This window comes from Candidatus Limnocylindrales bacterium (assembly GCA_035559535.1).
Taxonomy (GTDB): Bacteria; Moduliflexota; Moduliflexia; order Moduliflexales; family JAUQPW01; genus JAUQPW01.
This window is the reverse complement of the sequence record DATMBG010000045.1, coordinates 1-57,671: the sequence shown is the minus strand read 5'-3', so window position 1 is coordinate 57,671 and position 57,671 is coordinate 1. Positions and strand designations below refer to the sequence as shown.

General features: G+C 47.5%; 43 protein-coding genes (1 of these 43 running past the window's edge). All 43 read right to left on the bottom strand.

What is annotated here, in order from left to right; all coding sequences use genetic code 11:
- Positions 1–51, bottom strand: partial view of a glycosyltransferase family 2 protein gene (locus VNM22_17655; GenBank protein HWP48986.1) — the 5' end (the start) only. It extends 681 nt beyond the left edge of the window; 51 of the gene's 732 nt are visible here — the first part of the coding sequence; its start codon is at positions 49–51; the stop codon falls past the left edge of the window.
- Positions 11–787, bottom strand: coding sequence for an NTP transferase domain-containing protein (locus tag VNM22_17650; protein HWP48985.1), 777 nt, complete (start codon positions 785–787; stop codon positions 11–13). The genes VNM22_17655 and VNM22_17650 overlap by 41 nt, the downstream gene beginning before the upstream one ends.
- Positions 784–1,434, bottom strand: a complete 651-nt coding sequence (locus tag VNM22_17645) for an HAD family phosphatase (GenBank protein HWP48984.1) — start codon at positions 1,432–1,434, stop codon at positions 784–786. Before VNM22_17645 ends, VNM22_17650 begins: the two co-directional genes overlap by 4 nt.
- A 100-nt stretch (positions 1,435–1,534) precedes the next feature.
- Positions 1,535–3,589, bottom strand: coding sequence for a 2-phospho-L-lactate transferase CofD family protein (locus tag VNM22_17640; GenBank protein HWP48983.1), 2,055 nt, complete (start codon positions 3,587–3,589; stop codon positions 1,535–1,537).
- A 135-nt stretch (positions 3,590–3,724) separates the two neighbouring features.
- Entirely contained in the window at positions 3,725–5,074 is a 1,350-nt protein-coding gene (locus VNM22_17635) for a hypothetical protein (protein ID HWP48982.1), read from the bottom strand.
- Positions 5,075–5,227: 153 nt separating this feature from the next.
- Positions 5,228–7,036: a sulfatase gene (locus VNM22_17630; GenBank protein ID HWP48981.1), complete on the bottom strand. Its 1,809-nt coding sequence runs from the start codon at positions 7,034–7,036 to the stop codon at positions 5,228–5,230.
- A 142-nt stretch (positions 7,037–7,178) separates the two neighbouring features.
- Positions 7,179–8,999, bottom strand: a complete 1,821-nt coding sequence (locus VNM22_17625; GenBank protein ID HWP48980.1) for a sulfatase — start codon at positions 8,997–8,999, stop codon at positions 7,179–7,181.
- 49 nt (positions 9,000–9,048) lie between these two features.
- On the bottom strand, positions 9,049–10,506 hold the full coding sequence (locus tag VNM22_17620; GenBank protein ID HWP48979.1) for an alkaline phosphatase family protein: 1,458 nt from the start codon (positions 10,504–10,506) through the stop codon (positions 9,049–9,051).
- A complete protein-coding gene (locus VNM22_17615) occupies positions 10,503–12,350 on the bottom strand; it encodes an alkaline phosphatase family protein (protein HWP48978.1) in 1,848 nt (615 codons plus the stop codon). The genes VNM22_17620 and VNM22_17615 overlap by 4 nt, the downstream gene beginning before the upstream one ends.
- A gap of 91 nt (positions 12,351–12,441) precedes the next feature.
- Positions 12,442–12,633, bottom strand: coding sequence for a hypothetical protein (locus tag VNM22_17610; protein ID HWP48977.1), 192 nt, complete (start codon positions 12,631–12,633; stop codon positions 12,442–12,444).
- A gap of 823 nt (positions 12,634–13,456) precedes the next feature.
- Complete coding sequence (locus tag VNM22_17605) at positions 13,457–14,821, bottom strand: radical SAM protein (protein ID HWP48976.1); 1,365 nt, start codon at positions 14,819–14,821, stop codon at positions 13,457–13,459.
- A 927-nt stretch (positions 14,822–15,748) separates the two neighbouring features.
- A complete protein-coding gene (locus tag VNM22_17600; protein ID HWP48975.1) occupies positions 15,749–17,296 on the bottom strand; it encodes a hypothetical protein in 1,548 nt (515 codons plus the stop codon).
- Positions 17,297–17,321: 25 nt separating this feature from the next.
- A complete protein-coding gene (locus VNM22_17595) occupies positions 17,322–18,749 on the bottom strand; it encodes a flippase (protein ID HWP48974.1) in 1,428 nt (475 codons plus the stop codon).
- 88 nt (positions 18,750–18,837) lie between these two features.
- Entirely contained in the window at positions 18,838–19,863 is a 1,026-nt protein-coding gene (locus tag VNM22_17590) for a methyltransferase domain-containing protein (GenBank protein ID HWP48973.1), read from the bottom strand.
- A 63-nt stretch (positions 19,864–19,926) separates the two neighbouring features.
- Entirely contained in the window at positions 19,927–20,898 is a 972-nt protein-coding gene (locus VNM22_17585; protein ID HWP48972.1) for a glycosyltransferase family 2 protein, read from the bottom strand.
- A 225-nt stretch (positions 20,899–21,123) separates the two neighbouring features.
- The gene (locus tag VNM22_17580) at positions 21,124–21,858 is read right to left on the bottom strand and encodes a PepSY domain-containing protein (GenBank protein ID HWP48971.1); all 735 of its coding nucleotides are present in this window, start codon (positions 21,856–21,858) and stop codon (positions 21,124–21,126) included.
- 611 nt (positions 21,859–22,469) lie between these two features.
- Positions 22,470–23,666, bottom strand: a complete 1,197-nt coding sequence (locus VNM22_17575) for an SGNH/GDSL hydrolase family protein (protein HWP48970.1) — start codon at positions 23,664–23,666, stop codon at positions 22,470–22,472.
- A 338-nt stretch (positions 23,667–24,004) separates the two neighbouring features.
- Positions 24,005–25,018: a Gfo/Idh/MocA family oxidoreductase gene (locus VNM22_17570; GenBank protein ID HWP48969.1), complete on the bottom strand. Its 1,014-nt coding sequence runs from the start codon at positions 25,016–25,018 to the stop codon at positions 24,005–24,007.
- A gap of 128 nt (positions 25,019–25,146) precedes the next feature.
- Positions 25,147–26,220: an SGNH/GDSL hydrolase family protein gene (locus VNM22_17565; protein HWP48968.1), complete on the bottom strand. Its 1,074-nt coding sequence runs from the start codon at positions 26,218–26,220 to the stop codon at positions 25,147–25,149.
- 19 nt (positions 26,221–26,239) lie between these two features.
- Entirely contained in the window at positions 26,240–27,694 is a 1,455-nt protein-coding gene (locus tag VNM22_17560; protein HWP48967.1) for an FAD-dependent oxidoreductase, read from the bottom strand.
- Positions 27,691–28,713, bottom strand: coding sequence for a lysylphosphatidylglycerol synthase transmembrane domain-containing protein (locus VNM22_17555; protein HWP48966.1), 1,023 nt, complete (start codon positions 28,711–28,713; stop codon positions 27,691–27,693). The genes VNM22_17560 and VNM22_17555 overlap by 4 nt, the downstream gene beginning before the upstream one ends.
- Before the next feature lie 8 nt (positions 28,714–28,721).
- On the bottom strand, positions 28,722–29,627 hold the full coding sequence (locus VNM22_17550) for a glycosyltransferase family 2 protein (GenBank protein ID HWP48965.1): 906 nt from the start codon (positions 29,625–29,627) through the stop codon (positions 28,722–28,724).
- 119 nt (positions 29,628–29,746) lie between these two features.
- On the bottom strand, positions 29,747–31,219 hold the full coding sequence (locus tag VNM22_17545) for a glycosyltransferase family 39 protein (protein HWP48964.1): 1,473 nt from the start codon (positions 31,217–31,219) through the stop codon (positions 29,747–29,749).
- A gap of 90 nt (positions 31,220–31,309) precedes the next feature.
- Complete coding sequence (locus tag VNM22_17540; GenBank protein HWP48963.1) at positions 31,310–34,279, bottom strand: glycosyltransferase family 39 protein; 2,970 nt, start codon at positions 34,277–34,279, stop codon at positions 31,310–31,312.
- Between the two features lie 132 nt (positions 34,280–34,411).
- Entirely contained in the window at positions 34,412–35,389 is a 978-nt protein-coding gene (locus VNM22_17535; GenBank protein HWP48962.1) for a glycosyltransferase family 2 protein, read from the bottom strand.
- 313 nt (positions 35,390–35,702) lie between these two features.
- Positions 35,703–37,646, bottom strand: a complete 1,944-nt coding sequence (gene asnB / locus VNM22_17530; GenBank protein ID HWP48961.1) for an asparagine synthase (glutamine-hydrolyzing) — start codon at positions 37,644–37,646, stop codon at positions 35,703–35,705.
- A 117-nt stretch (positions 37,647–37,763) separates the two neighbouring features.
- Positions 37,764–39,443: a hypothetical protein gene (locus tag VNM22_17525; protein HWP48960.1), complete on the bottom strand. Its 1,680-nt coding sequence runs from the start codon at positions 39,441–39,443 to the stop codon at positions 37,764–37,766.
- A gap of 226 nt (positions 39,444–39,669) precedes the next feature.
- Positions 39,670–41,850 carry a bi-domain-containing oxidoreductase gene (locus tag VNM22_17520; protein ID HWP48959.1) on the bottom strand — a complete coding sequence of 727 codons (2,181 nt, stop codon included), beginning with the start codon at positions 41,848–41,850 and terminating at the stop codon, positions 39,670–39,672.
- A 9-nt stretch (positions 41,851–41,859) separates the two neighbouring features.
- Positions 41,860–42,726 (bottom strand): polysaccharide deacetylase family protein, encoded by an 867-nt coding sequence (locus VNM22_17515; GenBank protein ID HWP48958.1) that lies wholly within the window; start codon positions 42,724–42,726, stop codon positions 41,860–41,862.
- Between the two features lie 108 nt (positions 42,727–42,834).
- The gene (locus VNM22_17510) at positions 42,835–43,788 is read right to left on the bottom strand and encodes an NAD(P)-dependent oxidoreductase (GenBank protein HWP48957.1); all 954 of its coding nucleotides are present in this window, start codon (positions 43,786–43,788) and stop codon (positions 42,835–42,837) included.
- Between the two features lie 241 nt (positions 43,789–44,029).
- On the bottom strand, positions 44,030–45,604 hold the full coding sequence (locus tag VNM22_17505) for a hypothetical protein (GenBank protein ID HWP48956.1): 1,575 nt from the start codon (positions 45,602–45,604) through the stop codon (positions 44,030–44,032).
- Positions 45,588–46,202, bottom strand: coding sequence for an acyltransferase (locus VNM22_17500; protein ID HWP48955.1), 615 nt, complete (start codon positions 46,200–46,202; stop codon positions 45,588–45,590). The genes VNM22_17505 and VNM22_17500 overlap by 17 nt, the downstream gene beginning before the upstream one ends.
- A complete protein-coding gene (locus VNM22_17495; protein ID HWP48954.1) occupies positions 46,186–46,437 on the bottom strand; it encodes an acyl carrier protein in 252 nt (83 codons plus the stop codon). The genes VNM22_17500 and VNM22_17495 overlap by 17 nt, the downstream gene beginning before the upstream one ends.
- Positions 46,438–46,484: 47 nt before the next feature.
- Positions 46,485–48,263, bottom strand: a complete 1,779-nt coding sequence (locus tag VNM22_17490) for an HAD-IIIC family phosphatase (protein ID HWP48953.1) — start codon at positions 48,261–48,263, stop codon at positions 46,485–46,487.
- 77 nt (positions 48,264–48,340) lie between these two features.
- The gene (locus tag VNM22_17485) at positions 48,341–49,234 is read right to left on the bottom strand and encodes a class I SAM-dependent methyltransferase (GenBank protein ID HWP48952.1); all 894 of its coding nucleotides are present in this window, start codon (positions 49,232–49,234) and stop codon (positions 48,341–48,343) included.
- A gap of 11 nt (positions 49,235–49,245) precedes the next feature.
- The gene (locus tag VNM22_17480) at positions 49,246–49,662 is read right to left on the bottom strand and encodes a MaoC/PaaZ C-terminal domain-containing protein (GenBank protein HWP48951.1); all 417 of its coding nucleotides are present in this window, start codon (positions 49,660–49,662) and stop codon (positions 49,246–49,248) included.
- Positions 49,663–49,730: 68 nt separating this feature from the next.
- Positions 49,731–50,846, bottom strand: a complete 1,116-nt coding sequence (locus VNM22_17475) for a GNAT family N-acetyltransferase (protein ID HWP48950.1) — start codon at positions 50,844–50,846, stop codon at positions 49,731–49,733.
- An 8-nt stretch (positions 50,847–50,854) separates the two neighbouring features.
- Complete coding sequence (locus VNM22_17470) at positions 50,855–51,988, bottom strand: DegT/DnrJ/EryC1/StrS family aminotransferase (GenBank protein ID HWP48949.1); 1,134 nt, start codon at positions 51,986–51,988, stop codon at positions 50,855–50,857.
- 67 nt (positions 51,989–52,055) lie between these two features.
- On the bottom strand, positions 52,056–53,087 hold the full coding sequence (locus VNM22_17465; protein HWP48948.1) for a lysylphosphatidylglycerol synthase transmembrane domain-containing protein: 1,032 nt from the start codon (positions 53,085–53,087) through the stop codon (positions 52,056–52,058).
- A gap of 246 nt (positions 53,088–53,333) precedes the next feature.
- Entirely contained in the window at positions 53,334–54,371 is a 1,038-nt protein-coding gene (locus VNM22_17460) for a glycosyltransferase family 2 protein (protein HWP48947.1), read from the bottom strand.
- A gap of 71 nt (positions 54,372–54,442) precedes the next feature.
- Positions 54,443–54,748 carry a hypothetical protein gene (locus VNM22_17455; GenBank protein ID HWP48946.1) on the bottom strand — a complete coding sequence of 102 codons (306 nt, stop codon included), beginning with the start codon at positions 54,746–54,748 and terminating at the stop codon, positions 54,443–54,445.
- A gap of 15 nt (positions 54,749–54,763) precedes the next feature.
- Entirely contained in the window at positions 54,764–56,638 is a 1,875-nt protein-coding gene (locus tag VNM22_17450) for an FAD-dependent oxidoreductase (protein HWP48945.1), read from the bottom strand.
- Between the two features lie 805 nt (positions 56,639–57,443).
- Positions 57,444–57,671 (bottom strand): hypothetical protein (locus VNM22_17445; GenBank protein HWP48944.1); only part of this gene is annotated, 228 nt, incomplete at its 5' end.

The following is a 57,671-nucleotide window of genomic DNA, read 5'->3' as shown; positions in this document are numbered from 1 at the left end:
GGGTTCTTCGTTATAAGCGGGAATAATAATGGAAAGGACTTTTTCTTTCACGGCGTAAATAATTTTCTACCCGATGTAAATCCTCCGGCGTATTGATGCCTACAGATTCGATTTCGTTACAACCGGAAAACGTTCGGACTCGGCCCCGACCCTTCAGCCAGGGGATAAACGGCAGGAAATTTCTCTCTTGGGTTACCGCTCCTGTTTTTATATCATAGGAGAACTTGACCAGTAAATCCAGGTAAGCTTTACGGGATAAACAAAAAAGTCCCAGGTCACTTTCCCCCACTTCGGGCAGCCCATCCCCTTCACGGCGATGGAGGACCTGGATAATTTCACCCCAATCATTACGAACGAAATGGACGTAGGGCTTCCTTTGTAGCAGAGTCGGAAAAATTAAAGCTGCTTCAGGATCCTGGTGTGATAACTCTACCAGGTTCATGACCGTTTCCGGTTGAACGGCGATCTGATCACACCAGGTAATCCAGATGCGGGTCGGTTCAAGTTTTCGCACCTGTTCCTTTGGGATAAGGATTGCATCGAGCATTCCTGTGGGGGAGTTTTGAAGCTCATACCCGATGGGAAATGGATAATTAGCACAGTGATTTCGTACCTCCTTCTCAAAGGAAGGGTGGAGAACCAAAATAAAATATTCCATCACAGAGGCATATAGATCGAACAAGTAATCGATCATGGGTTTTCCATTGACCGGGAAAAGGACTTTGGGCAGAGGTGACTTTAAACGCGAGCCAAGACCCGCGGCCGGAATGATCATTAAACGATTCATGGCACCTCGATTCCTGATTTCGATAGTAATTCACAAAGATCCGAAAAGCTCCCGATAAATTTGGGATGCTCGATCTTTTTTCCGGTCCTTACCGAAGCTGCATAAGCTGTTGAGGCAATGGCTGCTTCAAGTCCAGAGGGGCTATCTTCAACAATCAGGGTTTTGTGGGGGCTGATCTCAGCTTTCTGGATAATTTTTAAGTAGATCTCGGGGGATGGTTTTCCGTGTTTTACATCATCTCCGGTAACCAGGATAGAGAAGAGGTCGCTGATCCCTAACCGGTTCAGGATCATCCGGGTCGAATCCCTTGAAGCGGAGGTTCCAAGGGCCAGACGGGCTTTATATTTTGCAAGGGTGGTTAAAGCCCGAACGGTATCTGGATAGGTAATGACCTCCGCAGAGAAATACCGGCGTGCCTGTAATTGCTTAAACAAAATCCATTCCTGGATCTGTTCTGGAGAAGGTTTTAACCCCGCAGTAAATTCTTTAATGACATCGCAGGTCTTTCGGCCTGCAATGGTTTCATACTCGGGACCCCGGATCCCAATCCTGCGCCATAAGTCCTCATAAGCTCGACGGTGGCAAGGGGAAGTATCTGCCAGGACGCCATCCATATCAAAAATGAACAGATCAAAACAATACCTCATTCTATCATTCCGGTGGTTTCCTTGAATAAACCCGGAACTCCCTTTCTCAGCCGGGAATTTCAAACCTGAAATCGGGTTTATTTAAAGAAACCTCTTTGCTTTATATATCTTTTGTTTCTCCCGGCTCCTGAGGACGTTTTAACGACTTAAACCTCCATTTCAAAATGGTGAGGAGAGACTGAATCCCATCCAGTACCGTGGTACGCCGGACCTTCTCGGGAGAGATAGGAAAAAATTGAATCGGAGTTTCAAAGATTGCAGCCCGGTCGCGTAAGAGCATGGAAAGGATGTGTTGATTGACATATTTGTGTTTTAAATCGATCCCATCGGTACGTAAATAAGAAGCTTTGATGGCTCTGACACCTGAAAGGGTGTCCGAAATATAACGTCCATAAAGTAATAGATAGGCAAGACTTAAAATATGGCTCCCTATATAACTTAGAGCACCCAGAACTAAGTTATGACGATAACGGAGTTTGTAGGATTGATGGATATCACTAACGGAAAGTCGTCGACTTCCCCATACGGCATCTAATCGACCGTGGGTCAAGAGCGAAACGAGGTTTACAATATCCTCGCCTTTGTACATCCCGGAAGATTCAAACAAGACGATATAATCAAATCGCGGATCTTTAAGAACCTTTGAGAAGGGTGCTTCCGGGGATTCGGAAGAAAGGTTATAGACCCCGAAGGGGAGTGAAGAGACAAAATCAGGACTTAAGAACTCCTGACTCTGATAGAATACCATGATTTCGGCAGGCAGGTCCTGAATACCTCCCCTCAGCATTTCCAGTAAAGTTTGGGTGATTTTATTGAGAGAGTAAGTATCCAGAAACAGAACGGCCATCTTCCAGGGTCCTCTTTTTTGGAGAAACGACTCAATAAAAGGTGTAAGTATTTTGGCTGCATTGTGTCGCCCGGTAACTCCTTCTTCGTAGTTTCCAATTCGAACCAGACGTGGATCTTCCAAAGTTTCAAGCCGACCCAATGGGATATAGGGAGTCTCTTGATCCTGGTGATTTGGATCGTTGATTACATAGTGGGTAATCAAACAAGGGGTCGGAATTGGCAATAGATTCTTCTCCTTCAGATAATAAACGGCTTTATTAATAATATCCACGGCACTGCTGTCCGGGATCTCGGCATCTTCCTGGAGGTTTGTAATCAGCAGCTTGATCGCTTTAAGATTTTTTGCAATCGCGGTGCCAAGTCCGGGTGTCATATAGGAAGGAAAGAGGCTTGAATGTTGGGTTCCAGGCGAGTAAATAATCAGATCGGCTTCTGCGATCCGCTTGAGTAAACGAGGATTAGGTGTCAGGGTCTTAGATTGTTTTTCAAGGAAACGCTTAATCTCATCGGCTGAAGCCGACTTTAACCAGTTCTGCTCTACCTCAGTAAGGGGGCGATGGAGCAGATAGATATCTTTGATGTGGTTGCGTCGGTTCGCGTTGACAATATCCGCTTCACTTGCCAGAACCCGATGGTGATCATCCAAAGCCACAAGATAAGCATTGGCCCCATCGGTTACATTTTCGATTAAACCAGGAGGAAGATTTAAAAGATTACAGTAATCCTCTATGGCTGCATTAAAGTTTCGTCCCATTTCTAAAAAACATCCTGCAAAGACCAGATTTCCGATACTACAATCGGAAAAAGAAAAAGGATGTTGGGTTCTCAGGAGTTCTTCCTCGAAGTAAGAAAGTTTTCTAACGAGTGCTTTCCTGGAGATTTCATCTATATCTGCGAGTAGGGCTACCAATTTAGCCTGGAACTCAGAGCGTATAGAACCCAAATCTCCGCCGGAAATCGATTGACCGCCGAGGATCCGAAATGAGTTAAGGGCCTCATTCATCGAATAACCCACCGGGAATCGGAGATCGAGGATTTCAATAAGTCCACGACTACAAGACTGGAGCTCGCCGGCCATTCGGGAAGCATTCTTTCTAAAATCCGAAGGGCCAAGACTATCACCCAGAAATCTTCTGACTTCACCGGTCGAGGCCCCGTCATCATAACCATTGATGGCAAGGGTCAACCTGACTTGGGGATTGTTAATGAGTTGCTTTGAAAGAACCCTCGATCCTCTACCCCCTGAGAAGAGAACCACTTTTACTTTAGTCTGACCGGATAGGTTTTCGGAACCCAGCGTTTTCATAACTTGTCACCGTTTCCCTTCGGGCAACTCCTCCCCTTAACTCCCTTCCCCATGTAGATGAAACGCTTACACCCTTGAGGAGCAGGGGCGAAGGGCCCTTCGCTCCTACCTGTCTTCCTTCTTACAGGAACGGAGTTAAGGGATCAGGCTCAAAAAGATCCGTCTACCGGATCTGGTATAATTCGCCCACGCCTGTGTAGCATAACTTTGAAATAACTCCCTGGAGTATTTCCACAGAAAGATCAGGGTTAAAAGAAGAGGCCCACTCTTAAAGAGACCTGTGAGCAGAAGTTCTACAGGAGAGTCCCACTTAAAGTGGGTACGAAGAAAATCAATCAAAATCAAGTTTTGTCCAACAGCTAACAGGAAGATAAGGCCGATTAAAGTCATAGCTCCGGGACTGAAAGACCGATGGGAAGCCACCACATAGATAAGCAACAGAAAAAGGGGTGCCAGGTAATGCTCAAAGACAACTTGAGAGATCAGAAGACTGAAAGAAACCGCCATAAGGAAATCGAAGTGCCTTCTTGCGGTGGGAAACCATTTTTGAGAACGGCTTTGAATAATTAGATAAATAAACGTGCCGACGACGATGGCTTTTAGCCCAAATAAACAGAGGGTGAAAATAATGGAACGAAACGAAGAATCGGGTTGCGGTGGTAAGAATATCTTGAAATTGTCGAGGGTTACATACAAAGAACTGTTATAGAACCAGGAAGAAAGTTTCCGGGTCCCTTCGCCCATAAGGATCAGAAATTCTTTGTGAAGGTTCCATCCCATTGTGGAGAGAGAAGTAAGACCGATCAGGGAGAATATAGCAACCACATAGCCAAAGAATCGAAGTCCGGATATACAGGTCAGAAAGATCAGGGCGGTAATAAAACTGGGTTTAATCAGACAGGCGAGAATTAAAAATAAAGCAGATAAAAAAAGGTGTAGCTGGGTATGACTCAGGAGGGCCAGAGTGAACAATAAAAACAGGGTTGGGGTGGTCTGTCCACCCACCCGATAGACCGTCCAGAAGGGTTGATAAATCAAACTCAGGAAAGCAAATACAGCCACAAACCTGGCCTGTACCAGCTCATACTGAATTTTATCAAAAGTGGAAGAATAAGGATTTCCCACGAACCTCCGATTATGAAAATACAACAACCCTAAGGCAATAAAATAGGCAAGGGTATTCTGAATTTTAAAAGCGATCAAAGCCCAGGTGGGAGAAAGATAACCCAGCGGGGCATAAAGCCAGGCAGATATTGGAGTTCCCCAAAAACGCATCTTCCCGTGGGGAGGTTCTCCGCCGATAAGGCGTTCTGCATGGTATATATCCTGGATCTGTCCGGCAACAACCCGCCTACCCGTATCATAGAAATTACCGAAATCCCAACCGGAACCGGCGGGTACCGCTATCCCTACCCCAGATCCTGCCAGAGTAAGCAAAAGGATTACTAGAGTCAGTCGTTGATATGTTCTAGGGGAATCTTTCATAGGCACTCGGGAGCCTTTCAAACCCTTACTTTTACCGTTCTTAAAGCCTCGTCAAAGCCTGCAAACTTTATAGCTTCTCGGGGTCTCAGGGTTCAGTTTAATGGGTTGATGTATGAAAAAACCCAAAAGGATAAGTTTCTTGAGAATCCCATATCATCCGGAATTCTGACTTCGGGCTTCGGATTTAAGAATCTTCTCCAGAAGGGCTCTAAACTGGTTAAGGATTTGGGAACTCTCTTCCAGGTTGGCCAGGTTTCGTTGTTCCCAGGGATCATTTTCAAAATCGTAAAGTTCTTCCACCCCATCCCCATTCTTAATGTAGCGCATTCCATTAAATATCAGGGCTTTCACATCTCCCCGGCTAACCGGAAACCAGGTCGGACGACCGGTCACCCGAGATACCTCAGAGAGTAGGGGAGTTTCCTCTAAGCCGGGAGCTTGAGCTGGCATATTCCAGTATCGTGCCAGGGATTTACCCGGGAAGTGAGGGTCTCCGCCGAGTCTGGTCAGGTCCACGACGGTGGCCGCGAGATCCCGAAGGGAAACCGGTTCATGGATACGCTTGCCTGCAGGCACTTTGGATGGAAAGACGATGAGTAAAGGTACATGCACCGTCGGGAGATAGAGACTGTTGCCGTGGTCGAAAATCCCATGTTCCCCAAATTCTTCACCGTGATCCGAGGTAATAATTATCAACGTATTCTCCAACAGTCCTTTTCTCCCGAGTTCATTGAGAAGCTGCCCAAGCTGATGATCTATGTAAGCGATGGCCCCGTCATAGGCATCTATTTCTTCCTGGACCTCTTCTGGAGATAATTTCCGATGCATGACCGCAGGTTCCCAATTATGACGATGTAACGGACTAAACTTTCCGTACTTCCGTCCCGGTCCGAACATCTTATCATAGGGTGGAGGGGGGAGATAGGGTTCATGGGCATCATAATAATTAATGAACACGAAAAAGGGTCGTTGCTCTTTATGGGAAAACCAACGTAACACCTTCTCATTTATCTGATCGGCCGGTTGGCGATTCAGGTGTTCATCATTACGAAGAATTCTACGGAGTCTAAAGTTATCTGCAATGGTTCGTGTCAACATGGAGCTGGCGACAGTTTGCCCCAGAGATATTCGGTAGTCTTCATAGTGTATAAAACCACGATCAAGGCCGTGTTCATAGCTACAATAGCCGGTATTACCTACAAATCCCGCCGTCAAATACCCCCGTGCCCTAAAGAATTCGGCCAGGGTAGGATAGGTTGAATCCAGCGGCGTTAACCAATCGGCAGATAATTCCCCGGGAAAGCGCCCGGTGAACATACTGGCATGGGAGGGGAGGGTCCACGGGGCTGTGGATAAGGCCCGTTCGAAGACCACTCCCATTTTGGCTAACTGCTCCAACTGAGGCGTAGTGGGTCGGGAGTAACCATAAACGCTCAAATTCCTGGCCCGAACGGTATCCAGGGTAATGAATAGCACATTAGGCGCATAGGGAGGAGCAGGGGTCAGATCGGCAAGAGCCCTCCGTTCCGCAAGGATCTGTTTTCCCTGGACACTTATTGCCAGCATTCCGACCAGCAATCCCATCCAGGGTAGGGTCCGACGAACTAACTTCTGAAAAGAAAGCATATGGGGGGAGATCAGGCGTAAAGTTTGCGTAGCCAGACCCGCAGCAAGCAATAAGGCTGCGTAATGATGAATCTTTGGGTAGAGAATGATCAGGTCCATAAAACCCCAGAGTGCGGATAAAAAAATGGTAAGACGTAGGAGATTGAGCTTTGGCCAGAACCGACTAACAAAAAAAATGACCAGTCCCAGGAGAAAAAGGATCCCAGCGTTAGCCAGGGGGCACATCCAGATAAAATCATGACTTACTTCCCGGGTCCGACTTACATAGAACCCTTGAACCGTTCGCAGGACGACCTCCAGTAGACCGGTAAGGAGCCCAAACCAGATGGCTATCAATAGTGAAAATCCTAACACGGGGGCATTTAAGTATGGGGGTATGGGAGTGTGTTCTTAAGTATGGGAGTGTGGAAGTGTGGGTGTAAATTCTCCCATACTCCCATACTCCCATACTCCCATACTTCTCCGTATCTCCGCCTCCCTATCTCTGGAATCGGTCAGACCTGAGAATAGTTTCAAGGGATCTTCTGAATTCCTCAAGCCTTTGACGGCCTTCTTCAGAATTAGCAAGATCTTGTTCTTCTGCCGGATCGTTTTCAAGATCATAAAGTTCTTCACGACCATCTCCGTTCCTGATATAGTGCATACCATCGGTCACCAGTGATTTCATATCTCCTTTACAGGCCGGCAGCCATGCGGGCATGTTAATGCATTTACTGATTTCAGAAAGTAAAGCAGAAGAGGAACTGTGGGAATTATCGGTTCCCTTCCAATATCGAGCCAATGAATGTCCGGGAAAGCGAGAGCTGGCTTCCGGTTTGACCAGGTCCAGGATAGTAGCCGGAATATCCCGCAGGGTTACGGCCTCATGAACACGCCTTCCGGCCGGTACACGTCCCGGGAAGGAAATAAATAGAGGAACCTGTAACGACGGCCGGTAGAGGCTATTACCGTGATCAAAGAGACCATGCTCTCCGAACTGCTCCCCGTGATCGGAGGTAATAACGATTAAAGTGTTTTCCAGTATCCCCCGTTTTTGCAATTCGTCGAAGAGTAAGCCCAGTTGATGGTCCAGATAAGCGATACAACCCTCATAGGCATCCCTCTCCACCTGGATCTCCTGAGGAGACCAGGTTCTCCGTACCGATTTATCCGGTCGAGGCCTTTTAGGTCCAAACAGGGTATCAAAGGGTTTAGGGGGCAGATAGGGTGCGTGGGCATCCATGTAGTTGAGAAAGACGAAAAAGGGTCGTGAATTATGGCAGGAAAGCCAGGACAGAAAATCTTCATTGATTTCTTCGGCCCATTTATAGACGAGTTTATCGGTATCTCCTTTGATCAATTTCAGCTTGTCTACAAAGATCCGGGCCAGCCACGAACTCTTAATAACCATCTCCGGAGATATAGGATAATCTTCGTAGTGAATAAAGCCGCGGGCAAGGCCCGTCTCGTAGGTTCCATACAACAGGTTGGCAACAAACCCGGCGGTAACATATCCATAAGTCTGGAAAACTTCAGCCAATACAGGGTAAGTCGCATCCAGGGGTTTCAGCCAGTCTGCCGAAACCTCATGGGGATAACGGGCCGTGAACAGGCTGGCATGGGAAGGAAGGGTCCAGGATGAAGTTGCAAAGGCCTTTTCAAAGACCACACCGGTTTTGGCCAACTTCTCTAAGGAGGGGGTCGTAGGTCGATTATAACCATATAGACTGAGACTTGAGGCCCTTACGGTGTCCAATACAATCAATAAGACATTGGGAGTACCTGGAGGAGCCGGGGGGAGTTTTGCCAGGGCATTACGCTCTATTAAGACCTGCCACTCATTGATACCAACGGCCAATGCCATTACGACAGCCAACATTCCTCCCAGGGTGTACCGGCTGAAGAGGTAAAAGGTCGAGATATGTTTTTCAAGGAGACGAGCCGTTTGCACAGAAAGGCCGATGGCCAGCAGAAGAGCCGCAAGGATATGCAGTTTCGGGAACCATAACAATGGGCCTGAAAAACCGAGAAGGGCAAAGATAAAAACAACAATCTTCGGAGAGGTTGCCCTGGGCCAGAACCGGGCCACAAGGAGGAGGATGGATCCCGAAAGTAGAAAGAGAACCAGATCGGCCAGAGGAGCCATCCAGACGACCTGTGGGCTTACGTAGATACGCTGGTGCAGGAAGAATTTCTGAACCGCCCGGATCGAAATCTCTCCCAAACCGGTAGCCAATGCAAACCAGGCTGCCAAAAGTAAAAGTTTGCCGGGCGCTATAGAGGGGGTAGATAGAACCGATTTCTTCTCTTGAGTCATCATCCTATGATCTGTCTCCTGTAAGACCCGAGGAAGATTTTTCCCGATGGATTTATCCAATGTAACCCAATCCACTTAACCGTTCCCGAATGATCTCTTCCTCCTCGGCTGAAAAACCTTCGTCAGTTATTGCGTTAGATACCTTATTGGCCCGCAGAGATTTTCCCTGCATGGAGGAAGGCACAGAATATCCTCCCAACTCTAACAGGGTTGGTGCCATATCTGGTAAGCGTACTTTCTCAATTTCACCCTGGAGAGGATTATCTGGTGCTACTAAAATAAAGCTCCCAAATTGCCCATGATTACAGTCATCCAGATGGGGATCATTGCCTTGAAGGTAAAGGGTCTGGTGTCCTACACTGTCCACCACACGCCAGGAAAAGCCACCAAACTGAACCAACAGGTCAGGAACTCCAGGCCTTACCTTTGTGTAAATCTCTTCCGGCTTAAGGACAACTGCTTCCAGGGATTTACCCTGGTCGTTTGAGATAGCTTTGAGTTTCCTCCTGATTTCATCCCGGAATTTCTCATAATTCGCTTCGGAGAGAGTCCCCCGAGGTTCCCGTCCTTTTACGTTAAAGAATAAACCTGCCGCATACCCCCCCTCACCACAAACCAGGGTCTTTTCCCAATTCACACTGAGCTGGTTAAAGGCGGTAATCTCTTGGGGATATTCATTGAGCACAAGTAAGCCTTCCCTTACCAACCACTCATTCAGACAGAAGCCACCCTCCAGCCGTTTTACACCATAACACGAAATCACCAAAATGAGGGTATCCTCACTCAGGAGATCCAGGATGGCTCCCAGTTCGTGATCCAGGTAAAGATAGTAATCACGAATGACTTCCTGATAGGGATTACCCGGCTCATGGAGCGGAGGTTGTGGATCATGGAATCTCCAAAAACCATGCTGCAAACGGTCCGGTCCGATCTCGACCCATTGAAAATAATCCCAATCTGTGTTCTGCAAAAAGTATCGGACCACCTGGAAATGTTTGCGACTCATGGTGTAAATCTCCTCCAGGAGCTGGTCTTTTTTATAAAAACGAGAATGTTTAACATCCGCCGGATAGGAGCCTATCAGTTTTCTAATCTGCTCGTTTACCGACGCCGGATAGGTATAAATCCCCTTATGGGGTAAAGGACAACTTACCCAAACACCCTTTCCCTCTTGGGGTGGATCCCATAGGGGTACTCCGATAAGGCAGGTTCGCTTCCCCTCCCGGGCTATCTGGTTCCAGATGGAAGGTTCCGATATGGGTTTTGAGGTAACGGGTTCCAGATTATTAGGAGAGCTATCGGTAGGCTTCTGAAGCCCCCAGGTTCCCAACGAGCCGGGGTCCTGGCCGGTAGCCATACACATCCAGGCCGGGATTCTATGGGGTGGAATAACAGTCTCCAGGCGACCATAACAGCCCGCTTCCATTAAACGACGGAAATTATCCAGGCGTTCATCTCCGAATAACACTTCAGGGGTAGCCCCATCGAGGCCGATAACTAAAATTTTCATATCAACAGAGATTCTCCTTCCATGGCCGGGCCTTTGGGAACTCCCAAGGCTGCAAGGATGGTGGGAGCCAGATCCATGAGACTTGCATTTTCCCCACGAAACGCCCGGTTCATAAACAATACCCCAGGAACCAGACAGGGATCGATAATATGATCTCCTCCCCATTTTTTTGTATTATCTTCGAAATGTCCTTCAGGTATTCCACCCAGTGCCGTAACCCAGGATACCCGATAACCCTCGGCAAAGTTAACCAAAAGATCCGGAGATTCCGAAGCATAGGGGCCGCTATAGACCTGCTCTCGGGTTACAACACTCCGTATGCCCACTTTTCCTCGAACCGGATCTCCCAGGCCCGTAAGCCCCTGGATAATAGCAGACTTCACGGTATCTGCTTCCTGGGCCTCTACAATCCCCTTTTCTTCTCGCCCCTTCAGATTCAAGTAAATACCTCCCAGACCCAGCGCATAGGCTTTTGTGTGATCCCAGTCCACATGACGGAAGAAATCACCAGCCTCTTTCCCCGGTTTAATTCCATTACGCAAAGCCAAAAAGCCATGGTCATACAACCAGGTATTCAGATGAATTCCCCGCTGAAAGCTGTTCATACCGTGATCACTGAGTACGATGAACAGGGTTTGATCATCAACGTATTGGAGTGCCTTTCCAACCACGGCGTCACAGGCGCGATAGTGCTCCGAGAGGACCTGTTTCATGTCAGCCGTTACATCCTTTCGATTAGCCGGATGCCCGCTTTCATTGAATCGCCAAAACATGTGTTGAACACGGTCAGGGGTGTCAAACAAACAAAAAAACCATCCTTCTTCCAAACGCTCCAGTTCATAGAGCATCATCTTTTCGCGTTCCCGTAGTACCTCTTCACACTGCATCAGGTAGGCGATTTCGTCAAAGCGTCCGTTGTTTAATCCTCCATGATCTTCCACCATTCCGGTAGTATAGAACGTTCCCAACCTGTTGGCCAACTCCCTGGCATACTCGGGAGGAGAACTGATGGGGAATAAGGGTCCTTCCGGGTCGAAGTTGACCGGTGAAGCATAGAGTTCAAACACCGGGTCTATGTGAATCAAATAAAAACGAACCATACCCCGTATCCCCTGCAATAACCCGGTTTTGAACTTTACTTTAAGCCAATCACTCCATTTTCCTTCATAGACCTCCAGTATTTTTGGTTGTCCCTCGGATTGAAGGATAATCTTCTTTGCAGAGGGTTCGAGACGGATGGTGATTTCGAACTGAAAGTTTGACCGGGTTTTGGGGTTACGGGGTCCTATAAGATAGGTGGTCAAGGGACCGGTTCCATTCCTCTGGACTTTTATTACATTCTCACTTTCCTGGGCCTGCACGTTCTCGGCGGAAGTATAAAACGTTGAGGTTCCTAATCCGCCTCGTAGATCCGGCACACCCATGCCTGCCAACATCCGTCCCCGAATATGATCCGGGGGATACGTACAGGGGAAACGTATCAGGATCGAGGGAATCCCGGCTGCCGACAGGAGCTCCCATAGCGGTACACCCCGTCGCAGGTTCACCACCTTAGGGGGTAAGTAGGCATTTTTCTGTTCATATCGATTGAGGGAGAAATTGGGAAGGTAAGTTTTAGGATCTCGACGAACAAAGTCAAAGATTCCATGACCACCTGGATTGGTACCGGTGGCAAATGTGGACCACGCTACAGGCGTTTGAGCCGGATACGTCGTGCGAACCCGTGAGTACCCCCCTTGACTTCTTAATTTCTCCAGGTTCGGTAATTCTCCGGCAGCGAGCATGGATTCTACGATCTTAGGTTCAAACCCATCAAGCCCGATAACAATAACTTTTTTGATCATCTTTCCTCAGAGCCGTTAATACTACTTCGCAGTAACCTGTTACTCGCTTAATTGCAAACCAGTAAGACCTTAGATTACACCAGACCGAAGATTATTGCTTTTTGGTGAAAAATTGCCAGGCCCTGCGGACCAGGTCGGCAAAACGGTGCCACCACATTAATAAGACACCGACTATGGCTCCCAAAGCTGAAGCCAGGGGTAGAAATTGATCTGGTCCGATGTAAAGGATAAAGGGGAGAATTTGATCCGATCTGGTATGGGATATTAAAGTAGGTAAAACCATGATGATAAGTCCTCCTCTGTATTGTTTTTTAGTTGTAAATTTCTACATGGTCCGATAGGGGCCGGTTTTAAATGCTTCTACATTCCCACGAAAACCATGCTAGAAAGCTTAGAGTTGTTTATGATCGTTGACTTAAAAAAAAGAATTTATCCCAGGTACTATATAAAAGTCAAGGTAAAAGGTGCCGTTGGTCACTGTAACAACTTAGTAGGTGTTACTTTTTTCTGTTTGAACACCCCCCCCATCCCCCCCTCCAGGGGGGACTGATACAGCGCTCTTACTGAAGTCCCCCCTGGAGGGCAGGGCTGTTAAGTTCTCTGAGAAGTACGGATAAGTCTCTTTGGATGAGCACGAATCTAAGGTGCTTCTCTGGGACTCACTTTATCAAAAATGTCAAAGACTTCCCGAAATACTTGAGAACTTAACAGCCTTGCCCCTGGAGGGGGGAAAGCGACTCCTATTGTCAAACGAGACGTTCAACCTACTAAACGATCAAGGCCTGTTGGGTCGCCACAAAACATGAAAATCGTAGGGCGATTTTCGCATGAAATGGTTACAGTTACGTACCTTTGCGCCTGTATCCGTTTAGGAGGTACCCTCCTTTGCAGAGGTGGAAAAATTCTGATACTTTATCCCTCGACTTTCATGGGAGGTTACCAACTGTTTGTTCCTGATGGGACTTTTCAGCTTGACCTGACCCATATGTCCATTCGTTCTGAGGTTTTCCAAGGACGGCCCTTCACATCAATCCGTTGCTTGCTCCCAAGGATTTGCCCTCGACCGATTACAGGATAAATATTTCCTAAGCTCAGGGATGCTCTTCTTAAGACATGACAAACGACCAAAAGAGTTTAAACTGATTCCCCAGAATATGAAACTGACCCTTCCGAAGTCGGGAAAAAACATAGGACGGTCGCAGGTAATACCGGAGATAGGCCTTGCGGGTCATGGCTTTAAGCTCTTCTAAGGTAAAGCGTCCTACCACAGCTTCCGGAAAAAGACTCTCATCGCTATAACGAACGTGGGGATCGTTCTTGACCTGCTCATAGAGTTTGGTTCCAGGATAAGGGGCTGCGATATGGAAAAGAGGATAATCCGGACCCAGCTCAAGCGCGAAGTTTATAATGTCTTGCATATCTTGATAATCGGATTCAGGGAATCCGATCATGAAAAAGCAGGCCGTTTCAATCCCGACCTTTTTAACTTTTTTCATTCCTTCCCGAATGGCCTTTATGGTAATCCCTTTGTTCACAATTTCCAGGGTCTTATCGCTCCCTGCTTCGACGCCGAAGTGGATCAGTCGACAGCCGGCCCGTTTCATGTGGTCCAGCAACTCTTCATCTACCAGATCGAATCGAGTTTGGCAGCACCAGTTAAACTGGTAATTTTGCTTTATCAGATACTTGCAGAATTCCATAACTTGTCTGCGGAGAACAGTAAATTCCAGGTCTATAAAATAGGCATTACGTATTCCGAAGTTCTTGATTCCGTACTCAACTTCTTGGATCAGTTTCTCAGTATATTTTCGACGTACCCCGGCTCCGTAGGTTTCTAGCAGGCAAAAAGTGCATTCAGAAGCACATCCTCGGGACATTTCAAATAAAGAGAAATTAGGTCCCATCACTTCATAATAGTAACGCTTCATGGGTAACAAATGAAAAGCCGGTAGAGGCAGTTCGTTGAGATTAACCGGCTTTTGATTTGAGTTGGATAGGATCTGATCCCCATTTTTGTAAGTAATTCCAAGAACCTGGGAAAGGTTTGTATTCTTGCACAGGTCGAGGACGGTTCGTTCGGGTTCTCCACGGATAACCGCCCGAGCTCGAGTCTCCTGTAACATTTCTACCGGTTTGACGGTTCCATGGCTTCCCATGACGTATACTTCAGGTACTACCTGGTTTAGTGTATGTACAGTTTTCAAGAACGGATTGATGTCCAATTGAGGGCACTGCCAGCGATCGAGACTGGTCGAAGTAATGAAGACTTTATCATACCCCATAGCCTGCCTGGCCACTTCTTGGGGACCGATTTGTTCAGCATTGGCGTCCAGGATGGCAACCTCTATACCCTCTTTTTCCAGTATTGCAGCACAATTGGCCAGATCCAATGGCGTCCAGGTTCGATTATAAATACGGCCCTTCTTATTTACCAGGTTTACCTGGAACGGATTTACCAAAAGAACTCTCATCTTTTATACCCCCTTTTTTAGGTTATACGTTTCTTCTATTACCCTCATGGGCCTCGGCCTGGCTTCATGGAAGATTCTTCCTATCCATTCCCCGCTGATTCCCCAGACAGATAAGCTGAACTTCTTCCAAGCCTGACAGGCCCATGCCGGTTGTTGCCTACCCCTGAACGGTATATTTCCATGCCTTTTGAATGAGAACACGACCTGTATCCCAGTCAGGAACTCAGCCTCTTAGCGGAATCGTCAAAAAAGAAGTAACTCCCTCGGAGTCAAACTTAATCATCTTACAATAAAGGTATTTAATCTCTCCGGCGTATCGTTTGCCCCTCGTATAGAATCCCGATTTGCTTAAACCTACATGACTTCTCTCTCCCTCACTCCCGGCCCCCCTACGGGCCAGGATAAGAAAATCAGCCCCGGCAGGGCGACCTGTTTAACAGACCACTCCTCAATTCCCCCGCCCCCCTTCCCCCCATGTACGGGGGGATATAGAGGAGTGGGGGGGGCTTCCTTCGGAGCTTGAAGAAAATTCTGGATGACTGGATCCCCTGACGTAAGTCGGGGGCTACCCGTTGTTCCCCCCCCCGATGGGACTTTTCAGCTTAACCTTAAAATGGCCTCCCTTCTCCCACAGCGTGGGAGAGGGGCCGGGGGTGAGGGCCGAGAACGACGCAATTTTACAAAAGGTACTAATAACAGAGAGTAAGTATTTTTATTCATAGGATATACCAGGCTATTGCGATTCTAACGGCTCTTGTGATGAATCTGCTGTTTTAAATTGATTTTACGCAAAGCCTATACCTTTTCGTAAAAAGTACCCTTTTTGAATTGAAAGAGATTTATTATCCGATGATTTTGTCTAAATAGTCCCTCCCCTTCCCTCCCCGTCCACGGGGAGGGAAGGGGAGGGAGCGAGGGGAAGGATTCTTATCTTTCGGAGGCGTCTAGTTTTTGGACCTTTTCGCTGGGGAGTTTAAACCGCCAGATACCATAAATCAGGGATCCCCATAACACAAATAAAGGAAGGGGGGACACGCCACCGTTTTCCAAAAATGGGGCATATTGGGCTGCCATTTTAGACAGGGTCGTCAGCCAGGGCAGTTGAAAACCCTGGAGGAAGACCTGAATAACCGAATCCAAAATGCCTGTCTGGAAACTCTGGTTGCGGACCATACTCATACACCAGGATTCTGCAAAGGCGAGGACGGCAAAGGTATAGACCCATATCCGGGGCATTCGTATCAGGACGGCAACCGTGAGTAAAAAGAGAAAGGGGATTACCGGGATTATATAGCGGATTCCCGTGTTCCATTGAAGTCGGGTGTATTGAACGCTTCCGAAGAACAGCAAAAAGGTTACAAAAAAGATCAGGGCAAACCAGGTTTCCCGGGCCGGGAGGATATTTTTCTTAAAGCGAGTCAGAACGGGAGCAAAAAAAGCAAGTAATAAAATTGGAGAAGCTATAAACAATCCAAATTGGGGATCAAACAAAAGTCTCCAGGTAAGTTCTTTGGTAGGCCATCCAACCCCTTTATAGCCAACGTCCATCCATTCCTTGGGAGCCATATGGTGTTGTGGCGGGTAGAAGGGGTTTCCAAAACAACTCCACTGATAAAACCAGAGCAGAGCTACAGGTCCTACAGCACCGACCGCATACCAAAGAGAGTCTTTGAAAGCCTGTGGGAAGGAGACCGAGTCCCTGCGTCGCAGGAGGCCATAACAACCCACTAAAAACAAAGCGATTCCACCACTATAATCACAGAGAAAAGCCAGACCTCCGAGAAGTCCTGCAAGGATATATCGGGATCGGACCCTGGAGGGGTTTCTTTGCTCCGGTTGCCAAAGGAGACTGAAGGCCATGAATGCGAAGATACCCACCATGAGGTTCTGATTAAGGTAGCCGGTTCTAAAAAAGATGGGGGTCCCCAGAGCATAGAGTAGGGACATTCCCAGGGAGAGCTGATTTGAAAGGCCTAATTTGCCCAAGGTGTTGAACATCGTGACGGCACCGAGGGCCGAAAGAGGTGCCATAGCAAAGGCCATTGTTACAAAACCTACAAGTCCGAATAGCTTATCCAGACCCCTTTCCCGAACCTGCTTGTAGAATTTAACCCGCAAGGGTCGAGGATCTTTGTATTCGGCAGATATCTCCTCTCCAGAGGGAGGTCGTGGCGCTGCCTTGGGATCATAGTGGGCGATCCGATGAATGATGGGTTTAAATATAAAGTAGGGGATGGCTCCTATCATAGAAGCCCCGGGGTTAGCGCCGTGATAGGCACCCCGACCGGGTATTACGAAAATATCCGGATGAAGATCTGCATATTTATCGAGCCGAAAGGAAAAATCATCGACGATACTCAAAACCAGATAATGTTCCCGCACAAAATCCGTTGCAAAGTGTAAAACAAAGATCATCCAGCAGGTCAAAAAAAGTCGAATTTGTATAGCTCGCAGTGATAAATTTGTTAAGTTCATCGCCATGTCCCCCGTTTAAGTTACTTTACCTGCTTCCCAGGGTCCGTGTACGGATATCGGTGACCAAACCCGGTTGTAAAAAAAGCAGCACCACCCCGTATAATACCACCGCTGTACCACATCCTATCCAGAAATTAAAGGCAGGTAACAGGGGAAGCAGGATTATCATTATAGCCCCGGCAAGTAGGGGTTTAAGTAAGTGAGGCCAGATCGGTATAGGCATAATTTTATGATGTACGAAATAATACGCCAGGACTCCAGTTAAGGCTTCCGAGCTTAACATAGTCCATGCAGCTCCCAGGGATCCGTATCGTGGAATAAGTAAGAGGTTAAAAATCGCCCCGGCACCGGTCCCTAGTGTGGTACTGAGGAAATCCAGGTTCTGTTTACCCAATCCAACGAGTGCGTAGCGGTAGTGGCTGCTTACCAGGGAAACCGGAACAAACCAGATGAGTACTTGAAGGATATAGATTCCCCGCTGATATTGGATTCCGTAAACAACGGGTATCAGTTGACTCGCAAAGAGGGTCACCATTGTACTCAGAAACCCGGTTGCCCAGGTCGTGACCTGAAGAGAGGTCCCCATGAGGCGCTGCAAGGTTTCAGAGGGTTGATGGGCACAACGGGCAATGGAAGGGAGCAGGTTAAAGAGATAAAGGGCTCCAAAGGTATTTAGGGCTAATACAATTCGGTGAGCAGAACCGAACCAACCAACCTCCTTACTGTCCATCAACATTCCAAGGAAGAGAGTAGAAAGATAAAGTTTAAGTGCCATCATCATCTGACTCAGGCAGATGGGTAGAGTCTGCCGAAAGAGGGAGCCCATAAAGCTAATATCAAAATGGAGTCGGAGTGGGCCAAAATAGTATCGAAAGAGACCGAGATTGAAGGCAACGGCACTGCCGGTGGCAACCACTTCGATCAGGGCTACAGCCCAGGTCTGTTCCGGTTTACGAATGAATAGAAAGACCCCGGCCGTAAAAATGAATTGCCGTACCAGGGAAGTTATAGCCACCCACTGCATCTGGTCATAAGCCTGAAAAACCCATTTCAGAAGTCCCGGTATTCCGAACAGGGTTAAACCGTAGAGCAGAACCACTTGTTTTACCAACCATGGTTTATCAATGATGCCAACCAGAATTGCCAATACGATAAAGGCTCCCAGAGATAGTAGAAACCGTGCCGTAAGGATAGATGCGGTGAAGTAGATTACGATGTTCTTGTCCTTAGCAACTTCAACTGCCCCATACTTATCGAAACCTCCATCCACGAGCAGACTGAAAACAAAAGCCACTGCTATGGCAAACTCAACGATACCAAAAGCATCCGGTCCCAGTACCCGAGCCAGATAGGCAAATGCCACCATGGTGAGAATCTTACCGAGGAGTTCCCCTCCGGATAAGATGATAAAATTTATGGCCAGATTAGGAGTTTTAAAGGTTTGATGACCCATGGGTGGAGTATTCTTTTAGCCGTAATCGACAATTTAAATGAATAAAATCACGCAAATTTCTGGAGCGGTATAAGGACTGCACCGGGCTTTATCTCTCCTCTTTCTTACATACCGCATAGAATAAAGGTCCCAGCACATAAAGCAGATGACGACTCACCGGCAGTTGTCGGGCTATATGGTATAAATCGATCCATCGATTCATCCATACCGAGAAGTGGACACGCTGACCTTCGGGGACATAGGGTAAGAAAATTTGGTGACGTTTAAATCCTGTCCTATCCAGCAATCGGGATAACCTCCAGAGGGAGAGGAGATTTCTCTGCGGGGGGATTCCTCCCTGCCGACGGACATAGGCATCGGTCCAGCGTCGGGGTAGGAATCCTCCGGCCCAGAGTCCGGTGTGGGGATCTGGTCCTAAGCTGAAACGGTTAGGGGTGGTCAGGAATAATCTCCCACCCGGTTTCAGGACACGATAGACTTCTTTTAAGGTTTGGGTTTGATCTCGTACATTTTCGATTACGGAATCCCCTGCTACACGGTCAAATACGGCATCTGAAAAGGGCAACGCTTCGGCACAGGCACACAGGAGGGGAATATCTAAACCGGCTTCGCTTAACCGCTTCTTTCCCACCACCAGCCAGCGAAAAGCAATATCGACTCCGACTAACCGGGTGAATTGAGGTGCTGCAGCTACCAATAAAGGAGCCGTTCCACAACCGATTTCCAGCAGGCTGGCAGGTGAGGTTTCAGGGTAAGTACCCGACTGGCTCTCCCAGGCCGCCAGGGCCGCTTTTGCTCGGGCTACTCCCGCCATAAGTCCTCGCTTATACTGACGTGCATGGTGAGGGGGTACCACCGAGGTCATGCTGTAATAGAAATCAATCAATCCGGAGAAGTCCAGGTCATTGAACCGCTCGGCTACCCGAAGGCCTTTGGCTCGATCCGCTTCCAGGTCGATATAAGGATCTGGAAAAATGCGCAGGTCTGGAATTTCTAAAATAACCGGATACTGCCTGTTACAAGGCTCACAACGCAATTCCTTCTGTCTATCACCCACTTCTTTCAGATCCCCTTTGCAAAGGGGACAAAAGATTTCTATTCCTTTGAAGATCATTAAAGCCTCTCTGTAAACTTCTAAAGTTTTTCAAAATCTCGAAGATTTTATAGCCAAATCTTCTTATCTTGTAGGTTCTTCGACGGCCTTTCTTGTTCCCTGGGTTAGGGGAGTCAATGAATCTCCAGGTCGACCCGTCAGATATCCTACCAACTCACCCCAGGACCAGACGGTCGTCATAAATCCAATCATCGGAAGGGCCCGGATAAATTCATCCAGGTATCGGCGTTTACGGAGAACATGGAACATCACACGCCCCGTCAGGAGAAGGGGTAAGGGAATAGAGCAAACCGCATAGGATAAACGCTGAAGCAGAGTCATTGAAGCCACGCGCGTACTGGCGAAGAGACGACCGAAGGCGTAGCGTTCTCGGATTGCTCTATGAAAGGTTAAACTACGTTGCTGGCGTACGAGGATTTTAGGAGATAGCCAGAGTACCTTACCCTTCGCCTGCAGGGTCCAATTTACAGATGTTTCATGAAATTCAGTGGCCCATACCGAAGCAATCGCTTCTAAGTCTTCACGCTTATAGGCTACATTACAGTCGGTAAGATAAGCTGAAGGGCCCTCAGGTACCGGATTCGTATAACGACTGAAATCACAGAGGTAGATAGCCCAGTTGAGGGTCGTATCCGGTTTTTCCTTATCAACGGCTCCTCCTACGGCGGCATAGGGACCCCGGTGGGTTTCTAGAATCCGGGCACACCAGTCCGGGTCTGGAATACAGTGGTCCTCGGTCAGTGCTATGATCCTTCCCCGTGCATGATGGAAGCCCAGCGCCCGAAGTTCTGCATAGGTACGATGTCCTTCGAGGGTCAAGAACTGTACCTCAGGAAATTCTGCACGGAGCGTCGTTATATCTCCCAGACTTTCATCGTGAGGTACAAGGATCTCAAACACCGGTACGCCTGTTTGCCGGGTTAATGCCTTTAGACAACGAATGAGGTAGCTTTTTCCTTGTAAAATAACTACAACTACCGTTAATTCAGGTCTGGTCGGAGCCGACTTGAATTCGGAAGAATTTTTGTTTTTCATGATTTTTCTTAGCCAGGAAGAGGAGTGCTTTGTATAGTTAAATTTGAATAATCATTTTGCCCTCATCCCCGGCCCTTCTCCCCCTCCCTCACCCTCCCCGTCCACGGGGAGGGAAGGGGTGGGGGCCATATAATCAAATCGAGTAGCTCATCCCTTTTCAGTGTTCGAACTCTACCCTCCAGCCTCGATACTCAAAGTCCTCTCCTCGGAGCGTCAAGGATTCGTTCATCCGTCTGATCCCCTGGTCTTTTCATCAATTCTCCAGCGCCTGGGTAAAGCCAGATAGTAACCAACTCCGATGGCCAGGATTCCTGTTGCAGCCAGCAGAGACGGTAGAATTTTCAGGATTTTCTTCTCTTCCGTAATAAATTTAAATTCCTCGAAAAAGTGGAACCTTTCGATGATGGCCCTCATCCGATTTAGGCGATCTCTGCGAACGACTTTTCCATCGGTCATCGAAACATGATAAAGAACAGAGGGATCCTCCTCGAAGGCAATTCGGTACACTGGTAATGGTCCTGCAATATAAGAAAAGTCATGCCGATCGATACGCTCGATTCGATAAACCCGGCTCTCTGAAGGAAAAGCGTCTCGGGCGATCTGCTCGGCAAGCTCAGGGGTCATGGTAAATATTTGACCGGATCGGGCGTCAACGATTCGGGGGCCATAAGCTTTCATCGAGACCTCATAGACGATTAAATTTAAGATCCGCTTTAAGGTAACCCTTTCCACTTCCGGAGAGGTCCCAGGAAGGTTGGCCAGAACCGTAGCCACAGCCTCCGTAGGGGATATGGTAATATCCTGGAGATCTGTCGGTTTTAGCGTCCATTCACGCGGCGACCACATCGGTGATAGAGAAGGTAAAATCAAGGAAATACCACTCACGGCCTGTACTAAAAGGAACAAACCTCCCGTAATTCCCAACCATTTATGAATTTGATATAAAGTTCTCCGTTTCATCTCCTTCTACTTAAATTGTAATTTAGATCCTATTCTCAGAAATAAACCGGCACGAAACATCATTCCTGTTCATTCCAACTTGTAGTACTTGGTTTTGCTTAACTTTTAAGTGGTCCTCACCCCCGACCTCTCTCCCACGCTGCGGGAGAGGGGAGTTGGAGCATAGGTGCCAGGTTAAGCTGAAAAGCCCCGTCAGGGGCGAACCGTGGGTAGCCCTCGACGCAAGTCGGGGGATTCAGTCATTCAGAATTTTTTCAGCTCCGAAGGAGCGGCCTGTGAAACGGGTCGCCCCGCTGGGGCTAACCTTCTTATCCTGGCGTGTAGGCCCCCTAATCCCCTCTCCCGAAGCTTCCGGAGAGGGGGTTTATCAGAAACCGGCCCAAAGATCCTCTCGCGCCCCTCTCCGCCCCCACCCCTTCCCTTCCCCCCCCCCGTCCACGTGGGGAATTCCCCCGCGAGCGGGGGAAGAGGAGAGAGGGGCCGGGGGTGAAGGCAGAGAGTAAATAGCGTTTTGTACAGAATATAAACCGGCAATTCCTGTCATATCGGGTGGTTCTTATCTGCCTGTTGGCAGGCAGATAGCTACCTGCCGGATTTATGATGCACGGGATTCAGAAGAAGGTTTGATGCGTTGCCAGGATGGATTTAATGGCATCCAGGATCAAATCTGCAAAGGCCTGTTCTCCTGTTGGGTTAAAATGGCAGTCATCCACGAGGAATTCCGGTCGTGAAAGGGTTGTATTGGCATCTACCAGAGCAACTCCCCACTTCCTGGCAACCATTCTCGTAATTTCATTGTTCCCGACCACCCAGTTAGAAATCACCGGTAACGTTTGTCGGTTTCCTCTTAGGACATCGGAGCTATATCCTTTTGGATAAAAAGGGATGGTAGAAAGGATAACCCTACCACCTTGTTCGTTTGTCAGTTGAATCTCCTGCTCAAGATTACGACGGAAGGTTTCGGTTCGCCGATAATCCCTTGCATTTTGCAATAATTCCTCATCTGTGGGAAGATTTTCATATCTGATGGATCCATAGGCCGGGTTTTCCTCACGTTGAGAGAATCCTAAGCGTCCCCGGCCCGATGTTGCAACAAGCATAAAGAGATGCGAGACCCGAAAGAGTAATTTATAGGTATAGTTGCTATTACGGAATTGATACCCTACCTTACGATAGTGACTATAGTCCTCCTGGTAATTGTTAAATAGCTGAGGAAACACTTCGTTTCGACCATCGACAATCACTACGATATTTGGATGTAGAGTTAGTACCCGCAAACGGAGATTAATTAAGGTTTCTCTGGAGTTCCAGCCAGGTACACCGGCATTCAATACCTCAACTCGACGACCTGGAAGTAAAGTATGCAGGCGGTTTTCCAATTGAACGGCAGAGGTTTCTTCATCACTCACAGCAACTCCATAGACGGTTGATGCACCCATCAGTACAATTCGCAAGGTCCTAGGTGGTTTTTCAATGGAAAAGGAAGGACCCCGAAAACCATAGCTGTTATGTGAGAATCGACCAGAATGAAAATTCGGTTTCAGCATATATCCCAGGATGGGATGGCTGGTAAAGCGGCCCCGATTTTCCGTATGATGTGTAAGTTGGAATACTTTCTCTGCAGGCCAGTACCAGGCAACCCACACCCTGGCAATAAGTTCAAGTCCCAGCAAGGCAATTCCACTACTCCAAAGAAACCACCCCGGCCATTGTAACCAGAGCCTCTGACCGGTCCGTTTTTTTCCCTCTTCGTTGGTGGGCATACGCGCCAAAATAAGACTTAACTGGGAGCGCGACGTCTGCATCACCCCCCTCACCCCCTGTCCCCCTCTCCTCAAGCTTGAGGAGAGGGGGACAGGGGGTGAGGTAGGGGCTGAAAAGCCCCGTCAGGGGGCAAACAATTGGTAGCCCTCAACTTTCGCCGGAGAATTCAGAAATTTAGAATTTTTTAAGCTCCCTGGCAGCGCCTTGTTAAAGAGATCGCCCCACCGGAGCTAACATCCTTATCCCGGCGCTTATCGGAGCCGAGGGTGATGGAATCACCATAAGGAATAGTACTTACGGAGCTTTTAAGGATTTATCAAAATTAACTTTACAAGGCATAGTTTTTCTTACCATCCGGCTGAAAAGTCTAAAAAATTTAGAATTAACCTTCCAGGAAAGTACGAGATGCTGCATAGGCTATCTCCACGGCTCTTAAACCATCATAACCGGTGGCTAATTCTGTTCGTTCACCCCGGATCGCCCGGGAAAAGGCTTGAAACTCCTGAATAAAGCTCCGAATCACGATCCAACGGTACGAGCGAAGATGTTCCTGGATAAAAGTTAGAGGAAAGAAGTAAGTTTTTCGCCGTATAGGCCCCCCACGTTCCGGGGACCAAAGAACTTGAGTTAACATAGGGAAACATCGGGTCCGAATACAGCCTCGGGTTCCGTAAATTTCAATTGAAAGACGATATCCTCTCCATTCCGTCCAGCTTGCCTGGAGAGAGGCGATTTTTCCGGTGGTACTGCGAAGAAGGGCAAAGCCATTATCTTCACAGCCCTTGAACTCCCATACCCCATTGGTAGCAAATCCCTTGACTTCTGCCACTTCCCCAAGGAAATAGCAAGTCAGGTCGATGAGATGAATGCCATTATCCCGAAAGGCCCCCCCTCCCATAATTTCGCTCTCATGCAACCAGGATTGATTGTGTTCTGCAGCAGAATATCCGGTATAACTACGGATATGATCCAGCGTACCGATTATTCCGCTGTCCAGAAGCTTGCGCGCTTTCTGAATAGAGGGATAGAATCGATAATTAAATCCTGTGGCCAGGAACCGACCACTCTGCTTTTCTACTTCGAGAATACTCTGACATTCATCGGGGGTCCGGGCCAGGGGCTTCTCACAGAGTACATGCTTACCCGCTTTCAGTGCTTCCCTGCACATCTCGGCATGGAAGTGCGGAGGAGTTGAGATAATGACGGCCTCCACTTCCTCCCGATGAACCAGAGAGCGCCAGTCGGGTACTACTATCCCACCGTAATGGATAGAAACCATTCGGGCTCGATCCAGATCAATATCACTGACGGCTTCTAGCCGGAATTCCGGCACCTGCTTTAATGCTGCTGCCCGTAATGAGCCAATTCCACCACATCCAATAAGTCCAAATCGCATGATGAAAAATTTTTGCTTCCCAGATAGGAGTATGGGAGTAGGGAAGTATATTCTCCTATACTCCTACACCCCCATACTCCCCTACCTCCACACTCCCACATCCCCATACTCCCCTACTCCCCTACTTCCTATTTTTGTTGGGAAATCATAGAACGGGTTGGAACCAATTGCTCCCTTTTAAGAAACAGGGCTATTTTCTCGGCCACCAGTTCTCTTCCCTCTCGGGTTAAATGAATCTGATCTTCCAGGAGGTGTTTTTTTCGATCTATATCCGGAAATAAATCTAGCATAGGGATACCCAGCCGTTCACAAATTGCTTTCAACTTCTGTTGGGGTTTGGTTACGTAAGCCCGGTCTCGCGCCAGATAGTCTTCCCGGAGCTGCTCACCAAACGGAAATACAACCAAAAATACACGAAAACCATGGGTCTTGCCGAGTTCTACCATCTCCTTCAGTTGGTTTTCAATGGGAGGCCACGATTCATCCTTCCAGGCTGTTCTAAAATCCGGTCGATAATCAAAGGTGAAGCCTTCCTGCGTTTTCAGTTCGATGAGACTCTCAAATATACTGAGCTTATGCCGTAACCATACAAGAAAATGACTTTTGCGTGCAAGCTGGTAAGCCGTACTGTCCACCGAATGAACGGCTTCTTCTGTAAACTCATAGGTATCACTCACAATTTCCCCATTTTCAACCTTAAACTGGTGGAGAAATTTATGAAGGTCATTTAAACAAAAACTTACGCCTATAAGATCGGGATTGAATTTTAATCCGTATTTTTTTAAATAAACAAGTTCCTGGTAATTGGTATAACCCTTTATTCCGGCATTGATGGTCTCTATGGGTACAAGATCAGGGTCTTTATGGAGGTTAGTTTCTAGTCGTCCCACGTAAGTATCTTCAGGGTTATCCCCATAAAAAGGGATGGAATCCCCCAGGATTAAAAGTCTAAATTTTGTTTTTACAGGATCAATGGGTCTATTTCTCAATCCATCTGAGTTAAGATCTTCATAGTCAGGTCGTGGTCGGTATAAAAGGTCTTCATCATAGATAGCCCAGGGTTTAGAGGACTTGTGCATCCAGTTGCTTAACCCTTCGATTCCACGGAATCCCAGTTCTAAGACAATAAAAAAAATTATCAGACTCATGAGAGCCAGACTTACTTTTGCCAACAAATCCTTAAGAATTTGCGAGGTTTTCATTTCACTTTCCCCTCTATTTTTAATCCTCTACCACGTGGGTTTCAAAAATATTTCGATACCTTCGCCATTTTTCCTGGTCAAAATCACCCTGTTCATTTAGACAATCCACGGCGGAGTAAGCCATGTATAAGGCATGGTGGGTATTATCATGGGCAAACAATCCTTGACGGCCAAAGGTTAATAAGCCTCCGATGCCCTCAAGGTAATGATCCAGAAGTTGAAAATACCTTTCAAAACCTTTTTGATAGATGGGATAGGCATGTTGAATTCGACGTGTGAATACCTGCCGGATAGGAGCCGTAACAGGTATCTTTGCGGTACTCAAGGCTTCCAGGACCATTCGACCCAGGTCTTCATCTTTCATCCCCCAAACCTCCTGGGAGGTTTCACAGGGTAATTCGGCACATAAAGCTGTCAGACCAACAGGTTCCACCGCGTTGTTATAATTTTTAGGTTCAGAAATCCGCGTAATAGGAATTTCCGGTTCTGGAAAATAGTGGGCATCGAATTCACTGAATCGATCCTGTTCCAGCACCAGATAGATAAGGATCATCGCTCTAAACCTGATTTTTTTGGCGGCCAGAATGACCTCCTCCTCGGGCCTGGGTTGCAGGCTTTGGATAAGTATATTTAGAGGAAGGGTAGACCAGACGTAATCAGCCTGTAAAGTATGCCGGGTCAAAGGGTCTTTATAGGTAACGGCCTTAACCCGATCCCCTTCCCGGTATACCTCCTGTACCCTGGCGGTGAGGATAATTTCGGCCCCTTCCCGGATAGCTGCCCGGGAGAGGGCTTCGGATATCTGGCCGTAACCCCGTCTGGGATAGTAGAAGTATGGACGATTACCTTCCCGCCCCGTGGATGGGGAGGAGTTCCCTAGTAACTTTGAAAAAACTTTCTTAAACATCTTTCCCAAAGAGTTTGCAGCAATCCTTCGCCGGGCCTGAACATCGGATATTTCCTCGGGAGCTATTCCCCAGATCTTGCGGGCATAGGGGAAGTAGAAATCCCGACAGATGGTTTTACCCAACTGACCCTCCAGCAGGGAAGCAAATGTTTCATCCCGATCGGATTTTTCCTTTGAGGGAGGCAGGATTTTCAGGGACGCATCGGTCAGGACACCCAGAGCAAATCTGAGTGGCAGCTTCATAAGAAGATCCAGGGGTTTAAGGGGAAAGTGAATCCATCTGTTTTTTAGACGGATACGACCGTGTCGAGGTCGAAGCAACAAATCATTTCCCAGTAACTGTTGAAGGTCTTGGAGTATCGCCGGGTTACAGGCCGGATGAAGGCGGTGACTTCCGTAATCCAGATACAATCCTTCCACTTCGAAACTCCCTGCATTTCCACCCACCCGATCCCGTTGTTCCAATACCGTAACCCGGGCTTTTTTGTGTCGTGCTAACTGGAATGCAGCCCCTAACCCGGCAGGTCCGGCCCCTAAGATAACGATCTGAGGTTTTGGCTTTGTCATATTTTTTTATGGGAGATACGCCAGGCCGCCCGAACATCTGACCTTGAAGTATTTCTCTTCAGGAGAAGGTAGAGGAGCCCCCCCATTCCCCCTCCGGCGACCAGAATGGTTTGCCAGAGTAGACCTAATCCTACAGAACTGGAGGCCGGGATCCCAAATCGCCCCAACAGGGTTACAAGGGCTATCTCACGAACACCCAGACCACCCATACTGATGGGCAGCGAAGCCACCAGTTTCGACAAAGGCCAGATGAGAAACCAAATCGATCTGGCCAGGTGAATGCCACAGGCTGCTCCCAAAGTGGCAGCTAACAGAACAAAGGCTCCTTGAACACAGGTCGCTATACCGAATCCGACCAGAGCTCGCTCCGGATTTTTGAGTAAGTGCCGGATGATTTGACGACAGCGAGTAATCCATAAGCCCAGTCGAACAGGTATGCTTTTCGGGAGTGGAAGGAGGAGGAAAAGCAGAGTGCAAAGGGCAAAGCCGAACAGGAAAAATAAAGCCCAGGAAAGGACCCTACGATCTTCCGTTGTTACGGCTCCGGGTGCTGACCAGATACCCAAAAACATCAGAAACGCCAGAGAAGCTATATCCAAAAATCGGTCTAAAACACTTCCCAAAAGAACGGCTTCTGTACGGGCGGGGGGCCTCCCGCCCCTACTTTCTGCCTTTCCATTGGGAAATCCCATGGCCATAGCGGCACGAACAATGTCTCCTCCTGCAATTGAAGGCAGACAAAGATTTGCAAACAGTCCGGCAAAGTAACAACGGGCCGCAACGAGGAAAGGGAGCTTGTTTTTTCCCATGTTAATCAAAAGACTCCATTTAACCACCCCCAGCACATGTCCCATCATAAACACCAGAATTGAAAATATCCATAGCCCGGGCGAAACCTGCCGAATAGCCTGCCAGAGGTCGGAAAGGGGCAACTTTACCAACAAAAACCCAAGAAGGGATAAGCTTATAATAATTCGGGTGGAAGGTTTCTGCCATATTTTGGAAGGAAAAGCACCCATATTAAGTTTTATCGTTTCAACCTTGAACCAAGTCCGACTTTTGCGATTTGATCCGCCAGAAGGCCTAAGGCCCAAACAATGAAGGCTCCTAAAAATCCTGTTACAGCCGTTTCAGATAGATTTTCAAGAAACAGATCATAAATAAACTTGGCAACTCCGATCAAAAAAAGTATCAAGCCCAGGGGTAGAAAGACCCGTAAGGGATTGAAATAAACAATGGTTCGTACGATAAGAAGTGAAAAGTGGTATGTATCGACGGGTCGGATCTTGGATTGTCCGACCCGGCGATAATATTCAATGGGGTGGTAGTATACCAGGTAATCATTACAGAGAAGAGCCAGGGTAATGGTGGTTGTAAACGAAAAACCCGAGGGCAAGATGTAATAAAACTGCTCTACTACGGCCTTCTTCATAACCCGCAGACCTGAATTAAGATCGGGTATAGGTTGTTCCGCCAAATAACTGGCCAGTTTTGTCAGGAACCATTTAGCCGGTTTTCGAAGGGAGGGGATCTGGGCATTGGGGCCTATCCTTGCTCCAACGACCATATCATATTCGGGAACCTTGGCCAGGAGTTCCGGAATCGCCTCGGCGGGATAAGTACCATCTGCATCGATAATAACAATATAATCGGACCTGGCAGCCGAAATACCAGCCTTAAGCGCAGCCCCATACCCTCGGTTCCTGGGAAGTCGAATCAGTTGTACCTCGTACTTGCTTGCTTCCTCTGCCGTACGATCCGTTGATCCATCATCCACGACAATAATCTGGTAATGCCAGTCTGTCTGGCCCATAACAGACCGAACTTTCTGAATCTGCTCTGCAATCGCTTTCTCCTCATTATAAGCAGGAATCACAATACAGACCGTAGCTTCCTGATCAGAATTTTTACTTTTCAGAGAATCTTCTTGCATAATTATGGAGTAGGAGCACGGCGCCGCCGTGCCCCTACAAAGGTAAATTAAAGTGCCTGAATGAGCCAAAGCCTTGGAAGTTTCTTTAACTTCAGGCACTTTAGTACACTTAAAATACTTTAGCTAGCCTTATTGGATTTGCAAACGTAAATTTCCCCCCCTCCCAGGGTACCCGGAAATATTTTAACCGGGGTGAAATCTTTAAAAATGGCGGCCATAACTTCGGGGTATCGAGATTCTACAAAGATGGGAAAGGCATAAATTAACCACGTCTCCGGGGCCTGTGCGCGAATTTGATTTAGCTGCTCGACGGTGGTAATGACTTCCCAATTTTTTTTATAATACTCCTCATATACAACGGCGGCTAATCCCACCGTTACCACGAGATCCGAAGGCTTTCTTACTTTCTCGACAAAGTTCATGGCTCCTTCATAATCCTGTTTGGGATATTGATAGGCAAAGGGTAATGAAGCTAGGGATAACCCGATGAGAAGACCAATGATGGTTGATCCAATTTTCATGCCATAAATTTCACTATTCTGACCGACCTGTAGTCCCGCGATTAATTTCCCCACGACCATGGCTCCACGAACGGCGATAAGAAGGATAAAGCCCAGAGTGTAAAAAAAGAATCGCGGCCAGATGTTATGCTCCAGGAGTGTTAGCGGAACAGCCCCCAGAAGCCCTGGAAGAACCAGCAGGGCAAATACCTTTCGATTCTCTTTTGCATAACTCCAAAGCCCACAAGTAAAGAAAAAACCGGCTACTAAGAGTCCTAAAACCCCCAGAACTCCTTTGGCAAAACCAACTTTTAAACCACGAATTGCTTCGGATATAGCCCAAAAAACCTCTGTCCACTGAGATGGAATGGTTCCACCACCTCCAAAATGGGCAACCATTTGAGGTAAAATCGGTGCATACAGGAGTGCTGTGAAGAGTCCGGTTAAACCAAATCCTATTAAGGGCATTTTCAAATCGGTCTTTACCAGTTCCCCTTTATTCTTATCGGAGTAAAGCTGCCAAACGAAAACAATGGCATGACTCAGGAGTACAAAAACCATGGTGAGATGCGTATAAATTCCCAAGGCCATGGCTATCCCATATCCGATCCAGAGGTTGATCCGATTCTGTTGCAAACCTCGAAGGAAAAGATAAGTACCCACGAGAGTCCAGAAAAGAAGTCCTGTATATCCCCGTGCATTTTGGGAAAACCAGACATGGTGATAAGAAACCGTCATCAGGGCGGTGGCCAGTAAGGCTTCCCATCTGCTGGTTATGGTTTTTCCCAAAAGATAAAGTGCCGGGATACTGGCAACCCCAAAAACAACTGCCGGTAAGCGAAGAGACCAGATATGTTCACCAAACTCTACAATGGAGAGATGGGCGAGTACCGAGTAAAGCATGTGTTGATTTTCTGAAGTATACGTGGTTAGAAGATCTCGCAGAGGTAACCGGATAAACCGGACCAGAGCTATGATTTCATCATACCAGAGTCCCTGATTCAGGTTTATGAAGCGTAATGTCAGACCTATCAACGTGAGAAGAATTACGATAACACCGGACTTTGCCATGATCGGTTGTTTACTTTTCATAGTTTGTTGGATTTTGTTTATTTTCCTTCACCATCTTGAGACCAGGTTCTCGACTAATCTCCCACCATGGCGAGGGGGAACGATGACCCGTTATTTGGCATATACGGTGATGACCCCGGGTTCAGGAATACTTGCCTGAACCGTTTGATTATCTGTAATGGTAGTATCGGGCCAGTCTACATCATACTGATTGAAAGTGGTATACTTAATGCCATAAGTACCGGCGGGCAACCCTTGAATAGAAAAAGAACCTCCGGCGGTGGCTTTAACCACTACTACATATTTACCATCGGTATTAATAAAAGCCAGGGGATCGAAGATGTTGCTGTAAGTTGTTGCCTGTATTCTCACGGCACCGCTTCGAATATATTTAAAATACTGGCGCAAGAACCTGGCCCGGCTTCCCAGATTTACAATGGGATGATCGGGATTGCTCGTATCAACCCAAAAATAACGGCCTCCGGCATCTTCGCCGGGTCCCGCTAAGGTATATTGGCCCCAGGCTGAATTTCTTCCTATTTTTAGATCTTTATGAAGATCCTCGTATCCGCTTCCAATATGTTCCAGCATGGCGGTATTAATCTTATATTGTTCTGCTCTGCCGGCGATGGTATAAAGATTGGTATCTGACACGCCACCGTAGCGATGATAGGAAAACTCAGATAAATAAGCCCGGACCCCAGGCACGCGCATCATTTCATCGAACCAGGTAATGGCCTTTGCCATATTGGTATTTGAGGGAGCAATGAATTTAGGATGGAAACCATAAGCTTTAAGGCGATTACCTGCCGCTACCATGGCCTGACCTATTTGTTTTCCAGACCAGTGAGAGTTTTCAGGTTCCAGGGTTACTTCTACGGCATCGGGTACCCAGCCGTATTTATCCTGAAGATGCAAAAAGGTTGCTAAGATAAATTCGGCATATTCTTCCGGAAAATCTTTATGTTTAAATTTGGAAGGTCCGAAGTCAACATAGGTAAGATTAATGTAGAGTTTTTCTCCCCTGTCTTCTAACCTCTGTTTTAGAGGAAGCACCATATTATCCACCCGGGCATCTAATTCCGTGAAATGAAATCCGTTTGGGTTAATGACAAAGGGATCCTCGTTATCATTTATGACCTGATAACGGACCTTTGCCCAGTCTTTATAAGACATACGTCCGGCTACGTGTTCGGCCCCATAATCTACAGGATTTTCAAGCCCGCTGGTTATCTCTAAGCGCACGCGGTTAATGCCCAATTCATTGACAGCCAGATCATATATCCTGTCTTTATATTTATGCATCGGACTATGGGGTATGAAGAAACCCGATTTAATCGTTGTGACTTCCCAACCTGTGATGGTTTGGTAGGTTACGGTTGGATTTAACTTAATGGTATGATCTGTATCTTCCCGAAGAAAAATACGGATGGGTGGGTTGACTGTGGGATAATCCAGGGGAGGTCGGTGGAGCCATGGGAACAAAGGCGGGGTCTGGAAATAAGCGACCTGTTGATAACCCAGGGTACCGTTGAGCAAGCCTTCGTAAATTTGAGGAGGACAGGTATGACTATAAGGAACTCCCGGTGGACTCGTATGGTCTGGCATTATGATAATGAACTTGGGTCTTTTTTCTTTCCACTCCTGGAGGATCTCCTGTACGGCTTTTTCGTCAACCCGGGGTCGTACATCCATGCCATAGTAGCCGATGGCCGCCTTCATGATAACTCCGGGTTTGAGGGGGGGATTCTTTTGAGAGGATCCAAAGTAATGGATAAGATCGCCGGGTTCTGTACGTGACTCTAACCATGCTCCTGCCGCATAACGGGAATCATAGATCATTTCATAGGTCAATTCTATTCCTCGTAGAAGTCCTGTGAAGAGAATTCCTCCTGCAAAGAGCGTAAAGATCAGTCGGGTCACAGGCGATGAAGAATTCCAGGTGTGTACCACCGTTCGCGCCGGGAAAAAAGCCAGTAAAAATCCCATAGGTAGTAAATAACGCATCTGGGCCGATCGTACTGACAGGAACATAAAAAGCAGGTAGGAACAGGCCGGTAAAGCCAGCAAGGCAGCCTTCGGCTCACGTCCTAGAACCCATAAGACGCTCAAAGTAGCCAATACAAGCCCGGGTAGTGTCATGATATCGACGAGGTATTTACCCATCTGCCTGGCGTATTGGAGATTTCCTTCCAGGGTATAAGGGTAGGTGAGAGCGACCGGATGGTCTCCCGTGGAAAGGTCTTCCACACGTTTATTAAGATACTTTACATGTGCAAAGTATCGTTCCGGATCTACAAAAAGACCACTTCCAATACCCAAAGCTAAAACGGCTGCCAGGAGTCCGGCAAGGGGCGCCTTCCAGAAAGCCCAGGACCATCCTCCCCCTAACTTCTTTGCGTCTTGTCCATGGAGAAGCAACAGGACCGGCGGCATTGCCAGAAAGGCTCCGGCTGCGGATTCTTTGGTCCCCAGAGCAAAGCCAACAAAAATACCCAGGCTTATGGCTCGCCGAACCGTAAGGCCATAGATAAGGCATCGGGTAAAGGCCGCCGTAGCCAGTGCAATGAAAAACAAGGTCGGTACGTCCACGTTACCGGTGCGAGCATAGTAAAACATGGGAAATACTGTCATAGCGAATAAGGCGGCAAGAACCCCTACCCGCCGATCCCATACTGTACGACCTATATCATAGGCTGCTACAACCGTTCCGACACCCATTAACATCGAAACAAAATGGGCAATCCCACTGAGTATCTTCAAAGTGCTTATGGGGTCTGACAAACCATAAGGATATACGGCCGTAAGGGTGGTGAGTTTATTTGTCAGCCCTAGATAAAGGAGATAGGGTGAGTAGGCGATTACAACCAAGAAAGAGTACATCAGGGGATAGCCGAGGTTACGATCAGGCTTGGGCCGAATAATATTATGAACCTCTGCAAGGGGACCTAAAGGTGTTTCATCGTCCACCCCCCAGGAGTGTACTCGATCCGGCCCCGTGGCATGGGGTGCGCCCCACCAGACACCTGGTAAATAGAGTATCAAGGCCAAAACGGCGATCAGAAGCAAATAACGATCCATAAGGTGTTGGTAAACACGTAGTAGGGGCGCAAGGCATTGCGCCCGTACATTGATTTGGGTTATCCACGAAGGGTTATAGCTGAGACGCGGAGACAGAATTCCCCGTATCCCCGTGTCTCAGAACTCCGCGTCTCAAACAGGGTCCTTATCCCGGTCATGAAGGAGACTGAGCTGGTAACGCTGTAATATCCAGAGTTCGCGTTGAATCATATTGCCTTGTTTGACCACAACCCCCAGAACGAATAAGAGAATGGCCAGAATCATAAGAGAGAAGCTCATCAGAGCTGTATAGGCCGATACCATCTTCAAATAGAAGAGAATCACAGCACCGATAAAGGAGATAATTCCCAAGAGCATAGAGATTAAACTCATGGCCCAGACATATCGTACAGGATTGGCGAGAACACTAAACAGGCTATGGGAGACGATCAGTTTGTTTACTTTTGAGGAACTCTTCCGCTCAATACGCCGACCCCGATACTTATATTCCTTCCATTCCAGGATGGCCGGTATCTCCCGAATTTTAAACCCAAATGCAATTGCTTTCAACATGACTTCCAGATGGAATTCTTTACCATCTTCATAGAGCGGCAGGGATTGGATTGCTTCCCGGCGATAGGCACGGGTCATACCCGTATTCATAGTGGCGGCATTGGCCATACAAGCTCGGATGATGCGATTACCGACCCGACTGAGCCATACCCGTTTAAAAGGAACATTCTTATAACCGCCTCCTGGTAAATTCGGGCTGGCCACAATCATGTCGGCATCCGGCCATTTCCGCATTGCTCCGATGAGATCCTGGATGATGGTTTCACCCCAGGACAGGTCTATTTCGGTGGTTATGATAATGTTACCCCGGGCTGCTGCAATTCCCGTTCGCAAGGCATAACCACGACCGCGGTTATAAGGATAACCCAGTACACGCAAATTCGGGCAATCTTTGGCGATTTGTTGGGCAATCTGACCTGAATTGTCCGTGGAGCCATCATTAACAAGGATCAACTCCCATTCTCCGTCCAATAGTTTGAGTTGATCCAGGAGTTGCTGGATAGCCTGCTCAATAATTTCTACTTCATTGTAAAACGGGCAAATAACCGAAATATCCATAGCCAGAATCAGAAGTCAGAAGTCAGAAAGCCCTATCCCCCTTCCCCCGCTCGCGGGGGAAGGGGGGGATGGGGGATAGAGGTGAAACACCTGCACTCCCAGTTAAGTAGGGGCGCAAGGCATTGCGCCTGTATTTCTACCTTATCCTGGCGCCTATACCCTCTTTCCCCTCCTTTTAAGGGTAAGTTAGAAAAAACCTACCTTAGAAAGGGAAGGGGAGTGAGGTACTTGCTATTCGCTATTCACTACTCACCAACTTAAAGTGAGGCGCTTGCATTCCCAGGTCTGACTTCTAAGCTCCTTTCTAAAGGGTTTAGGTACTACCTTGACGGTCCACAGCTATTCGGAACCAGAGCTCCAGGACGATAAGGCTAAATACTTGTTTGACAAACACGAATTCACCGCGATGCATGGCTTGACGAAGTTTCGAAACGGCTTCCGGTCGTAGGATGCCGCGGATACGGATTGACCTCTCGGAAAGAGTATCGTACATGAGCTCTTGGAATTTAGGTTCGGAAAAATATTTCTCTATAGGGACATAAAAGGGCATTTTCCGGCGAGATGTGATTTTTTTCGGTAAAATTCGCCGGGCGTATTGCCTCAAGATATACTTGGATTTCCCCAAACGAATTTTTAACCACGGAGGTAACCGGAGCACATACTCGACCAATTCATGGTCTAAAAAAGGAACACGGGCTTCGATACCGTGGGCCATAGACATCTTATCCTGCTTCATAAGAATATCATCGGGCAACCAGTGGGAAAACTGCAGGTGGATAATACGGTTCAGATAAGGCGCCGGGCTGTCCAAAACCTCTAGATCTCTCTCAGAGAAGGGTTTAGCTCTGTCTGGAGTCTTGGGAAAAAAAGGAATGGATTTTTTAAAATCTTCCGTGTAAAGTTCCACCGTATCCCGTGCATCAAACAGGGAGATAAGATGGCTATAAGCTTCTGGTAATTGCCAGGGTTCTAAAAGGTTAAGAAAATCCAGGACCTTAAGTTTACCTCGTCGGCCTAAACTGGCCGGGTAGCTGAAGGCTAAGTTAAGTAATCCAGCCGGGATCATGGACAGGACCGGGGGTAGAAGGGCACGCCGGATAGGGCCTGGGATAATACGGGTCATTTGATGACCGGCCAGGAGTGCTTTATGGAACAGATATCCCCCCAGTATTTCATCGGCTCCTTCACCGGCCAAGATAACTGTAACCTGCCTTTTTGCTTCACGCGCCAGTTGATACATGGGAATGACGATGGGATCTCCAATGGGTTCATCCAGATGATAAATAATCTTAGGGAGTAATTCGATATCCGAGATCCGACAGGCAATTTCGGTGTGTTCGCATCCCAGAAGTCTGGCGGTTTCAGCCGCCTCAGCCAGCTCATCATGCTCATAGTTAAAGCCTACGGTAAATGTACGAACCGGTTTTGAAACCAGCCGGGCCGTTACCGCTGTAATTGCGCTGGAATCTAATCCTCCACTTAAATAGACCCCCAATGGGACTTCTGAAATTAACTGCATGCGAACACTTCGTTCAAAATGCTCGGCAAAACCTTCCAGATATTCTTCTTCTGTACCTTTGAAAGGTCCCCCGAATAGTTCGGGTTGCCAGTACTGCTTTAAGGTGACCTGTCCGTTCTGAACGATGGCATAATGTGCAGCCGGAAGTTTCCGGAGTTCTGTAAACATTCCACCAGGACCCGGCACATAACGAAGGGTCAGATATTCATGAATGGCCTGGGGATTCAGGGTAGGTTCAAACCCCTTATAACGCAGAATTGATTTGAACTCAGAGGCAAACAAAAAACAGCGGCCCGGTAGGTGCAGGTAATAGAGCGGTTTTACACCGAATCGATCCCGGGCCAGAAACAGTTGCCGTTTTTTCTTGTCATAAATGGCAATGGCAAAGATTCCATTCAATCGTTGTAGGCATTCCGGTCCTGATTCCTCATAAAGGTGCAAAATGACTTCAGAATCCGATTTCGTTCGAAAGATATGCCCTCGCCGTAACAATTCTTCACGGAGAGGTTGATAATTATAAATCTCCCCATTATAGACCAGGACCAGGGACCCATCTTCATTCTCCATGGGTTGATGCCCCCCCGCCACATCGATGATACTTAATCTACGATGCCCCAAGCCTACCCCATCGGCCTTAAAGTAACCCACACTGTCAGGTCCCCGGTGGCGTAAAGCCTCCGTCATACTTTCCAAAAGACCTTCTTCTTTAATTCCAACATACCCACAAAGTCCGCACATTTTGTCCCTGATCCGTTATAGGAGAGTGTGTTTTTAAGTATGGGAGTGTGGGGGTATGGGAGTATGGGGGTATACTCTCCCATACTCCCATACTCTCGCATTCCCACACTCCCACACTTAATCCTCGGGGAAATTAATCCTGCGTTGCAATTTTATACCCGATCCAATTTGCTTTGGATTAATCTCCCGGAGCCTGTCGGAGTTCAATCCAGACCCTTCCCCCAATTCATGGTTAATGAAGTAGCGGGACGAGCCCATATGGATGGTGGTAAATACTTCTCCCCATTGTAAATTCTCAACATACTCGCCATCCGGTCCGGAAATTTCATCGTAAACATCCACCCTGGTTTCGTCAAATTTTATGATCCGTCTGAACTGAATCTTTAGTGGGCGTTTGCGATAAATCAGTGCCTTCACCAAATACCTCTTGAGCCATCGGCCTAAACCGGTCAAACGCCCAAAAGATAAGGTAAACAGGCGGAAAGCCACAAACCTGAAAGGTCCCATGGTGGGTCTGGAGATCTCGAAGAATATGCCTTTGACCTCGATTTTGTCCGGCTCGACGGAAAAGATCCGGTGAGGATCTTCGCACTGGGTAGAAAAAAGCTGTCCGGTATGGAGTCGACCGATATACCCACAATCGCTATAAACCAGCTTTTTATGGAAACGATCGAAAACCTTTATGACTCCTCCCTTGGCTATTCCGATATAGGCATCATAGCGTTTCCGGCGAATACGGGCGATTCCTGCCTCCGGGAACCAGACAAGCCCCGGTTGACGGGATGGTTCTTCCGGCTGGAGGGGAATACGATTCTTATCGACACAGGCCAGATAGGCAAAGACGAAATTATTAAGAAAAGGAAAATAGTTGTAACTATCCACACTTCTCAAGCTCACTGCCGCCCCATTGACTACTGAAGGTCGCATGGTCTCAGCTATCCAGGCGGCTATGGGATGGTAGGCTGCAAACATCTCAAAAGCAGCGGGGTAATAAGTCTGGGTATTACGACTGGCATATTCCCCTCCCAGACTCCCATCTGGATGCACAAAATGGGCCAGGAAGGTCATCGAACGACCTAGAGATTCTGCCAGATCTTTATTCTGGCTCAGTTGCCAGTGGCGCACTAAGTAGAAACTCCCATGGGTTTGGTATCCTGGATCGGCCCCTCCATATTCTTCGTACCAACCCTCCCGGGACTGTCGACTCAGGATTTTTTCGATAAAGTATTGACTCCGTTGTTCGAAGATCTCCTCCCCTGTAATCCGGTAAACATGATACAGAGCGGCAGCAGCAGCGGAAAGGTGATTCGAGAGAAAACCATGGGTTTCATCATTTTTGATCAACCATTGACCTGCCCGCACCATGGTCTGTCGTAGCTGGGCTTGAAGGTCCTTCGGCAAATCATTTCTAGTAAATTCAAGGGCTTCTCCCAGGTAAAAAGTTGTAAAAGCCGTAGCGGCTAAAGAACGTTCCAATGGGTAGGCCTCATCGAAACTTCCATCGGAATGTTGAATGGCCGACCAGAAACGCATTCCCAGACCGATCCAGTTCAGCAGTTTTGCATTATGAAAATAGGGGTTATTTTCCAAAGGGGTTGAATATAAAAAACTTAAAACGCATAACGCTTCCTGGAAACGAGCCCCCGGGAAGTCTACAAACTTCCAGGCCCAATAGGTACGATCACAACAGCCGGCAGTTGGACTTAAGGGTTCACGATCCATCAAACTGAGTACATGGGGGGCCTGCTCAAGGATAGAAGTAAAGTAAATTTCAGAAGCCGAAGGGTGACGGTTCATATCTTATTATTAGGTAAGAAACTGTGGGCTATAATAAACTCACAAAGACCCTGGGCAATTCTTCTATGTCCATCTTCATTAAAATGAACTACATCAAAAAATACACTGGGATCCTCTTCCAGAATGGGTCGTGCATCATAAACATACGTATAGGACTTCCGGTAAAGTTTAACGCGATTTGCGCTTATTGCAGGTCTGTTCGCAGGTAATTTTCACAGGCTTCTTGTTAGGTTGAATTGGTCGTTGGTAATTGATAGTCTATAGGGTTTCCGGTATCCAGACTCCGATGGATGAGAAAGGTCGTTTGCGTAACCGCGACAAGGGTTTCAAAATCTATGGGCATGGGACTTCCTGTTTCCAGGGCTTTTATAAAGGCAGATACCTCTTCCCTATGACCCTTGGCTTGATTAAATAAGCGATGCCGACGACGGCGGTTTCCGGCGTGCAGTGAGAGACTTCGATAATTATCCAGGATCGCCGTGCGCTGCCCGCCAAACATTTCCAGGTATTCCTTTGAAACGGTGGGGTCTCCGTTAGCCAGATAATGGATCACTCCGATGGAATGATTGGACAGATGTAGTGTGATGGTAATACTATCTCGATCTGAGGTGGGATGGGTTAAAGAGATCAAGGGTTCGGCAAAAATACGTTGGGGTAAAGCTCCCGTTAAGAAGCAGATGGTATCTACAAAGTGACACACTTCACCCAGAATACGACCTCCTCCCTCCACCGGATCGGAAACCCAGCTATCTTTGGGGAGAGACCCCGCATTAATACGATACATCACAAATACAGGTTCCTTACAGGAAGCGAAAAACTCCTTGCATTGAACGGCTAAAGGGGCAAAGCGGCGATTGAATCCGACCATCAGGCGTGGCCTTTCCAGGGATCGTACCACCCGGCAGATTTCGGCTAAGGATTCCGGTGTGAGTGCAAGGGGTTTCTCAACAAAAACAGCCTTTCCGGCCCGCAGGGCGTCGAGGGTCAACGGAGCATGCAGGTTGTGTCGGGTTGCAATAACCACGGCGTCGATTTCTTTATCCTGGATAATGTCGGTTGGGTCACTGGTGCAATAGCCTGCACCGTAATATTCTGCCACACTCTTGCTGGTAAACCCCGATGACGTACAAAACGCGTGGAATCGTACGGATTTTTGGCGGGCGAAGGCAGGTAGTAAAATCCCCTTTGCAAATTGCCCGGCACCGATGACCCCGATACGAATCGGACGCCCGATAGGGCGAGATGAGTAAGAAGGTAGGGTTATACGCGAAGGCTTCGAGGATTCACCCGGGTACTCGAGTACAATGGCGATGGCCGACTCTTGTTTTTCTCCCGTTACCAGTTGATAAGCCGATTCGGCTTCATCGATGGGAAATCTATGGGTAATCAGAGGGCCGATTTTGACATCGTTTCTGGCTACCAACTCCAGAAACGCCGACATATTACGCCCTTCTGTCCATCGAACATACGGAAGGGGATAATCCAGGCCGTGGATCTCATAAGCCGGATCGTATCGCCCGGGACCGTAGGAACGGCTTACAACCATTTTAAGCTCTTTTTCATAATAGGGGCGACGTTCGATGTGCATTCCCACATCTCCGATTATAATGACCCGACCTTTAAGTCGAGAAATTTCCGCGGCCTGTCGAACAGGTTCATCCGACTTCGTAGCTGCACAGATCAACACCGCATCGGCCCCTTGTCCGCCGGTAAACTCCGCAACGGCGCTGACCAGATTCTTAGGATCTCCCACCGTCCTGTGGGCTCCTAACCTGGCTGCCAGCTCGACTTTATAGGGATCAAGGTCTGTGGCAAGCACCGTTGCACCGGCGCACCGGGCCAACTGGGCAGCGATCTGACCCACCAGACCAAGCCCCATCACTACGACCTTCTCTCCCAGCTCGATTTCTGCCAGTCGCACCCCTTGCAGGGCAATCGCACCAAGGGTTACAAAGCAGGCCTCATCATAGGATAATCCCTCCGGGATTTTGACCGCCAGATTACGAGGTATGTAGTTAACTTCTGCATGGTTTGCGTAATTAAGCCCGGCGCAGGCTACCCGATCTCCGACATGGAACCCGATGGCTTCCTTACCCGCTTCAATTACTTCTCCCGCGCAGGAATACCCCAACGGAATCGGCGAGCTGATGAGATTTTTTACCACCTGATAGGTATTCCAGTAACCCTCTTGCCTGGCCTTGTTGAGAACTTTACGCGCGAGATCTGGACGGTCCAAGGCCTTTCCGATGGGCCCTTTGTTGGCGAGGGCCATGATGGCTCTTTCCGTACCCAGGCTGATAAGGGATCTCCGAACACGAACCAAAATACCGCCCGGTTGTAAAGCTGGCGGAGGAACTTCGTCTACCTGAAGTTTTCCGTTCTTGAGATTCTGCACAACGATTTTCATCTTTGTCTGTTAGCCATTTTGCAAGCAAGACGCCTGCGCTCCCGGTGGAGCAGTTGTCACATTCTGGACCAGAGCCCGGGTATCAACAAACGTGTATTCACGGCGGACGATTTCTAACATTTCTTCACACCGGTGGCGCTTGGGCTCACCCTTCATATGGGATAACGTGAATAACCTGGATTTCCAGCCGGTTAATCGATGGGTTGGAAGAGGATCTGCAAAATCTGTCAGGTGAAATAATAATACCAGGGGGGTACCCGTTCGTCGGAATTTTCGTAAACCTAAACGGAAATACCACGTACCCAAAACTAAGCTATAGCAGGGATGAAAGGGTAAAGGAAGAGGGGCATACCCGGGCAAAGGTAATTCTACAAGTGATCTATTCTCCAGTGGACGATGGGGCAACCTGCTTAACCCGGTAACCCCAACCTTCCGGGCAAACCGGACATCTGAAAATAGCGACGAGTCATAAAGGTATCCAGCCCTATCCACCAGTTCCAGTACCTCCCGATCAATATCGAAGTCAGGTGCTCGAAACCCGAAGACTTCGACGCCCAACCCGGTCATAATCCGTTCCCGACTCTCAAAAATCTCACGACGTTTTTCCTCGAAAACAAGAGTGGTTAATTTTCGATGGGTAAACGAATGGGAAGCTATTTCGTGACCTCGTTTCACAGCTTCTTTAATCAACCCACACTTACCAGGATGGTTCAGGTCTTCGGCAATAACAAATAGTGTGGCCCGCACTTTGACTTTGTCAAAAAAATCCAGAGCCTGTTGTAGACCCGTCTCAAAAAGCGGATCATCTTGGGCTTCATAAGACCACCCATGGATGCGATAAATCTGGGTTCCCCCATCCAGATCCAAATGTATCATTGCAGGAGGCTTACTCAAATTTTGGTTAGCCTTAAGAGCCAAAGTCACATCTGTTGTTAGTCTAATCATAGCAAGAGTTGTTAGTCTTGGAGGAGAACCAGTTCATATTCATGAATGTACTAACTCCCAGGGTAGATCGCTTCTATCTCCTACCTTATAGACCTGTTTCATCCATTCAATAGTCTTGGGTACTCCTTCCTCGAGGGTGGTTTTGGGATTATGACCAAAATCCTTTTTAGCTTTCGTGATATCTGGGCGCTTATTCTGTACGTTGTGTTTATCTTCCGGTAGGTAAGTGACCAGACTATCATCTTTACCCAGATATCGGAGAATCAAATCACTCAATTCACGAACGCTACGAAACTCCTCCCCCCCGATATTATATACTTCCCCTGGGATAAAATTATCACAAACCTTGGCCAGGGTGGGGATAAAATCATCGATGTACATGAAGACCCTGTGGTAACCTTCATAGACCTGATAGGGTAATCCGTGTAAAGCCCGGTAAACAAAGAGGCAAACTACACTTCTGTAGTTATGATAATACTCACCAGGACCGTAAGCGTTGAAAAAACGGAGACGCACACAGGGGTTCCCGTAGCGCTTCTCGAAATTCATAATTTGGATCTCATTGACCCATTTTGTAGTGGCGTAATCGTTATGTTGAATGATGGAATGGTGAAGGGGAATATTTTCATGCAGAATATCTTGATGGCGGTCTCCATAAATTTCTGAAGAACTTGCAAAGATAAGTTTAAATCCATGTTTACGCTGTAATTCCAGGATATTACGGGTTCCGATTACATTGGTTTGCCAGAGCGTATCATAGTACTCTTCTCCGTTAATACGCCCGAATTCAGCCGCTAAATGATAGACGTAATCATATCGCTGCTCGAAAACGCGCTCCAATTGTCGATAATTGGCTACATCTGCACGGTAGTATTGCTGATCCGGTTGATGTTGCAGGTCGCAACCCCAAACGTTATGCCCGCGTCGTCTTAACTCGCGGACCAGGGGTCGACCCAGGGTCCCTTTAGAGCCGGTAACAAGAATATTTGCCATGGTTCCCCCTCCCCATTAGAAAACCCACAGATGGGAAATCCAGTTCAAAGTTACGGGATCTTCTTAACCCTTCTGTAGAACTGGACCCAACTGCCAGCCGAAAGTTGCAGGTTCTTAATGATTTGTTGTAACCTACCTGTCTGTCGGCAGACAGATATGCCTTAGTGGAATGGTTATTAGGGTATGTACTTATTTTCAAAAATCAATAAGGTAGTGTAATTGCAATAGGCCAGAATCTGATTTATCTATAACTGGAGACCTGTCCGGGTTTTTTGAAAACCAACAGAAAAGGAAATTTTGCCTTATATTGGTTATCGAGGACGAACCCATGGTCTCCAAGAAACTCCGTGACTGAGGTTACAAACCTTGGACCGGAATAGAAGAACCATATACGATCCACACCTTCAAGGTCGAGTTTATCTAGCTCCTTCCAGGGAAGGATAGGTTGTAACCAGGTTGCCATACGGGACGGGAGAATTTCAACATGGTCAGAGCGACCTAGCCGTCGTGTCCATTCCCAGTAGACCTGCCAGCCCAAAGGCATATGTTTGTCGCAAAGGATCAAATCTGAATCTCCCATTTCCCGAGCCACAAGTAAAGTACCCTGACGTGCCGGCGAAGGGGTCATATTCTGTTTAAGCGTGAGAAGGATGCTTGCCAGGACCCACGGGAGAAAAATACCCATGAGTATAATCTTATTTACACGACCATCGAAATAACCTAAAAACACCAGCAATAGCCAATATCCCGTTAATCCTACCAGTACATATCGGGCGTGTAAGACCGGTGTGAACCCCAGAGAGAGGCCATAGAGGAGGGTAATAGGGGTTCCACAGAGTAATACAGAAATCCAAAACCATCGAGCCGTATCCTCTCCACTCCGACGGGGAGGCCAAAGTTGATAAATCTTTCGCCCTGCCAGAAACAATAATATCAGGTGCAGGAATCCCGCAGCTATCTTGAGGGTGGGTCGTAAGGCCTGTGCATGTAAGGGTGGTAAGGGAGTTCCACCCCCTGGATCCTCACCGGATAGAAAGAAAAAGGGAAGTTCTCCCAGGACGATGGTCGGGTCCTTGCGTATGGCAATCACATTGGCTTCGATTCCACGGGATTGATAAACAGGGAACACATAAGCGACCCAGGGCAGGAGAGCCAGGCAAGGAAGTATCGCAGCCATCAGAAATGTCCACCGACGGGGTCCATAAAGCCAGTTTATAATGACAAATGCCGGTAACAAGAGTAGCCCAGATCCGTGGGTATAGGCCATTAGAGTCATCACCAAGGCCCAGGCCATTAACCTGGAAGTATGGGGTTGTTTCCGCCATTGCTCCCAAATCAAGATGGCTACTACTGCCAATAATACCAGCAAACCGTACATTCGAACCAGATTCACCGCACTACCTATTCGAAGATAAGGTACCGAAAACAGGAACGCAGTCAGTCGCCAATGGGAGGTTATTTGACTGGCCAGATAGGTGAACAGAACAAGGGTTAAACTGCCTATCCATAAGGCCGATGCCTTTGCCGCACCATCGGTATGTCCAAAGATATTAAGCCACAGGCGTTGGAAGAGGTACGAAAGGGGAGTCTGGACCAGATCCAGGCGGGCAAACTCTAACTGCTCTTTAAGGGGTTTAGCCGCCAGTAGTAACGGTCGGATCTCATCGGGAATAAGTGTTCGATTCCAACCTATGAATCCAACTATCCCGTATAGCAAGACCTGGAAGCAGGCCCACGTCTGCCAGTTGTCTAGTTTCCAAAAGGAATTGAGTTGACTCGCATTGAGCTGTGGGAAAAATTTATTTCTTTCCATCATGATCGGGTTGGATCCCGTAAATCGAGTCTTTCTTTGACAGGAATTCTCGCATCACTTCCACGTAGGGTCTCGCCGGGGAACCGATCACTCTTCCGTTTGCCGGTACATCGGTGATAACATTGGAACAGGCTCCGATCACAGCATGATCCCCAATGGTCACTCCCGCTTTGATAAAGCAGTTTGAACCGATCCACACATTAGATCCAATCTTAATAGATTTCCTTCTATAAGCCTGTCTACTGGCATAACCCTCTTTGCTGAGCATGGAGTGCTCCTGGGCTATAATCACGCAATTCGGACCTATACCGGTATTATCTCCGATTTCAATACCGCCTAGCGCATCGATGAGCACATTCTGATTCGTCGCAAAGTTTTTTCCTATAGATAACCCATAACTGTTTACAATGGTACAACCCCGGCTGATCCAACAAAATCCGGCCAGCCTTTTCGTCGTGCATTTAAGGAACAGGTATCTGAGAACAACACCTTCAAACCCCGGCCAATTCCGGATAATCCACCAGATATATTCCTCTGCACCCCGGATCAAAAACTCCTTGAGGCTATAGTGGGATATTATGTGTTTAACGTTGGGAATCATTTTTTACCTGGGGTAAAAGTTCTTCTACGGCTTCCATAATCAGTTTTACGCTTAACATCTCTACGATTTTCTCATCGGTAAATTGGACTCCGAATTCTTCTTCCAAAGCCAGTATCAGGTTCATATGCTTCAGGGAATCCCATGCTTCAATATTTTCCGGAGAGGATTGTTCATGGATCTGATCTAGGGGGAGTCCTAAAACCTGACTCACTATCTGAAACACTCTTTCTTTCATTTTTCCTATCCTTCCTCAACAGGTTCTTATACTCTAGGGTTTTTCGACTACTTATCGATCTCAGAATCGATGTGTTTGAAGAATTGAGATTCGCACCGTGTGAAGGTCGTCAAATCCATTTGAAAGGAGTAAACCTGATCAGCCACTCCGACGGGTTTAAAAGCCTGATTCAGATAGAAATCCTTGACCTGACCGTTCTTAGCGGTCGGCCGATACTCACCCATCGCGACTTTACTTCCTTTCAACTTAGCCCGTTTCAAACACTGAATAAGAAAAGCCTCCTCAACCCCTCTTCCCAGTACTCGACACGAGAGTAGGAAACTATCCAGGATCGCCTGATCTGCTTCATATTTTAGAATACAAACCCCTACGATGCCGGAATCTCCAAATCGATCTCGAAGCCTTAAATAAATTACATCGGCAGAATCGCTTTCACTCAATCGTTGAATATCTGCATCGGAATAACGCCGGGTGGTAAGGTTAAATTGATTGGTTTTCTGGGTCAATTGCGCAATGCGAGGGATGGAAAACTCATCTGCAAAGCGAATCTCTAAAACCATCTCCAGGGAAGCATAATAGCTCTCTAAATTTATACTTTCCCTTTGAAGCTGCTTACGAGCGGCTTCAGCCCTGTACATCATCCCGCGGTTACGATCTTCTTCTGAGAGGGCTAAGGTCTCAAATAACCCACAGGAAGCCAGGATCTCCCGATATTCAATGGCTCGATCCCGAGGTAATGGGATAACGGTCACTTCGGGAAGGGTCTGACGGATCAGATGGATTTCAAAGTCACTATCGTCCATAAAAACGAGACTATCCAGACCGATGTTTAAATCTGCAGCAATCTGCTGAAGGTTGGTGGCCTTATCCCGCCAGTTAATCTGGGCCGTAGCAATATGCTCCTTTTGAAGGACCATCTCCGGATGCTTTTGGAATACTTCCCATACCTCTTCTTCATTGTTTTTACTGCAAAGCGCGAGAATAACGCCGCGATGATAGAGATTTAAAATCTCTTGTTGAAACTCATAATAAGCAGAGCCGGGATAAGTTTTACCGAGCTTGATGCCCGCAAGCCCATCTTCGCCGATGGTTCCACCCCAGAGAACATGATCACAATCCAGAACCAGACATTTTTTGCTTTTACCTTTAAGGGGCCGAAGATATTTAAATACCTCCCGGGCTATCTCCTGCAGGGCTTCCCGAGAGTAGGGAGCTTTACCGATATGCCAGTATCGAAGATCATAAAAGTTCCTGGCGCCTATCCGGATCAGGCAGGTGTTCAAATCCACAAAATAAGCATTGGGCTGCTGTTGGAGGGTATCCCGCAAAAATTGGTTTAAATCCTGAATAAGGGCGGTTTGTCCAGCTTTTCGCTGAGGGTCTATAATCCCTAAAGCCGGGTATACCGGAAGCTCAAAACCATGCCACAGGATCATGCCCGAAGTTTGTTTGCGGATACCTGTCAAAACCTTCACAAAGAAATCTTGGATCCTTTCTTTTTCGACCTCAATCTGCTCCAGGCTCAGACCGGGAAAACTTCTGGCCAGGCTCCAGGATAAGGTTTCTAGTTTCAGAAAGATAAGAACACAATCGGTTTCCTCATTTAACAGATCCTTTTGTTCCCCCGCAGCTTCTTGAAAAATCCGATCATATCCACCAAACCGGGTCCGAACGTTGAATCCCATTTGATAACCCAGATAACGTAAGTAGGGTTCTATAGGTTCCAGGGTAATATTGCGTAAAATAGTTATGTTCAGGGGCGGCAAAGGAGCCAGTTTCTCAGGACTCAGTTCTTCTTGAATTTGAGAATAGGACAGGGTCTTCATAGACAGGATCCTTTGAGTTAAGTTTTTAATGAATTTTTACTTTTCAAGTCAAGAAAACATTTTCCTTTTATTAAGGATCAGGAAACAATAAAAGCGGCTACTTTAGGAACGATCTCTCCGGGTTGGCCCTCATAGGCCCGTTCTTCGATGTAATCCAGGACCTTAAAGCCCGCCGAAACAAGTTGTTTTATGACGTCGTCGGGAGTCCAATACAGATATATGTGATCTGCATTGGGTGCGGTCAAGGCTGCCGTAATAAAACCATAACCCTCTGGCTTTAGGAGTTTTCTTAAATGATTCAAGAAAAGTTGGGGATCGCTGAGATGCTCTAAAACCTCAACGACCTGGATACAAGGTAGGGGTTCCAGGTCTGCGCCGATGATATTGATATCCATGGGGGTAAAAGAGTTTGCGTATCCCCAACCTTTTATATTGTTCATGGTAAATTGCCTTGAATAGGGGCTTATATCAATTCCGTATCCGTGGAAATTTCGATCATATCTAAATATTTGAACGGTGTAAAAACCTGTTCCGGTGCCTACTTCATAGAATCTTTTATCGTCCTGAGTATCTAATAAGGGTAGAAAATTCTTCTTATAGTAAAGGAATTGCCGATGATGGTGCCGCCACAAGAAATGCGAAATGAAGATTCCCGGCAGGTATAGGTGCATCATGTAATCTTCATTCATATAGACTTTTTGATAGGCTTCCTGGTAAGTTACCTCTTCATATTTCAATTTCTTATTGAAGAGTTGTTGTAGCCGCATGGCATCAATGGCGAATTTGGTGTATCCGCGAACGGCATTTTTATAAGCCTCTTCATCATTTCCGAATAGCTTTTCTAGATGGATATCAAACTCTAATTCCCAGGAAGGACCGAATTCGGACTGAACTTCCAGAAAGGTCTTTTTAAACATCAAAGCATTTTTAAAAAATATTTTTTTGAATAATTCTAAAGAATTTAAATTCATAAAGACCTCTTTTATTTCTTAAAAACGCACGTTGCCTTACCTTCTACACAGGTCGTTCCGTTGAGTTTTTGGATTTTTAAGTCCAGTAAAATGGTTCCCAGGGGGTGCAAAATTCTTTTTACTGTTACGGTGTACTTAACGGTATCTCCTACATAAACCGGTGCATGAAAGTTTAATTCAATGGAACCGATAACGGTATTTTCGCCTGGAATTTCCATTCCTAAAATACGGGAAAACTGGATGGACAGTAAAAAACCATGGATAACCAGGTTATCAAACCCTTTCTGTTCGGAGAAAGTTTTGTTAGTGTGGATTCTGGCCGTATCTTGGGTTAAAGTGATAAAACGAGCGATCGTTTCTTCATCGAACAGGACCTCTTCCGAGTACGAGTCTCCTACTTTAATGTCGTTTATGGATAAAAGTGCCATGAAACCTCCATCCTTCTAGATGATAGGAAATAAGCAATTTTCATTTTCTCATGGACGGGGATCTTTCTTTAGCAAAACCAGCGATTGATAAGTCCCCCTATAGAGGGAGTTACCTTCAGGGGGAGTTTTCTCCAGAGTTGTCGGGCCAGTCCTTCTGAGTCATAATATTTTTCCAGGGATGGAGCCTTTCCCCTGACGGGCAGGTGATAAATTACGGCCGGGCGGGTTCGCGCACCCCATCGTTCTTTAAACTCAATCAATCCCGTCTGGTTTCGAGACGAAGTTCCCCAGCTCAATTTTCTATAGCCGAGTTCCAGGCCAAGTTGAATCGCCCGCCAGTAGAGTGCCACATATGCTCGTAAAGGAACCGCCTCAGGAAGGCAGGCGGCAAACTTACTGATCAAATTCTTACCCCAGCAGAAAAGGAGGAGGCCGCCCACACAACGCTGATGGACATAGGCCAGGAGCAGGCGAGCAGACCCAGATCCGTGTAAGCGCTTCCATAACGTTGGAAAATAATGGGCCCCGTAGGGAGGGGTCCCAAAATCATGAAAAACTTGTAGATAGATCTGATAGAATGTACGGAAATCCTCTAAACTCCTGGCTTCCCGGACTATGACTCCTCGATTTTGCGCCTTACGAATTGCCTTACGGTGGTCTTCCTTTAGACAGGCCAATACTTGTTCCTCATTATCCAGTTCCATTTCCGAGATCAATACCGGCTCGCTCTGTACCAACTGGAGCCGGGCCAATGCCGGACGTGAAGATCCATAACGCAACTCCAGGTAATTAACCTGCATTTCTCGCGCCAGCTTTATGGCCTGTTCCACAAGGGCCAGCTCCGATGCCTCATCGCTCACCAGAGCTCCTCCAGAACCGATGTCATAGGGGATTGAAATGAGCTTGGACCCCAAGAAGGGAAACCTGACCAGAAACAGGGGAAGGATACCCGTTAGGTTTCCTTCCGACTCACACAGCAAGTAGAAAGGTTGATGCCCAAAGATTTCCCCAATGATATCCCGCCAGAGAAGGGTATGATAGAGATTAGCTTCGGGATGTTCGGTAACAAAACGTGTCCAGCGTTCGGCATCTGCTTCCCGCAGGGGATAAGCCAGGGGTTGAGTTTGGGATGAAGTAACTTCTGGTATCTCTGAATTCAGACTTCCAGGAAGATGGTTTAGCATGAATCGTTCTAATTCCTTAGCAAAGCGATGATTCGGTTCCGATCCTCAGCCGTAATCCTGCTATGCGTAGGTAAACCGATTAATTTAGTGGCCACATCTTCAGCAACCGGACAGGTACCAGGTCTATAGCCGTAAGCCAGGAGATCTGGCTCGTTCTCGATGGGATAGATCGGGGTTCTGAGGGGCCAGGCGATGAGTTCGATATGCTTTCTACGAGCCTGTCTGAGCAGAGCCTCCTTGTTTTCGACCAAGACCGGAAAGTAATATAAAGGTTGAGACGTCTCGGCTATGGGGAGGATTAAGTGTTTAAGACCCCTGAGAGCCCGACTGTATTCGGTACAACAAAGGTGGCGATGGGCTGCATTGGATTCAATCTTATACAACCAGCGCCGTCCCTCCTGCATTTGATAACGACTGGCCCGATAGGCTTTATGGGTTATTTCATGGGTTATTTCTACCTGGACCGGGCGTACTTTATAACCCGGGTTGATTTTTCGATAAAGATTAAAGAGTGGCCAGTACCATGCCGGTCGAAGGAGGTATTTTTGAAACCAAATTTCTGCACGGAGTCGGATATCGGCAAATTTACCGGGCCGGGGTAGATCCCTTTGAATTTCTCGGATTTTTCTTGCAAGCTCAGGATCGTTGGTGACAGCTACCCCTCCACTTCCGGCAGGAAGCGGTTTGAGTAAATTATTGCTAAATATGGCGGCCTGTCCCCAACTTCCAGGATACCGACCCTTTGTACGATACGGTAAGCATTGGGCGCAATCCTCAAACACCGGGATTTGGTTTTGGAGGGCAATTTCCCTGACCGCTTCAATTCCGGTTGAATGACCATAAGTATGCTGGAAAAGTATTCCTCGAGTGGCCTTTCCCATGGCCGATTCAACCTGCCGTGGGTCGAGATTTAACGTATCCGCTGAGATATCTACATAGACCGGTTTAAGATTTAACGAAAGTAGAGCCAGAGGGACGACCCTGCAGGTCAAAGGGGAAAGGATAATCTCATCCTGGGGCTTTAAACCCGAAACCATGAGGATACTCGTCAGGGCATGCCGTGCATATCCGAAAGTAATGGCATAGGAGACCCCGAGCCGGTGTGCAAATTCCCTTTCATAGTCATCGGTGTATTTGTCCATGGCCCTTAACCCTCTTCCAGGAGGATATCTTGATGCTGAGGAATAGAAGAGATAAGGTACTGACTCTTCATGACTTGCTATTCACTTCTTCCGGTGAGGATCTAAACAGGGATATTTGACGGGCCTGCCGGATGGGATGACCCTCCCTCTGAACGCCCCAGATATAGAGTCCACAACCTATAAGACAGAGGGGAATGGTGCCGAGACGCCAGGCCAGCATCAATTGGGCCCCGCCCATATAACCCAGTAACCCGAACAATCCGTTAAAGGCAGCTTCACCGACTCCCAGTCCACCTGGAGTTATGGGTAGCGCATTGACCAGCATGCCGAGCAGGGCTAATAAACCGACGGTAAGACCGGAGACCTGGGGAAAGAACTCTCTTCCGACCAACAAAAACATGCCGGTAAGTGCCAGATGGCCACAGAGAGAAATAAATGCAGCGCCCAGGAGAACTCCCTTATAATCCCGAAATGCAGAAAGTACCTTAAAGGCGCGCTCTAAATAACAGAAGAAAGGTATTCGGATTCGGGTCAGGAGGGGGTAAGAGAGTTTACCGATCCGGGTGCGTAGGGAGCAGGAAAGGATAATTCCAACCAGTATCCCTATCATGCCGATCCCTGCAACGATCACAAGCCATTGGATAAGTAGATAGTCCTTCACAAATTGTCTGTTGAAGAGGGCCAATCCAACTATCAGGAACAGGAGAGAAAATAAAGCTACCGCACGGTCAATGAATAAAATCGTGGCAACTTCAATGCCACGACCGGGGTTTTCCAGGGTCAAGTAATATAATTTCATAACATCCCCTCCTGTCCCCCCCGGTATACAAAAGTTAAAAAAAGTACCCACGGTAACCAGTTGGTATCCTTTACCGAATGGGAGACAAATTCCCTGGGATCTAAAGAGATATCCCAGTCGTTTAGCTTCCACCGTTGCCCCGAACAGGGTTAAAACGACCAAACCCGGCAGCAGCCACAGAATGGAAATTAACCGGTTGATGGAGGACCAGATCCCGGTTGTTGAAAGTACATAGTAGAGTAAACCGATCCCCAAGACCGTCCGCAGTATTATCCAGAAATGAGGAGTAAAACGATTCATAAGCCGGTGGAATAGGAGGTAGAGAAGTACTACCCTGTTACCTTAATTTTGACTTCACAGGGCTGCTTTCACCCCCAACCCCCCCCCTCTCCGCCCCACCCCTTCCCTCCCTGTCCATGGGGAGGGTGAGGGAGGGGGCGAGGGGCCAGGAGTGAGGGCCACTTAAAAGTTAAGCAAAACTAAGTAAACCAGGTAGTACTTTTTCCTGATGGGAAATAACCTTTCCCAGGGTAACGTCTGGTCTGCTTAACCTGCTTTGAGGGGTCGGGCCGATGAAGGGGGAGAATGGGATATCTGCTCCAGATAGTGGAGCAGGGTCCCCCCCACAACGCAAAACCCGCAATATATAAAATATAACCAATGCATGGGAATCACGCGGATCATAAACCAAATACCTGAGTGCTTTGCGAAGTACCGATAAAAATCACGATTGAGGAAAGTAACGATCAGTGCTGCTAATCCCGCACCAACCCACGCCATCGACCACCATATCCCTGCCAGAGCTAACCACATCGCCAGATAAACTAACAGGACACTCACGCGTTGAGATGGTTTAATGTTAAGGGTATTGGCGAGGGTACCTACCCGTAACATTAGACGTGTCCAGGGGATCCCCCGGTCGAAGATATCGGTCTTGAGGAGATTCCACAAGGTCCAGCGTTTCAGGTGTTTCCCCTTAATACGACGATCCAGGACAATCCGATATCCTGCGGCACTTAACCAGGTACCCAGCTCGATATCTTCGATGGCCGGGCGACGATATCGCTGCTCATCAAACCCCCCAAAGGCTATGAATAGATCGCGTCGTATTGCCCCACATCCGCTCCAAAAAGTAGTGATCTCTCCACTACAGGTTTGATGCACATAATGATGGAAAAGATTCTTGTATTGGGAAAGAAAACCTGGATCGGCCGGAGCTTCATCATAGGAGCCTACTACGGCATCAAGGGTCGGATCTGAAGCGAAGGCTTCAGCAAATCGGGCTAGTGTATCTTTGTGTACGCATACATCGGAATCAATGAAAACAACGTATCGCCCGGTGACATTGGCTACCCCGTAATTTCGTGCCCGTGCAGGTCCTCCCGGTCCATCGATTCGCAAATATCTAAATCCATAGGAGGTTACCAGAGGTTCGATGGGCTCTGTGGAACCATCGTCTACCACCAACACCTCAAAATCATGGTATTGGGACTCCGCCAGTGCAACAAGACATTGTTTCAGGTTATCCAGCGAATTGTAGACGGGTATAACAACGGATAAAGTTTTAGGTTTGTTATTCTTCATCGATCGTTCCAGGTCACCGTCCTTGTTCTATGACCTTAAATAAAGGAAAGGGGGTAGTAGATAACGAATACTCAACGCTGCCGAATTCCAACGATTTTATTATAGATCTTTCCTATAGTCCAGCCTACCACTCCACCCAGGATTGCTCCATAAAAAAATCCTATCAAACTTCCTTTCCAGGTAACCGAATATCCGGGGAAATATTGACCCAGCAATTGTAAATGCTGGCCTACCCTGGGCCCTCCTTTAATGAGTAGCCAGGCCGTCATGACAAATAATCCTATTCCGCCTATCATGGCACAGACAAAGGCCAGTACCCCGGCCTGGATTTTGACAATGGCCCGGCTTACCTCTTCAGATTCGTCATGTTTTGTCATGGTTAGCTTTCCCTGTTATACATCATCCAGAAGCCTGCGTTGTGCTTCGGCCTCGGCTCGTTTCTTAAGCAGAAAAGCGTAAGCTCTCATTCCCCAATTTCTCAACCAGGCTATAAGATAGCCTAATGTAAATCCTCCTACTCCGGCTTCGACCAGACCGACAAACGCGCCTGACCAGGTAACCCGGAATCCAGGGAAGTAATGACGCAGCAAGGACAGATTCGGTCCGATCACGGAGCCACCCTTTAATAAAAGTATAATAGTTGCCAGGAAAAGACTCAACCCAGAAACTATCCCTACGGCGGTACCCAAGGCCAGCGGATCTAATTTTGCAAATACTGCTTCAATGATTTCATCGGGTGAAATAGGAGGGGTTGTCGTTGCCGGAACTATTCGAGTCGGGACCTGACGATCTCCCAGGGTTGTATCCCCCACTTTTGAGAAAACCTTTTTCTTCGAGATCTCCGCCTTCTCAACCCGGCTTTCCTCGTGATATTCCATTTCGGTATTCACCGACCAGACGTCATATTTTTCACCTACAATGTTCCGTGCTGCATAGATTCCTGTCAACATGGAGTGGTCCTGGTTGTTGTAGCGATGTAAACCGTTTCGACCGATGGTTTGAAGGTTAGAGAAGGTTTCCAAATACTGACGGAGGATGGCTAAGTTCTCGTGGTATTTTTGATCATAAACGGGGTAGGCCTTCTTCATTCGAACCACCGTACCATCTTCTACCTCGGTGGGATCAATGAGTCCGATCTGGGCACACTCCCGGATTCCCAATTCAATGAGACGGTCATCGGACCAGTTCCATTCCTCGTCTTTGTCCCATAGGAAGTACTCAAGACCTAAAGAGGTTCGGGTTGGATCGGGAACCATGTCGGGACTCCAGTTTTTGTAATTCTGGATTCGTCCCATCTTGACGCCCGGCGTGTGGATGTAGATCCAATTATCCGGGAAGACGGATTCTCGCCGGACAATCAGCACCACCGTTAGATAATCTCGATAACGGAGATTCTTTGCAGCCTGTAAAACCTCCTCCGGTGGAGCAGGATCCAGGGCTTGCATAAGCTCCCGAAGTGGCATGGTGGACAGGAAATGGTCTCCGCCAAACTCCAGCAATTTCCCGGAGAATGTTTTTCCGTAGATGCATTCTACACGCCCATGACGATGGCGTATCTTTTCAACCCGGGTCTCCTGGATTGTTTCATGACCCCGTGCCGCCAGTAACTCCCTACAACGCTCCCACATCATCCCCGGTCCGAGCCGTGGATAGTAAAAGTTGTCGATGAGGGTTGTAATAATCTGTCCGTTCTTCGTACGACCAGAGCCAAATAGGGCATTCCGAATCGCTTCGCTCAAGGACAGGTTCTTAATACGCTGTGCGGCCCAATCTGCCGAAATTTCCGTACAGGGAATACCCCAGACTTTTTCAGTATAGGTTTTAAAGAAAATTCGGTAAAGGCGATGTCCGAATCGGTTGGATACCCATTGTTCGAATGTGGTTTCTTCTTCTGAAGGAAACAGTTTGGCTTTTGTATAACTTAAACCCACCAGGAAGGCCTCTACCGGTCCCAATCCAGCTAACGCATTGAACGCTTTCAGGGGATAATCAAAAAAGTGCCCATTGTAGTGGATACGTGAAAGCCGCGGTCGGACCAGGAAGTCTTCACCCAATATCTCCTGCCATAACTCGTTGATCAGGGGAACTTTAGAGAAAAACCGATGCCCACCGATATCAAATCGATAACCTCGATAGGTTACAGTCCGAGAAAGCCCACCGACTTGATGGTCGGCTTCGATTACAGTGGATTTTAGACCTAATTTCGAAAGTTCATAGGCTGCAGTTAGTCCTGCCGGACCGGCCCCAATAATTGATACTTCTGACATATGGCTTACCTTTCGTTATCCCTGAGCAGTTAATGGGATTCCTTTTATGAGATTTTGTTTGTTTACCTGATTTGCCTATAAAGGGTGAATGAGCAAACAGAAGAAAATTGGGAAGGTGGTAAGAGTCGGGGCGACCCGCCCATCGCTTATACCAGATCTGATCCATGCTTAGACTCCGTCCCTTTCACTTACATGCCAGTAACCTTCACAATAACCCAACGACCCGTTATAGAAGAAACTTAACCGAAATTAACCAAATCAACCAGATGGGGTTAAATGGGAAATGCCTTACTGGAGCATAAGCATCTGCCTTACCTTCCTTCCCTGGGAGACTATGCGCTACCCATTAAGTCTGGGAAAGCTTGATCTGTAGGGTAAAAAATGGACGAGCGAGAATCGGGAAAGCAAGACTGGAATTGACTTTCCTTGATTTTATTTTCTCACTTTGTCTAACCCTCTTTCAGATCTCCTCAACAGATTTGTCGAAAGTCTTTTTTCTCAAAGCTTTCCAAGAGATATAGGTAATACATAACCACCCGCAGGGAAATCCCCCCGCCCCCACCCCTTCCCTCCCCGTCCATGGGGAGGGAAGGGGTGGGGGGAAGAGGGAACTTCACTTCAAAGTTCCTTCCCCTGCAAAGCGGGGAAGGTCAGGGGGCAAATGCCCACGCTCCCGAACGGGCAAATGGCAATTCCTGAATCAACTCAAGCTATTGAACAGACAACCAGCCTGATACACCAAAAATACCCTTCTTCGGTTACTGAGTCTACCCGTCCGTTTACCCTGTAAAAGCAGTTGCAGAAATCATACCACAAGGAGAATCCTTGAACATCGAATTCCAGCAGTAGCCGGAAAGATATTAATTTTCTTAACCTTTTTATCTTTTCCAGAGGGATTCCAGGTGGAAGGATGATCTTTCCGAGAAGGACTCCAATAACCCAAATCGTAAAAAAATCTGACATTTAAGAGGTAGAATTTATCCCTTAGGAGGGGAGGAATAGGGATTAAAATCCAGAGAAAATAACCGGTTAA

Bases quoted from the DNA above. Each gene is read 5' to 3' on its own strand.
- VNM22_17545 (HWP48964.1), bottom strand. From the start codon at position 31,219: ATGAAAAGTAAACAACCGATCATGGCAAAGTCCGGTGTTATCGTAATT.
- VNM22_17485 (HWP48952.1), bottom strand. From the start codon at position 49,234: ATGAATTTAAATTCTTTAGAATTATTCAAAAAAATATTTTTTAAAAAT.
- VNM22_17605 (HWP48976.1), bottom strand. From the start codon at position 14,821: ATGAGAGTTCTTTTGGTAAATCCGTTCCAGGTAAACCTGGTAAATAAG.
- VNM22_17465 (HWP48948.1), bottom strand. From the start codon at position 53,087: ATGAATCGTTTTACTCCTCATTTCTGGATAATACTGCGGACGGTCTTG.
- VNM22_17470 (HWP48949.1), bottom strand. From the start codon at position 51,988: ATGGACAAATACACCGATGACTATGAAAGGGAATTTGCACACCGGCTC.
- VNM22_17515 (HWP48958.1), bottom strand. From the start codon at position 42,726: ATGATACATTTGGATCTGGATGGGGGAACCCAGATTTATCGCATCCAT.
- VNM22_17635 (HWP48982.1), bottom strand. From the start codon at position 5,074: ATGAAAGATTCCCCTAGAACATATCAACGACTGACTCTAGTAATCCTT.
- VNM22_17450 (HWP48945.1), bottom strand. From the start codon at position 56,638: ATGTCAGAAGTATCAATTATTGGGGCCGGTCCGGCAGGACTAACTGCA.
- VNM22_17650 (HWP48985.1), bottom strand. From the start codon at position 787: ATGAATCGTTTAATGATCATTCCGGCCGCGGGTCTTGGCTCGCGTTTA.
- VNM22_17535 (HWP48962.1), bottom strand. From the start codon at position 35,389: ATGGATATTTCGGTTATTTGCCCGTTTTACAATGAAGTAGAAATTATT.
- VNM22_17520 (HWP48959.1), bottom strand. From the start codon at position 41,850: ATGAAAATCGTTGTGCAGAATCTCAAGAACGGAAAACTTCAGGTAGAC.
- VNM22_17560 (HWP48967.1), bottom strand. From the start codon at position 27,694: ATGACAAAGCCAAAACCTCAGATCGTTATCTTAGGGGCCGGACCTGCC.
- VNM22_17645 (HWP48984.1), bottom strand. From the start codon at position 1,434: ATGAGGTATTGTTTTGATCTGTTCATTTTTGATATGGATGGCGTCCTG.
- VNM22_17625 (HWP48980.1), bottom strand. From the start codon at position 8,999: ATGATGACTCAAGAGAAGAAATCGGTTCTATCTACCCCCTCTATAGCG.
- asnB (HWP48961.1), bottom strand. From the start codon at position 37,646: ATGTGCGGACTTTGTGGGTATGTTGGAATTAAAGAAGAAGGTCTTTTG.
- VNM22_17620 (HWP48979.1), bottom strand. From the start codon at position 10,506: ATGAAAATTTTAGTTATCGGCCTCGATGGGGCTACCCCTGAAGTGTTA.
- VNM22_17505 (HWP48956.1), bottom strand. From the start codon at position 45,604: ATGATGGAAAGAAATAAATTTTTCCCACAGCTCAATGCGAGTCAACTC.
- VNM22_17480 (HWP48951.1), bottom strand. From the start codon at position 49,662: ATGGCACTTTTATCCATAAACGACATTAAAGTAGGAGACTCGTACTCG.
- VNM22_17555 (HWP48966.1), bottom strand. From the start codon at position 28,713: ATGGGTGCTTTTCCTTCCAAAATATGGCAGAAACCTTCCACCCGAATT.
- VNM22_17585 (HWP48972.1), bottom strand. From the start codon at position 20,898: ATGAAAAACAAAAATTCTTCCGAATTCAAGTCGGCTCCGACCAGACCT.
- VNM22_17610 (HWP48977.1), bottom strand. From the start codon at position 12,633: ATGGTTTTACCTACTTTAATATCCCATACCAGATCGGATCAAATTCTC.
- VNM22_17490 (HWP48953.1), bottom strand. From the start codon at position 48,263: ATGAAGACCCTGTCCTATTCTCAAATTCAAGAAGAACTGAGTCCTGAG.
- VNM22_17525 (HWP48960.1), bottom strand. From the start codon at position 39,443: ATGAACCGTCACCCTTCGGCTTCTGAAATTTACTTTACTTCTATCCTT.
- VNM22_17640 (HWP48983.1), bottom strand. From the start codon at position 3,589: ATGAAAACGCTGGGTTCCGAAAACCTATCCGGTCAGACTAAAGTAAAA.
- VNM22_17590 (HWP48973.1), bottom strand. From the start codon at position 19,863: ATGATCTTCAAAGGAATAGAAATCTTTTGTCCCCTTTGCAAAGGGGAT.
- VNM22_17565 (HWP48968.1), bottom strand. From the start codon at position 26,220: ATGAAAACCTCGCAAATTCTTAAGGATTTGTTGGCAAAAGTAAGTCTG.
- VNM22_17495 (HWP48954.1), bottom strand. From the start codon at position 46,437: ATGAAAGAAAGAGTGTTTCAGATAGTGAGTCAGGTTTTAGGACTCCCC.
- VNM22_17600 (HWP48975.1), bottom strand. From the start codon at position 17,296: ATGAACTTAACAAATTTATCACTGCGAGCTATACAAATTCGACTTTTT.
- VNM22_17570 (HWP48969.1), bottom strand. From the start codon at position 25,018: ATGCGATTTGGACTTATTGGATGTGGTGGAATTGGCTCATTACGGGCA.
- VNM22_17580 (HWP48971.1), bottom strand. From the start codon at position 21,858: ATGAAACGGAGAACTTTATATCAAATTCATAAATGGTTGGGAATTACG.
- VNM22_17500 (HWP48955.1), bottom strand. From the start codon at position 46,202: ATGATTCCCAACGTTAAACACATAATATCCCACTATAGCCTCAAGGAG.
- VNM22_17550 (HWP48965.1), bottom strand. From the start codon at position 29,627: ATGCAAGAAGATTCTCTGAAAAGTAAAAATTCTGATCAGGAAGCTACG.
- VNM22_17510 (HWP48957.1), bottom strand. From the start codon at position 43,788: ATGGCAAATATTCTTGTTACCGGCTCTAAAGGGACCCTGGGTCGACCC.
- VNM22_17460 (HWP48947.1), bottom strand. From the start codon at position 54,371: ATGAAGAATAACAAACCTAAAACTTTATCCGTTGTTATACCCGTCTAC.
- VNM22_17595 (HWP48974.1), bottom strand. From the start codon at position 18,749: ATGGGTCATCAAACCTTTAAAACTCCTAATCTGGCCATAAATTTTATC.
- VNM22_17475 (HWP48950.1), bottom strand. From the start codon at position 50,846: ATGCTAAACCATCTTCCTGGAAGTCTGAATTCAGAGATACCAGAAGTT.
- VNM22_17540 (HWP48963.1), bottom strand. From the start codon at position 34,279: ATGGATCGTTATTTGCTTCTGATCGCCGTTTTGGCCTTGATACTCTAT.
- VNM22_17455 (HWP48946.1), bottom strand. From the start codon at position 54,748: ATGACAAAACATGACGAATCTGAAGAGGTAAGCCGGGCCATTGTCAAA.
- VNM22_17615 (HWP48978.1), bottom strand. From the start codon at position 12,350: ATGATCAAAAAAGTTATTGTTATCGGGCTTGATGGGTTTGAACCTAAG.